The sequence below is a fragment of the Limnohabitans sp. WS1 genome (assembly GCF_003063265.1).
Taxonomy (GTDB): domain Bacteria; phylum Pseudomonadota; class Gammaproteobacteria; order Burkholderiales; family Burkholderiaceae_C; genus Limnohabitans_A.
The window spans coordinates 1-57,233 of the sequence record NZ_NERU01000013.1; the positions used below are offsets into that span (position 1 = coordinate 1).

The 57,233-nt window shown below is 57.9% G+C and carries 52 protein-coding genes (1 of these 52 running past the window's edge); 30 read left to right on the top strand and 22 right to left on the bottom strand.

What is annotated here, in order from left to right:
• Positions 1-375 precede the first annotated feature (375 nt).
• The 3 genes from B9Z48_RS14885 to B9Z48_RS14895 are packed head-to-tail and all read left to right on the top strand — an operon-like array spanning position 376 to position 2,453.
• Entirely contained in the window at positions 376-714 is a 339-nt protein-coding gene (locus tag B9Z48_RS14885; protein ID WP_089956604.1) for a zinc ribbon domain-containing protein YjdM, read from the top strand.
• A 6-nt stretch (positions 715-720) separates the two neighbouring features.
• Positions 721-1,062 (top strand): ATPase with chaperone activity, encoded by a 342-nt coding sequence (locus B9Z48_RS14890; RefSeq protein ID WP_108379399.1) that lies wholly within the window; start codon positions 721-723, stop codon positions 1,060-1,062.
• 38 nt (positions 1,063-1,100) lie between these two features.
• Positions 1,101-2,453 carry an MATE family efflux transporter gene (locus B9Z48_RS14895; protein WP_089956600.1) on the top strand — a complete coding sequence of 451 codons (1,353 nt, stop codon included), beginning with the start codon at positions 1,101-1,103 and terminating at the stop codon, positions 2,451-2,453.
• Positions 2,454-2,612: 159 nt separating this feature from the next.
• On the opposite strand, the gene B9Z48_RS14900 is transcribed toward B9Z48_RS14895, so the two are convergent.
• Complete coding sequence (locus B9Z48_RS14900) at positions 2,613-3,485, bottom strand: amidohydrolase family protein (RefSeq protein WP_089956599.1); 873 nt, start codon at positions 3,483-3,485, stop codon at positions 2,613-2,615.
• A gap of 392 nt (positions 3,486-3,877) precedes the next feature.
• Here B9Z48_RS14900 and B9Z48_RS14905 point away from each other — a divergent pair, with 392 nt between their 5' ends.
• From B9Z48_RS14905 to B9Z48_RS14945, 9 genes are all read left to right on the top strand, one after another.
• On the top strand, positions 3,878-4,687 hold the full coding sequence (locus tag B9Z48_RS14905; protein WP_108379401.1) for a crotonase/enoyl-CoA hydratase family protein: 810 nt from the start codon (positions 3,878-3,880) through the stop codon (positions 4,685-4,687).
• A 149-nt stretch (positions 4,688-4,836) separates the two neighbouring features.
• Positions 4,837-6,690, top strand: coding sequence for a feruloyl-CoA synthase (locus B9Z48_RS14910; protein WP_108379403.1), 1,854 nt, complete (start codon positions 4,837-4,839; stop codon positions 6,688-6,690).
• A gap of 126 nt (positions 6,691-6,816) precedes the next feature.
• Positions 6,817-8,067 carry a thiolase family protein gene (locus B9Z48_RS14915; RefSeq protein WP_108379405.1) on the top strand — a complete coding sequence of 417 codons (1,251 nt, stop codon included), beginning with the start codon at positions 6,817-6,819 and terminating at the stop codon, positions 8,065-8,067.
• 280 nt (positions 8,068-8,347) lie between these two features.
• Positions 8,348-9,112 (top strand): SDR family NAD(P)-dependent oxidoreductase, encoded by a 765-nt coding sequence (locus tag B9Z48_RS14920; RefSeq protein ID WP_108379407.1) that lies wholly within the window; start codon positions 8,348-8,350, stop codon positions 9,110-9,112.
• A 33-nt stretch (positions 9,113-9,145) separates the two neighbouring features.
• Positions 9,146-9,562, top strand: coding sequence for a thioesterase family protein (locus B9Z48_RS14925; protein ID WP_089956587.1), 417 nt, complete (start codon positions 9,146-9,148; stop codon positions 9,560-9,562).
• A 16-nt stretch (positions 9,563-9,578) separates the two neighbouring features.
• Entirely contained in the window at positions 9,579-10,250 is a 672-nt protein-coding gene (locus B9Z48_RS14930; protein ID WP_108379409.1) for a flavin reductase family protein, read from the top strand.
• A 76-nt stretch (positions 10,251-10,326) separates the two neighbouring features.
• Entirely contained in the window at positions 10,327-11,328 is a 1,002-nt protein-coding gene (locus B9Z48_RS14935; protein WP_108379411.1) for a tripartite tricarboxylate transporter substrate-binding protein, read from the top strand.
• 77 nt (positions 11,329-11,405) lie between these two features.
• Entirely contained in the window at positions 11,406-13,124 is a 1,719-nt protein-coding gene (locus B9Z48_RS14940; protein WP_108379413.1) for an acyl-CoA dehydrogenase family protein, read from the top strand.
• Positions 13,121-13,714 (top strand): MarR family winged helix-turn-helix transcriptional regulator, encoded by a 594-nt coding sequence (locus B9Z48_RS14945; RefSeq protein WP_368665923.1) that lies wholly within the window; start codon positions 13,121-13,123, stop codon positions 13,712-13,714. The genes B9Z48_RS14940 and B9Z48_RS14945 overlap by 4 nt, the downstream gene beginning before the upstream one ends.
• Here B9Z48_RS14945 and B9Z48_RS14950 read toward each other — a convergent pair.
• The gene (locus tag B9Z48_RS14950) at positions 13,705-14,355 is read right to left on the bottom strand and encodes an OmpA family protein (RefSeq protein ID WP_199233531.1); all 651 of its coding nucleotides are present in this window, start codon (positions 14,353-14,355) and stop codon (positions 13,705-13,707) included. The two genes, B9Z48_RS14945 and B9Z48_RS14950, sit on opposite strands and share 10 nt — an antisense overlap.
• Positions 14,356-14,491: 136 nt before the next feature.
• A complete protein-coding gene (locus B9Z48_RS14955) occupies positions 14,492-14,677 on the bottom strand; it encodes a hypothetical protein (protein WP_089956575.1) in 186 nt (61 codons plus the stop codon).
• A 177-nt stretch (positions 14,678-14,854) separates the two neighbouring features.
• Between B9Z48_RS14955 and B9Z48_RS14960 the strand changes: the two genes are divergently transcribed.
• The 7 genes from B9Z48_RS14960 to B9Z48_RS14990 all read left to right on the top strand — a co-directional run bounded on the left by B9Z48_RS14960 (position 14,855) and on the right by B9Z48_RS14990 (position 23,434).
• Positions 14,855-15,352 (top strand): outer membrane beta-barrel protein, encoded by a 498-nt coding sequence (locus B9Z48_RS14960; protein WP_089956572.1) that lies wholly within the window; start codon positions 14,855-14,857, stop codon positions 15,350-15,352.
• 169 nt (positions 15,353-15,521) lie between these two features.
• Positions 15,522-16,709: a fumarylacetoacetate hydrolase family protein gene (locus B9Z48_RS14965; protein WP_108379561.1), complete on the top strand. Its 1,188-nt coding sequence runs from the start codon at positions 15,522-15,524 to the stop codon at positions 16,707-16,709.
• Between the two features lie 145 nt (positions 16,710-16,854).
• Entirely contained in the window at positions 16,855-17,205 is a 351-nt protein-coding gene (locus B9Z48_RS14970) for an FKBP-type peptidyl-prolyl cis-trans isomerase (protein WP_108379415.1), read from the top strand.
• A gap of 151 nt (positions 17,206-17,356) precedes the next feature.
• Positions 17,357-17,917: a nucleotide exchange factor GrpE gene (grpE, locus tag B9Z48_RS14975; protein WP_089956563.1), complete on the top strand. Its 561-nt coding sequence runs from the start codon at positions 17,357-17,359 to the stop codon at positions 17,915-17,917.
• A gap of 95 nt (positions 17,918-18,012) precedes the next feature.
• Entirely contained in the window at positions 18,013-19,938 is a 1,926-nt protein-coding gene (gene dnaK, locus B9Z48_RS14980; protein WP_108379417.1) for a molecular chaperone DnaK, read from the top strand.
• Between the two features lie 102 nt (positions 19,939-20,040).
• Positions 20,041-21,183: a molecular chaperone DnaJ gene (gene dnaJ / locus B9Z48_RS14985; protein WP_108379419.1), complete on the top strand. Its 1,143-nt coding sequence runs from the start codon at positions 20,041-20,043 to the stop codon at positions 21,181-21,183.
• 886 nt (positions 21,184-22,069) lie between these two features.
• Positions 22,070-23,434 carry an MBL fold metallo-hydrolase RNA specificity domain-containing protein gene (locus B9Z48_RS14990; RefSeq protein WP_108379563.1) on the top strand — a complete coding sequence of 455 codons (1,365 nt, stop codon included), beginning with the start codon at positions 22,070-22,072 and terminating at the stop codon, positions 23,432-23,434.
• Between the two features lie 546 nt (positions 23,435-23,980).
• Here the strand turns inward: B9Z48_RS14990 and B9Z48_RS14995 are convergent.
• On the bottom strand, positions 23,981-24,445 hold the full coding sequence (locus B9Z48_RS14995; protein ID WP_108379421.1) for a DUF1854 domain-containing protein: 465 nt from the start codon (positions 24,443-24,445) through the stop codon (positions 23,981-23,983).
• Entirely contained in the window at positions 24,442-26,751 is a 2,310-nt protein-coding gene (locus B9Z48_RS15000; protein ID WP_108379565.1) for an ABC transporter ATP-binding protein, read from the bottom strand. The genes B9Z48_RS14995 and B9Z48_RS15000 overlap by 4 nt, the downstream gene beginning before the upstream one ends.
• A 190-nt stretch (positions 26,752-26,941) precedes the next feature.
• Here B9Z48_RS15000 and cphA (B9Z48_RS15005) point away from each other — a divergent pair, with 190 nt between their 5' ends.
• Positions 26,942-29,116, top strand: a complete 2,175-nt coding sequence (cphA, locus tag B9Z48_RS15005; RefSeq protein WP_108379423.1) for a cyanophycin synthetase — start codon at positions 26,942-26,944, stop codon at positions 29,114-29,116.
• 31 nt (positions 29,117-29,147) lie between these two features.
• Positions 29,148-31,724 carry a cyanophycin synthetase gene (gene cphA / locus B9Z48_RS15010; RefSeq protein WP_108379567.1) on the top strand — a complete coding sequence of 859 codons (2,577 nt, stop codon included), beginning with the start codon at positions 29,148-29,150 and terminating at the stop codon, positions 31,722-31,724.
• A gap of 746 nt (positions 31,725-32,470) precedes the next feature.
• Here the strand turns inward: cphA (B9Z48_RS15010) and B9Z48_RS15015 are convergent.
• The 5 genes from B9Z48_RS15015 to B9Z48_RS15035 form a co-directional block, all read right to left on the bottom strand.
• Positions 32,471-33,694 (bottom strand): acyltransferase, encoded by a 1,224-nt coding sequence (locus tag B9Z48_RS15015; RefSeq protein ID WP_108379425.1) that lies wholly within the window; start codon positions 33,692-33,694, stop codon positions 32,471-32,473.
• Between the two features lie 23 nt (positions 33,695-33,717).
• A complete protein-coding gene (locus B9Z48_RS15020; protein WP_108379427.1) occupies positions 33,718-34,671 on the bottom strand; it encodes a nitronate monooxygenase family protein in 954 nt (317 codons plus the stop codon).
• Between the two features lie 363 nt (positions 34,672-35,034).
• Positions 35,035-36,825 (bottom strand): acyl-CoA dehydrogenase, encoded by a 1,791-nt coding sequence (locus B9Z48_RS15025; protein ID WP_108379429.1) that lies wholly within the window; start codon positions 36,823-36,825, stop codon positions 35,035-35,037.
• Positions 36,826-36,900: 75 nt separating this feature from the next.
• Positions 36,901-37,833 carry an electron transfer flavoprotein subunit alpha/FixB family protein gene (locus tag B9Z48_RS15030; protein ID WP_108379569.1) on the bottom strand — a complete coding sequence of 311 codons (933 nt, stop codon included), beginning with the start codon at positions 37,831-37,833 and terminating at the stop codon, positions 36,901-36,903.
• A gap of 130 nt (positions 37,834-37,963) precedes the next feature.
• Entirely contained in the window at positions 37,964-38,719 is a 756-nt protein-coding gene (locus B9Z48_RS15035; RefSeq protein WP_089956535.1) for an electron transfer flavoprotein subunit beta/FixA family protein, read from the bottom strand.
• A gap of 282 nt (positions 38,720-39,001) precedes the next feature.
• Between B9Z48_RS15035 and B9Z48_RS15040 the strand changes: the two genes are divergently transcribed.
• From B9Z48_RS15040 to B9Z48_RS15050, 3 genes are all read left to right on the top strand, one after another.
• The gene (locus tag B9Z48_RS15040) at positions 39,002-40,024 is read left to right on the top strand and encodes a TRAP transporter substrate-binding protein (protein ID WP_089956533.1); all 1,023 of its coding nucleotides are present in this window, start codon (positions 39,002-39,004) and stop codon (positions 40,022-40,024) included.
• Between the two features lie 96 nt (positions 40,025-40,120).
• A complete protein-coding gene (locus B9Z48_RS15045; protein ID WP_233261142.1) occupies positions 40,121-40,606 on the top strand; it encodes a TRAP transporter small permease in 486 nt (161 codons plus the stop codon).
• Positions 40,603-41,895: a TRAP transporter large permease gene (locus tag B9Z48_RS15050; RefSeq protein ID WP_108379431.1), complete on the top strand. Its 1,293-nt coding sequence runs from the start codon at positions 40,603-40,605 to the stop codon at positions 41,893-41,895. Before B9Z48_RS15045 ends, B9Z48_RS15050 begins: the two co-directional genes overlap by 4 nt.
• Here the strand turns inward: B9Z48_RS15050 and B9Z48_RS15055 are convergent.
• The 3 genes from B9Z48_RS15055 to B9Z48_RS15065 form a co-directional block, all read right to left on the bottom strand.
• The gene (locus B9Z48_RS15055) at positions 41,864-43,156 is read right to left on the bottom strand and encodes a mechanosensitive ion channel family protein (protein WP_108379433.1); all 1,293 of its coding nucleotides are present in this window, start codon (positions 43,154-43,156) and stop codon (positions 41,864-41,866) included. The genes B9Z48_RS15050 and B9Z48_RS15055 overlap by 32 nt on opposite strands.
• Positions 43,144-43,935: an enoyl-CoA hydratase gene (locus tag B9Z48_RS15060; RefSeq protein ID WP_233261143.1), complete on the bottom strand. Its 792-nt coding sequence runs from the start codon at positions 43,933-43,935 to the stop codon at positions 43,144-43,146. Before B9Z48_RS15060 ends, B9Z48_RS15055 begins: the two co-directional genes overlap by 13 nt.
• Positions 43,936-44,020: 85 nt before the next feature.
• Entirely contained in the window at positions 44,021-44,974 is a 954-nt protein-coding gene (locus B9Z48_RS15065; RefSeq protein ID WP_108379437.1) for a histone deacetylase family protein, read from the bottom strand.
• Between the two features lie 119 nt (positions 44,975-45,093).
• On the opposite strand from B9Z48_RS15065, the gene mltB reads away from it, so the two are divergent.
• A complete protein-coding gene (gene mltB / locus B9Z48_RS15070; protein WP_304481749.1) occupies positions 45,094-46,299 on the top strand; it encodes a lytic murein transglycosylase B in 1,206 nt (401 codons plus the stop codon).
• Positions 46,296-46,517: a TIGR02450 family Trp-rich protein gene (locus B9Z48_RS15075; protein WP_108379439.1), complete on the top strand. Its 222-nt coding sequence runs from the start codon at positions 46,296-46,298 to the stop codon at positions 46,515-46,517. The genes mltB and B9Z48_RS15075 overlap by 4 nt, the downstream gene beginning before the upstream one ends.
• Positions 46,518-46,613: 96 nt before the next feature.
• On the opposite strand, the gene B9Z48_RS15080 is transcribed toward B9Z48_RS15075, so the two are convergent.
• The 5 genes from B9Z48_RS15080 to B9Z48_RS21420 form a co-directional block, all read right to left on the bottom strand.
• On the bottom strand, positions 46,614-47,411 hold the full coding sequence (locus B9Z48_RS15080) for a hypothetical protein (RefSeq protein WP_146186303.1): 798 nt from the start codon (positions 47,409-47,411) through the stop codon (positions 46,614-46,616).
• A gap of 150 nt (positions 47,412-47,561) precedes the next feature.
• Complete coding sequence (locus tag B9Z48_RS15085; RefSeq protein ID WP_108379443.1) at positions 47,562-47,771, bottom strand: hypothetical protein; 210 nt, start codon at positions 47,769-47,771, stop codon at positions 47,562-47,564.
• A 66-nt stretch (positions 47,772-47,837) separates the two neighbouring features.
• Entirely contained in the window at positions 47,838-48,275 is a 438-nt protein-coding gene (locus B9Z48_RS15090; protein ID WP_108379445.1) for a DUF6641 family protein, read from the bottom strand.
• A 341-nt stretch (positions 48,276-48,616) separates the two neighbouring features.
• Positions 48,617-50,101: a hypothetical protein gene (locus B9Z48_RS15095; protein WP_146186304.1), complete on the bottom strand. Its 1,485-nt coding sequence runs from the start codon at positions 50,099-50,101 to the stop codon at positions 48,617-48,619.
• A gap of 324 nt (positions 50,102-50,425) precedes the next feature.
• Positions 50,426-51,304: an alpha/beta hydrolase gene (locus B9Z48_RS21420; protein WP_146186305.1), complete on the bottom strand. Its 879-nt coding sequence runs from the start codon at positions 51,302-51,304 to the stop codon at positions 50,426-50,428.
• 202 nt (positions 51,305-51,506) lie between these two features.
• Between B9Z48_RS21420 and B9Z48_RS22020 the strand changes: the two genes are divergently transcribed.
• Positions 51,507-51,821: a KTSC domain-containing protein gene (locus B9Z48_RS22020; protein ID WP_108379451.1), complete on the top strand. Its 315-nt coding sequence runs from the start codon at positions 51,507-51,509 to the stop codon at positions 51,819-51,821.
• Positions 51,822-52,210: 389 nt separating this feature from the next.
• The gene (locus tag B9Z48_RS15110) at positions 52,211-52,783 is read left to right on the top strand and encodes a site-specific integrase (protein WP_108379453.1); all 573 of its coding nucleotides are present in this window, start codon (positions 52,211-52,213) and stop codon (positions 52,781-52,783) included.
• 3 nt (positions 52,784-52,786) lie between these two features.
• On the opposite strand, the gene B9Z48_RS15115 is transcribed toward B9Z48_RS15110, so the two are convergent.
• The 3 genes from B9Z48_RS15115 to B9Z48_RS21425 all read right to left on the bottom strand — a co-directional run bounded on the left by B9Z48_RS15115 (position 52,787) and on the right by B9Z48_RS21425 (position 55,461).
• Entirely contained in the window at positions 52,787-53,560 is a 774-nt protein-coding gene (locus B9Z48_RS15115; RefSeq protein WP_108379455.1) for a hypothetical protein, read from the bottom strand.
• Positions 53,561-53,612: 52 nt separating this feature from the next.
• Positions 53,613-54,548, bottom strand: coding sequence for a hypothetical protein (locus tag B9Z48_RS15120; RefSeq protein ID WP_108379457.1), 936 nt, complete (start codon positions 54,546-54,548; stop codon positions 53,613-53,615).
• A gap of 94 nt (positions 54,549-54,642) precedes the next feature.
• Complete coding sequence (locus B9Z48_RS21425) at positions 54,643-55,461, bottom strand: hypothetical protein (RefSeq protein WP_146186306.1); 819 nt, start codon at positions 55,459-55,461, stop codon at positions 54,643-54,645.
• A 239-nt stretch (positions 55,462-55,700) separates the two neighbouring features.
• Between B9Z48_RS21425 and B9Z48_RS21430 the strand changes: the two genes are divergently transcribed.
• Positions 55,701-55,991 (top strand): hypothetical protein, encoded by a 291-nt coding sequence (locus tag B9Z48_RS21430; protein WP_146186307.1) that lies wholly within the window; start codon positions 55,701-55,703, stop codon positions 55,989-55,991.
• Positions 55,988-56,344: a DUF6876 family protein gene (locus tag B9Z48_RS15135; RefSeq protein ID WP_108379463.1), complete on the top strand. Its 357-nt coding sequence runs from the start codon at positions 55,988-55,990 to the stop codon at positions 56,342-56,344. Before B9Z48_RS21430 ends, B9Z48_RS15135 begins: the two co-directional genes overlap by 4 nt.
• Positions 56,345-56,349: 5 nt before the next feature.
• Here the strand turns inward: B9Z48_RS15135 and B9Z48_RS21435 are convergent, their stop codons facing one another.
• A protein-coding gene (locus tag B9Z48_RS21435) for a hypothetical protein (protein ID WP_146186308.1) crosses the window boundary here: on the bottom strand, positions 56,350-57,233 show its 3' portion. It continues 490 nt past the right edge of the window; only the last 884 of its 1,374 coding nucleotides appear in the window; the start codon falls outside the window, past its right edge; it ends in the stop codon at positions 56,350-56,352.

Sequence of the window (57,233 nt, forward strand, 5' to 3'; positions counted from 1 at the left end):
ATTGATCTACCGTCGCCCAATCAGCCTCGTAGTCCCTGAACCACAGTCACTGACCGAGAAGACAAAAGAAACAGAGAAAGCTGAAAAACAACCGGTACCTATTGACAGGTCAATCCATACCAGGAGCGACGCCCCCATCGCGATCAAGCCTCGCAGACCCCAAGAATCGCCCCGAGGGCGGGGCTACTACAAAATCCAGGACCTTCCCTTGTAGGAGCGACGCCCCCGTCGCGATCAAGCCTCGCAAACCACCAAGCATCACCCCGAGGGCGGGGATCCCACAAAATCCAGGGCATCTCCCCCGTAGGAGCGACGCCCCCGTCGCGATGGCCCACATTTGCAGACGACAATGCTTGATTTGCTGATTTCTTGAACATGACCACCTTGCCCGCCTGCCCCCAATGCCACGATGAATACACCTACGAAGATGGCAATTTGTTGATCTGCCCCAGCTGCGGGCACGAATGGAGCCCCGCCGAAGCGGCTGCCACTGAGGTGGCCAAAGTCTGGAAAGACGCCCACGGCAACGTGCTGCAAGACGGCGACAGCGTCACCCTGGTCAAGGACCTCAAGATCAAAGGCTCGTCTTCGGTGGTCAAAGTCGGCACCAAGGTCAAGAACATCCGCCTCATCGAGGGCGACCACGACATTGACTGCAAAATCGAAGGTTTTGGCCCCATGCAGCTGAAAACCGAATTCGTCAAAAAAGCCTGAGCCGGCATGAGCAACGACAACCAGCTTTACCTGCCCGAGAGCTTCACGGCGCTGTATGTGCCACCCGGCAAAATCAAACCCAGCATCGGCCACCGTGAGATGGCCGAGCGCTACGAGCTGTGCGAAGACCTCGCCAACTTGCTGACCGAAAAGGCGGCCAACATGCAGTTCACGCTGGGCATTACCGAAGAACTGGTGCTGACGCAATGCGAGCTGGGCCTGCTGGCCGAGCCTGCCGTGGTCTCGCCCGCCGAAGCCCGTTGGGTGGTGTGCCGCTTGGCCGAGCTGCTCAATTGGCCGATGCACCAACTGTTGCAAGCCCCCTTGCCCGGCGCACCTGTCACCTGAGTCACTGCATCTGACGGGCAAACTGGGAAGATGCGTCCATGAACGCTCCCCACAACGACTTGCAGCGCCTGCTCAGCGCTCCAATCTTGCCCACCTTGCTCAAGCTGGCCGCGCCCAATGTGCTGGCGATGGTCATGACCGTGCTGGTGGGCATTGCCGAAACCTACTATGTGGGGCGCTTGGGCACTGCGCCTTTGGCGGCCATGGCGCTGGTGTTTCCGTTTGCCATGCTCACGCAAATGATGTCGGCTGGAGCCATGGGCGGCGGGGTATCGGCCGCCATCAGCCGCGCCCTGGGTGCCTCCGATGTGGACCGAGCCCAAACCCTGCTGCAACATGCCTTGGTGATTGGCTTGGCAGCAGGCCTGATTTACAGCGGTATTTTTTTGCTCTGGGGCCCCGATTTTTACGCCCTGCTGGGCGGACAAGGTGCTGTGCTGGAGGAAGCGGTGCTCTACGGCCAAGTGCTTTTTTCAGGGGCCGTGTGGGTCTGGCTGCTCAACACCCTGGCCTCGATTTTGCGAGGCACGGGCAATATGCGGGCACCGTCCATGACGCTGGTGGCCACGGCGGTTTTGCAAATCGCGCTGGGCGGAGTACTGTCACTGGGGGCCGGCCCCATACCTGCCATGGGCATGGTGGGCGTCGCTCTGGGACACATCGTGGCCACCCTGGCGGGGGTGGTGGTGTTTCTGTGGTATTTGCTCAGCGGACAAGGCCGATTGCGATTGCCTTTGCAAAGCTTCACCCTGCACAAAAGCCTGTTTGCCGACATTTTGAAAGTGGGGGCCGTGGCCTGCTTGTCACCCGTGCAATCGGTGCTGGCCATCTTGATTTTTACGGGCATGTTGGCCCAACTGGGCACACCCGCGCTGGCTGGGTATGGCATTGGTCAAAGGCTTGAGTTTTTGTTGATCCCGATCGCCTTTGGCATCGGCGTGGCTTCGGTGCCCATGGTCGGCTTGGCCATGGGGGCAGGCCAAGTGGCCAGAGCGCGGCGCGTGGCCTGGGTCGCCGGTGGCGTATCGGCCTTCAACTTGGCCCTGATTGGCGCGGTGGTCACCCTGGCACCCGATCTGTGGGCGCGTTTGTTCACGCAAGATGAAACCGTGTTGCATTTCGCCCGCCAATACTTGGTGACGGCAGGACCGGCCTTTCCCTTCTTTGGCCTGGGACTGACTTTGTACTTTGCATCCCAAGGCGCAGGCCAAGTGATCGGGCCCGTGCTGGCCGGAACCGTGCGCTTGGTGCTGGTGGCCGGGGCCGGTTATGGGTTGACGCAACACCAAGGCACCGCGAACAGCTTTTATGCCTTGGTGGCCGTGACCATGGTGCTTTATGGCGTGGTCACTGCGGTGGCCGTCAAAGTCACCCCGTGGGCTGGACGCTGAAGAAAGCCGGTCCACATCGGGTCAGGCCGCTTACAAAATAAAGCGCCTTTTCTGCTGTGAAGTGGACATCCTCTTTGCGATGGGCCTTGCAGACCAACCCCCATCGCCCCGAGGGTGGGGCTCCTACAACGGCCATGCCATTCACCCCGTTGACGGCGGTCACACCGCTTTGTCCAGGCCCAACAAACGGATCGCATTGCCCTTCAAAATGCCGGGCATCACCTCGGGTTTGAAACCTGCCACCTCAAAGTCTTTCATCCAGCGCTCGGGGGTGATCAGCGGGTAGTCGCTGCCAAACAAAATGCGGTCTTTGAGCAAGGTGTTGGCGTATTGCACCAATTGTTTGGGAAAGTACTTGGGGCTCCAGCCCGACAGGTCAATCCACACATTGGGCTTGTGGGTGGCCACGCTCAGGGCCTCGTCTTGCCAAGGAAAACTCGGGTGCGCCATGACGATCTGCATGTCGGGCCAGTCAATGGCCACATCGTCCAGGTGCATGGGGTTGCTGTAGGCCAGGCGCAGACCGCCACCGCAACGCATGCCCGAGCCAATGCCACTGTGTCCGGTATGGAAAATCGCGGGCAATTTGTATTCGTTGATCACGTCGTAAATGGGCCAAGCCATCTTGTCGTAGGGGTGGTAGCCCTGCACCGTGGGGTGGAACTTGAAGCCCTTGATGCCCTCTTCCTTGATCAGGCGCTCGGCCTCGCGTGCGCCCATCTTGCCCTTGTGTGGGTCGATGCTGGCAAAGGCAATCATCATGTCGCTGTTGTCGCGTGCTGCCTTGGCGATCTCTTCATTGGGAATGCGGCGGCGGCCCAGCTGCGATTCGCTGTCCACGGTGAACATGACCAAGCCGATCTTGCGCTCGCGGTAATAAGCCACGGTCTCTTCGATGGTCGGGCGGCGGTTGCTGCCAAAGAACTTGTCGGCCGCGCGGTCGTACTCTTCGCCGTAGTTGTCAAACGGATTCCAGCAGCTCACCTCGGCATGGGTGTGGATGTCGATGGCAATCAGGTCTTGGTGGTTCATGGGGCTCCTTCGCAGCAAATAGGGGTGAACAATAGCCGATCACGCGCAAGGCCAAGGTCACAAGCAAGACCACACCCTCCATCGCCCCGAGGGCGGGGCTCCTACAAAGTGCAAGGCAATGTCCCTGTGATGCGCGGCAATGTCCCTGTAGGAGCGACGCCCTCGTCGCGATAACCCTCGCAGACCACCCCCCATCGCCCCGAGGGCGGGGCTCCTACAAAAACACCATCCCCCGAGGGCGGGGCTCCCACAAAAAAGAAAGGTTCCCCCTGGAACAGGCCCTGTAAACCTAGGGAAAACACCAAGCACAAAAATGCTGGTCACTGGTCACAATATGGTTATCAATAATAACTTTCTTGGCGTCTTGGCCAAGTCTGAAGAAAGGCCTTGCCATGACCGACATCCATCACCCCATCCTCGAACGCGCAGCCGCCAACGGCGTGGCTTTGGACATGCAAGGGGCCGTCGCGGTGGTGCGCCTTTGCCGTCCGGCCAAGCGCAATGCACTGAATGACGCCCTGATTGAAGCGCTGCGCGATGTGTTTCAGAACCTGCCGCCTGAAGCGGGTGCCGCCGTGATCCATGGCGAAGGCGACCACTTTTGTGCAGGACTCGATTTGTCTGAATTGAAAGAGCGCGATGCCGGTGAAGGCATTCACCACTCGCGCAGCTGGCATGTGGCCTTGAACGCGGTCGAGCAAGGCCGTGTGCCTGTGGTGGCCGCTTTGCATGGCGCGGTGGTGGGCGGAGGCCTGGAGCTGGCCAGCGCCAGCCACATTCGCGTGGCCGATGAAAGCACTTTTTACGCGCTGCCCGAAGGCACACGCGGCATTTTTGTGGGCGGCGGTGGCTCGGTGCGTGTGCCCAAGCTGATTGGCGCAGCCCGCATGACCGACATGATGCTCACGGGCCGCGTGTACAACGCTCAAGACGGCGAGCGCGTGGGCCTGGCGCAGTACCTGGTGCCCACCGGCACGGCCTTGACCAAGGCCATCGAGCTGGCCTCCCGCATCGCCACCAACGCCCCCCTGACCAACTTTGCTTTGACACACGCCCTGCCCCGCATTGCCGAGCAGCCGGCCGACCACGGCTTGTTCACCGAAGCGCTGATGGCCTCGATTGCCCAATCCGCCCCTGAAGCCAAAGCCCGCGTGCGTGCCTTCCTGGAAGGCAAGGCCGCCAAAGTACAGAAGGCGGGTTGACCGTTGGGCGTTGACCGTTGGGCGTTTTGGGTTGAGCGTTGAGCGATGCTCAAACACCTTGAACCCACGCTCAATGCCAAACCCCGAACGCAAAACCCAACACGCCCAAGGCACAACGCCCATCGCCCAAGGCCATCACCGGAGACCCCATGAACGCCCCCCAATTTCGTCCACTCAAATTCGGCGTGACGCGTGTCAGTTTGCGCGATGGCGTGCCCGGCACGCATTACCTCAAGGCTGACCAAGACCTGCAGGCTTTTCCGGATCGCCTGACCGACCGCCTGCAGCACTGGGCGCAAGTCAAGCCCGAGCACAGCTTCATGGCCCGCCGCATCCCGCAAGCCGATGGCACTTTGGGCGACTGGAAGCACATCAGTTACGCGCAGGCCTGGCACTCGGCACGCTGCATTGCGCAGGGCCTGATCGACCGCGGTCTGAACGCCGAACGCCCCGTCGTCATCCTGAGCGAAAACAGCCTCGAGCACGCTTTGCTGGCCTTGGGTTGCCTGGTGGCGGGCGTGCCTTATGTGCCCACCTCACCGCCCTACTCGCTGGTCAGTGTGGACTACGACAAGCTCAAGCATGTGCTGCGCACCGTCACGCCCGGCCTGGTGTTTGCCTCGGACGCCCGCTATGCCAAAGCCATTGCCGCCACCGTGGGTGAAGACATGGAGGTCGTGATGGTCAAAGGCGAGGTGCATGGCCGCACGGTCACGGCTTTTGACAGCCTGTGCGCCACCGCCCCCACACCGGCCGTGGACGCCGCCATGGCCGCCACCGGCCCCGACACCATTGCCAAGTTCTTGTTCACCAGCGGCTCCACCAAGCTGCCCAAAGCCGTCATCAACACCAACCGCCTGTGGTGCGCCAACCAGCAACAAATGGCGCAGTCCATGCCCGTGCTGGCCGAGCAAGAACTGGTGCTGGTGGACTGGTTGCCCTGGAACCACACCTTTGGCGGCAACCACAACTTTGGCATGACGGTGTTCCACGGCGGCACGCTCTACATCGACGACGGCAAGCCCACCCCGGCCTTGATGCACGAGACCTTGCGCAACCTGCGCGACATCGCGCCCACCGTGTACTTCAACGTGCCCACCGGCTTTGAAGCCATTGCCCACGCCATGCAAACCGACGACCAGCTGCGCAAAACGCTGCTGTCACGCGTGCAGATGTTCTTTTACGCCGGCGCTGCTTTGGCCCAGCCCATTTGGGACAGCCTGTATGCCAGCCAAGAGCGTGAAGTGGGCGAGCGCATCGTCATGGGCACAGGTCTGGGCATGACCGAGTCCGGCCCCTTTGGCATCTTTGTGACCAACCCCTTTGTGCAAGCGGGCGACTTGGGTGTGCCCACACCAGGGCTGGAGCTGAAGCTGGTCGACACCGATGGCAAAACCGAGGTGCGCTACCGAGGCCCCAACATCACACCCGGCTACTGGCGCAACCCCGAAGAAACCGCCGGTGCGTTTGACGAAGAAGGCTTTTTCAAGACCGGCGACGCGGTCAAGTGGATCGACGAGACCGATGTGCACCTGGGCCTGAAATTTGACGGTCGGATTGCCGAAGACTTCAAGCTGGCCACCGGCACCTTTGTGAGCGTGGGGCCGCTGCGGGCCAAAATCATCGCAGCGGGAGCCCCCTACATTCAGGACGCAGTGTTGACGGGCATCAACCTGAAAGAAGTCGGTGCCATGATTTTTCCGACACCGGCGGTGCGTGCTTTGAGCGGTTTGCCTGCCGACGTGCCTTTGTCTGAAGTTTTGGCCTCGGCCCCGGTGCTGGCCAAGTTCCAGGACATCGTCAACACGCTGGCCCAATCGGCAACTGGCAGCGCCAACCGCATTGCCCGCCTGTGCCTGCTGAGCGAGCCGCCCACCATTGACAAGGGCGAAATCACCGACAAGGGCTCGATCAACCAGCGCTCGGTGCTCACCCACCGCGCCGACACCGTGGCGGCCTTGCATGCCGACACGCTGCACTACATCGTCAAACCCCAAATTTGACCTGTAGGTCGGCGGCTTCAGCCCCGACATGAAGCTGTCCAAAACCAGCCATGTCGGACCTGAAGGTGCCGACCTACGGAACAGCCCCCAAATCGGATTTAAAGATTCGAATCACAAGGAAAAAACATGGCTTCCAAAGGATTTTTCAACGCGTTTGCCGATGTGTGGATGCAGGAAGGCGTGCGCACGCCCATGGTGGACTATTGCGGCGCACTGGGTCACATCTCGCCCACAGACCTCGGCATCAAAGCCGCCCGCGAAGCTTTGAAGCGCGCAGGCATCGCCCCCACCGAGATCGGCTCGGTCATCACCGGCAACATGGCCCCTGGCGACTTTGACCAATTCTTCTTGCCCCGCCACATTGGTTTGTATGCCGGTGTGCCGCAAGAAGTGCCCGCCATCATGACCCAGCGCATTTGTGGCACCGGCTTTGAACTGTTCCGCCAAGCGGGCGAGCAGATCGAAGCGGGCGTGTGCGACGCTGCGCTGGTGGTCGGCACCGAAAGCATGACGCGCAACCCGATTGCCGCCTTTGACCACCGCACCGGTTTCAAACTGGGTGCTCCCGTGGGCTTCAAAGACTACATGTGGGAAGCGCTGAAAGACCCGGCCGCAGGCATCAACATGATCCAAACGGCCGAAAACCTGGCCAAAAAGTACAACATCACCCGCGAAGAGGTCGACCAGTTCGCGTCTGACTCGTTTGCCAAGGCTGTGGCCGCGCAAGCCGCCGGTTTCCATGCCGGTGAAATCGTGTCTGTGGTCACTGAAAAGTTTGAACTCGAAGGCTACAAAGCCCGTGGCATCAAGCTGCAAGGCAAGGTCACCGAAGTGGCCACCGACACGCACCCCCGCATCTCGCCCCCCGAAGTGCTGGCCAAGCTCAAGTCTGTTTACGAAGGTGGCGTGCAAACCGGCGGCAACAGCTCGGCCCTGGTCGATGCCGCAGCGGCCTGTGTGGTGACGTCGGGTGCTTACGCCAAAGCGCAAGGCAAAATGCCGCTGGCCCGCGTGGTGGCGGCAGCTGCGGTGGGCGTGCCGCCCGAGATCATGGGCATTGGCCCAGCGCCAGCCATTCGCTTGCTGCTCGAGCGCACAAGCCTCAAGCTGTCAGACATCGGCCGCTTTGAGATCAACGAAGCGCAGGGTGCACAAACCCTGGCCGTGGCGAAAGAGCTGGGCCTGGATGTGTCCAAGCTCAACGTGAACGGCGGCGCGATTGCGCTCGGCCACCCCCTGGCCGCCACCGGCGTGCGCTTGACCATCACGCTGGCTCGCGAATTGAAACGCAGCGGTTTGCGCTACGGCATCTCCAGTGCCTGCGTGGGCGGTGGGCAAGGCATTGCGCTGCTGATCGAAAACCCCGAAGGCGCATGAAATGAACGCGTAGGTCGGCGGCTTTAGCCCCGACATGTTCGCGGTCTGCGGGCATTTGTCGGGGCTGAAGCCACCGACCTACAAAAATACAAAGTGCAAGAACCCGTAGGTCGGCACCTTCAGGTCCGACATGTTTGTGGTCTGCAAGCATTTGTCGGGGCTAAAGCCACCGACCTACCAAAATACAAAGTGCAAGAACCCGTAGGTCGGCGGCTTCAGCCCCGACATGTATCCGAAACGTCGGACCAGAAGGTCCGACCTACAACAGAAAGGTCTCGACATGAACATCCAAGGACAAGCAGCACTGGTCACCGGCGGTGGCTCCGGTTTGGGCGAAGCCACTGCCCGCGAATTGGCCCGATTGGGCGCAAAAGTCGCCGTGCTCGATCTGAACATGGACAACGCCGAGCGCGTGGCAGCCGACATTGGCGGCCTTGCAGTGCACTGCAATGTGAGTGACCCAGACAGCATGCAGCATGCCATCGAGACCGCTGCCGCCGCCCACGGCCCGGCCCGCATCCTGATGCAAATCGCGGGCATTGGCACCGCCAAGCGCGTGGTGGGCAAAGACGGCAACGCCGCGCCTTTGGAAGAGTTCGCCAAGGTGATCAACGTCAACCTGATCGGCACCTACAACGCCGCCCGTCTGTTTGCCGCCGCTTGCGCCAAGCTCGACCCCATGGATGACAACGCCCGTGGCGTGATGGTCTTCACCGCATCGGTCGCCGCCTTTGACGGCCAAGTGGGCCAGCAGGCCTACAGCGCCTCCAAGGCTGGCGTGGCCGGCATGACGCTGCCCATGGCGCGTGACCTGGCGCAACACGGCATCCGCGTGTGCACCATCGCCCCCGGCCTGTTCAAAACACCGCTGCTGGCCAGCTTGCCCGAGCCGGTGCAAGCTTCGCTGGCCGCCAGCATCCCCTTCCCGGCACGCCTGGGAAAGCCCAGCGAATTTGCCGAACTGGCCTGCCACATCGTCAGCAACGACCACCTGAACGGCGAAACCATTCGCTTGGACGGCGCCTTGCGCATGGCACCTCGCTGAGGTGAGCTTCATCGTCCAACGAAGAAACAAGCCATGAAAACTGTTGTCTACGAAGTGCAAGTGATGTTCGGTGACTGCGACCCCGCAGGCATCGTTTTTTTCCCCAATTTTTCCAAATGGATGGACGCCTCGTCGCTGAACTTCTTTGTGAAGTGCGGCGTGCTGCCTTGGCGTGAATTGGTCAAGACGCGCGGCATCATTGGCACGCCGCTCTTGGAAATCAACACCAAATTCATCCGACCCGCCACCTACGGCGAAACCCTGCAGGTGCACACCAGCGTGCAAGAGTGGCGCGACAAAGTGTTTGTGCACAAACACGTGGTGATGCGCGGCGAAACCGTGCTGTGCGAAGGCACCGAAGTGCGCGCCTTTTGCATCAAGCACCCCGAAGACCCGGACCGCATCAAAGCCATCCCGGTGCCCGAAGACATCCGCGCTTTGTGTACTTGATACAGCGACTTGAGCCATGTACTACGAACCCGGCGTCACCCCGCACGGCCTGCCGCACGACCCCTTCAAGTCGTGCGTGATCCCGCGCCCCATCGGCTGGATCTCCACGGTGGATGCCCAAGGCCGCCACAACTTGGCACCCTACAGCCAATTTCAAAACGTGACGTTTGACCCGCCCATCGTCATGTTCAGCGCCAACCAAACCACCCAGGGCGAACGCAAAGACTCGGTGCGCAACGCCGAACAAACCGGTGAGTTCGTCTGGAACATGGCCACCTACGCCCTGCGCGATGCAGTCAACATCTCGGCCGAAGAAGTGCCCCATGGCGTGGACGAGTTCGAACGTGCAGGACTCGAGAAGCTGCCCAGCCGCTTGGTGAAACCCATGCGTGTCAAGGGCTCGCCCATCCAGTTCGAGTGTGTGTACCTGAACAGCCTGCGCTTTCCCGGCAAACCGCCCATGGGCAGCGCCGACGTGGTGTTTGGCCGTGTGGTGGCCATCCACATCGACGACGAGATCATCAATGGCCAAGGCCTGATCGACGTGCTCAAAATCCAGCCACTCGCTCGCATGGGCTACTACGACTACACCTTTGTCGACCAGCAATTTCAAATGGTGATTCCGGGCAACAGCCAAGCCTTGCTGGCCGGGCTGGAAGGCTCGGCCGACAAAGCGGCCAAGTCCTGATCTGAACACTCCAACGCCCTCTTTTTTTCACCCCCGTTCGTTCAACCTTTTACAACCACGCCTCCAGGAGACAAGCATGAGCAACCGTCGAGAATTCATCCAATCCACCCTTGGTGCCGCCATTTTGGGCAGCACCGCATTCCAGCAAGCCTGGGCGCAAAGTGGCCTGCCCATTGAGCAAGTCAAAGTGCTCTACGGCTTCCCACCCGGCAGCTCGGGCGACATCTGCGCCCGCCGCGTGGCCGAAAAATTTGGCGGCACGCCTTACAGCAAAAACGCCGGCATCATCGACAGCAAGCCAGGTGCAGGCGGCCAGATTGCCCTGAACCTGCTCAAAAGCGCCCCAGCCGACGGCTCGGTGCTGGCCATGACCCCGTTCTCGGCCATCTCGCTTTACCCCCACATCTTCAAAAACCTGCAATACAAGCCGTTTGAAGACTTCATCCCTGTGGGCACCGCCTCCATGATCCACCACGGTTTTGCCGTGGGCCCCATGGTGCCCGCCAGCGTCAAAAACGTGAAAGACTTTGTGGCTTGGGCCAAAGCCAACCCCGCGCAAGCGAGCTACGGCTCACCTGCTGCAGGCTCCACACCGCACTTCATTGGCGCGTTGCTCGGCCTGAACCAAAACTTCGAGTTCAAGCATGTGCCTTACCGTGGCTCGGTGCCCGGCGTGACCGATGTGGTCGGCGGCCAGATCGCTTGCATGTTCACCCCACACGGCGACTTCATTGCCAACCACAAAGCCGGCAAGATGCGCATCTTGGCCACCTCGGGCAAAACCCGTTCGCCCTTTGTGCCCGATGTCGCCACCTTTGCCGAGCAAGGCTTTCCTGAATTGACCGTGGAAGAGTGGTTTGGCTTTTACGCTCCCGCCAAAACCCCGGCCAACGTGGTGCAAGCGGCCAATGCAGCCATCAATGCCGCCCTCAAAGACAAAGGCGTGTTGGACGCCTTGACCGTGGTGGGCCTGATTCCGTTTGGCGGCACGGTGGCAGACCAACTCAAGAGCTCGCAAGTGGAACTCGAGCGCTGGGGTCCCCTGATCAAGCGCATCGGCTTCAGCATCGATTCCTGATTCAGAAGACTGATATCGTGTAGTCCGGCGCTGCTTGATGGCAGCGCCGGATTTTTTCCATTGAGCCCCCAAAACCCATGAACGCCTACCAACCCCGCACCGACGACATGCAGTTTGTGCTGTCCCGTGTTTTGAACGCGCCCGCCCAGCTGCAAGCCCTGCCCGCCTTTGCCGAGGTCGACCCTCCCCTCATGCAGCAAGTGCTCGAAGAAGCAGGCAAGTTCGTGGGCGAGGTGATTGCCCCGCTCAACCGCGACGGGGATGAAATCGGTGCGCAATGGAAAGACGGCACCGTCACCATGCCGCCGGGCTTCAAAGACGCTTACCAGGCGTTTTGGCAAGCGGGCTGGCCTGCCCTGGCCGCCAGCGCCGAAGACGGCGGGCAAGGCTTGCCCACCGTGCTCGAAGCCATGCTCTACGAAATGCTGAGTGCCGCCAACCACGGCTGGACCATGGCCCCTGGACTGTTGCACGGCGCTTACGAATGCATCAAGCACCATGCGAGTGACGAACTCAAAGCGCTGTACCTGGAAAAAGTGGCGACCGGCGAATGGCTGGCCACCATGTGCCTGACCGAGCCCCATGCGGGCTCCGACCTGGGCCTGGCCCGCACCAAAGCGGTCCCCATGCCCGATGGCCAGTACGCCGTGAGCGGCACCAAAATTTTCATCTCGGGCGGCGAACACGACCTGACCGACAACATCGTGCACCTGGTGCTGGCCCGCCTGCCCGACGCGCCCCCTGGACCCAAAGGCCTGTCGCTGTTCCTGGTGCCCAAGTTTTACCCCGATGGTTCGCGCAGCAGGGTGCACTGCGACCGCATCGAAGAAAAAATGGGCCTGCACGGCAGCCCCACCTGCGTGATGCGCTTTGACGAAGCGGTCTCTTCGATAGTGGGCGAGCCCGGCAAAGGCTTGGGCGCCATGTTTGTGATGATGAATGCCGCCCGATTGCATGTGGCCCTGCAAGGCATTGGCCTGCTGGACGCCGCCTGGCAAAAGGCCGAAGCCTATGCACAAGAGCGCCGCCAAATGCGTGCGCCGGGCAAAGGCAGGTCGGCGGGCGAAGCGGATTTGATTGGCGAGCACCCCGCCATGCGCCGCATTTTGGACACACAACGCGCCTGGGTTGACGCCGGTCGGGTGCTGGCCTACCGCACCGCGCTCGAACTCGACCTGATCAAGCACAGCCCCGACGCTGCTGCCCAAGCCGCCGCCCAGCGCTGGTGCGCTCTGGTCACGCCGGTCATGAAATCGGTCTTCACCCACCAAGCCTTTCATGGCGGCAGCGACTGCCTGCAGGTGTTTGGCGGGCACGGCTACGTGCGCGAATGGGGCATCGAGCAGATCGTGCGTGACGCCCGTGTGGCCATGATTTACGAAGGCACCAACGAAATCCAGGCGATTGACCTGCTGGTGCGCAAAGTGCTGGCCGATGGCGGCACCGGCATGAACGCCTTGCTGGACACCCTGGCTGCCGACTTGCCACCCCACCACAAAGCCAGCACGCCAGCGACAGCCCGCCTCCAGACCCTGCGTGCCGTGACCGCGCAAATCGTCAAGGCCGCTGCGCAAGACACCGCCCTGCCCTACCGGGTGGCCGACGATTATTTGCGTGCTGTGGCGCTGGTGCTCATGGACTGGGCCTGGCTGCGCATCGAGTCGGGTGTGGACGCCGACACACCCCATGCCCAAACCCGTTGGCTGACACCGGCCAAGGCCCTGCGCAGCTGGGTTCTGCCCGAATTTCAAATGCGCACCTTCATCATCGTGCAGCAATGCATGGCCGCCGCATGAGCGACGACATGCCCATCACCCCACAAGCTGGAAAAGTGGCAGAAAAAAGGGCCACTCCAACCACCCTGGCATTGGCCCCCAAAACCCCGCGCACCCCCTCGGCCAAAGCGCTGCGCCCCAGTACCAAGGTGGCCAAAGTGGCCAAGTCTGCGGCGACCAGCGCAGAGCAAGTGGACACCCGCTACCTGCAAAGCCTGGTGGGCTACAACGCACGGCGTGCAGCCCTGAGCATCATTGAGTTGTTTTTGGAGCGGCTGGCCCCCTATGGCCTCAAGCCCGTGGACTTTTCGGTCATGTCCACCATTGGCCACAACCCCGGTGTGACCTCGCGCCAGCTGTGCGCGGCTCTGAATTTGTTGCCCCCCAACTTGGTGGGGCTGATTCAGTCACTCGAAGCTCGGGGCCTGATCGAGCGCAAGCCCCACCCACACGACGGTCGCGCCGTCGGCCTGCACGCCACACCCAAAGGCCAGGCCTTGATGGTGCAAGCCGAACAAACGGCCACCGAGCTCGAAACCGAAAAAACAGCCAAGCTCACGCCCGCCGAGCGCAAGACGCTCGTGGCGCTGCTGCAAAAAATTTACTTCTGACCGCGCTCGGCCAAAAAGATGTCGATGCGGCGGTTGCGGGCCCGGCCATCGGCGCTGCCGTTGTCGGCAATCGGTTCACGCGAACCCCGGCCATCAATGGCGATGCGTGCACTGCTCACCCCACGGGCCACCAAGTAATCACGAGCACTTTGCGCACGGTTGACTGACAAGGGGTTGTTGATGGCATCGCTGCCAGTGTTGTCGGTGTGACCCACAATGCGCACTTCCATGCTCGGCTGCTGGCTCAGACCTTGGGCAAACTGGTCCAGAATCGGGCGCAAATTGGCCTTGATGTCGGCACGGCCTGTGTCAAATGAAATGTCGTTGGGAATGCTCAGCTTGAGCTGGTTGTCTGCCGTTTGTGTGACCACCGTGCCCGTGCCAGCCGTGGCTTGCTCCATGGCGCGTTTTTTGTCTTCCATGTTTTTGGACCAGATGTAACCGCCCAAAGCCCCCAAACCCGCGCCAATGGCGGTGGACTTGCTGTCACGCCCCAAAATTTGACCCGCCACCGCACCGATCACGGCACCGGTACCCGCCCCCTTTTGCTCTTGTGTTGCCGTCGCGCAACCGGTCAACAAAACAGCCACGGCGCTGGCCAAAACGCCCATGTGGGTCAAAGCAGATTTTGGGGTGAACATAAAAAAGTCCTTTCAGTCATTGAACGCAGCTGAATTTAACCCGCCGCAAATGGATGACCTGTGACTTGGCACACAAAAATTGCAAGCAATCGTGTCAGCCCGCCCCCAAACCCTGAAACCACCCCTTGCAACAGACCTAAGCGCCCAACTCAATGGCCACGTAGGCGGTGACCAAACTCACAAAAGCGATGCCCACCAACAAGGTCAGGGTGCTGTGTTTGCGAAAAAAATAGACCAGCGAAGCCGCGTCCATTTTCCCGCCCTTGCGCCCAGCGCCACTGCGGCGACGACGCCGGGACTGGGATTCTTTGAGCTTGTTCATGGGCATCTCCTGGACAAAGAACGGTAGGGAAAGCGCACGACACCGAAGGCTCGAAAGCAAATCTTCAAAATCGTTGATTTCAATTTTTTTATGATAAATTTGGGAAATTATGAATCAAGATCAGATTGATCATGATTTTTATACCGTTTCAATCGCACAACCAACCCAGGCGCCCCCATGAAAATCACTGCACTTCTGGCCTTGGTGGCCTTGTCCACAGGCACCGCATTTGCACAAAGCAACCCCAAGGACTTTTTGGGCTATTACGAAGGCGTGCAATTGGGCAGTAACAGTGCCACCGTGTCGGGTCCGTCCTTGGACACCACCACCAAGTCCATCTACCCCTCCATCGTGCTGGGCTACAACATCATGCACAACAACATGCTGGTGGGCGTCGAAGGTTTTGCCGATTACCACAAGAAATCATCGACCGGTATCGTGGCAGGCGTCACCTTCAAAGCCGGCAAAATCATCAACCACACCTTGGTCTATGCACGCGCTGGCGTCAAAGGCGACATGCCCAGCTACCGCCCCCAAGTGGGCCTGGGATTGGAACAACGCCTGACCCGCGACATGACACTGAGCGGCATCCTCACTTATGACGTCATCAACAAAGACGGCGTCAAACGCACCAACAACAACGCCGCCATCGGCCTGAACTTTTATATCCATTAAGAGGGTGCCTTGCTGGCTCAGTCAGACCCTTTTGCGGGTCTGATGGCGCGCTATAACGCCTCAAAATGGCAACACCCCACGCATCCCAAGCCTGTTGTTGTGCCAAGGTGACAGGGTTTCACTCAAGCGTCTGACAACATTGCGCTTTTTGATGGAACGAGGCTTGAACATGTTGAACTCGCATTTGCCACAAGACGCCCATACAGCTTTGTTGATCGGGCGTTTGTGGGTTCCTGAGGCCGGAGCTCATGTGGTGGCTGTGACGCCGCAAGATGTGTTCGATTTGTCAGAGTTGGCCTCCACCAGCAGTGCTTTGCTGGAGTTGCCCGATGTGGCCACACGGGTACAAGATTTTGTCAATTCAGGTCTCGCACCTGTTTTGTGCAGTACCGATCAAGCCCTGGACAACAGCCTGCAAGCGCAGCGCAAGCCTGATGCGCCATGGTTCATGGCCCCTTGCGATTTACAGGCGGTCAAAGCGGCGGGTGTGACCTTTGTGGCGAGCATGTTGGAGCGGGTAATTGAAGAGCAAGCCCGTGGCGATGCCAGTCGCGCCGAAGCCGTCCGGCAAGCGGTGGTGGCCGTCATTGGCGACAATTTGCGCAGCGTGGTGCCTGGCTCTGCACAGGCCGCGCAACTCAAGCAGGTGCTGCTGTCACAAGGCATGTGGTCGCAGTATTTAGAGGTCGGCATTGGCCCCGATGCCGAAATTTTCACCAAATCCCAGCCCATGAGCGCCGTCGGTAGCGGTGCCTGGGTAGGCATTCACCCGGCAAGCCAATGGAACAACCCCGAGCCCGAAATTGTGTTGGCGACCAACTCACGCGGGCAGGTCGTGGGGGCCACCTTGGGCAACGATGTGAATTTGCGAGATTTTGAGGGCCGCAGCGCCCTGCTTTTGGGCAAGGCCAAAGACAACAATGCGAGCTGCGCCATCGGTCCGTTCATTCGGCTTTTTGATGCGCAATTTGGCATTGAAGATGTGCGCCAGTGCGAGTTGCGCCTTGAAGTCCAAGGGCCCGAGGGCTTTGTCATGCAAGGCAGCAGTTCATTGAGCCAAATCAGCCGGGATCCGCTCGATTTGGTGCATCAGGCCATGGGCCCCTACCACCAATACCCCGATGGCATGGTGCTGTTTCTGGGCACCATGTTTGCCCCCACCCAAGACCGTCACGGCCCAGGCCAAGGCTTCACCCATGTAGTGGGCGATGTGGTGAGTGTGTCCACACCCAAGTTGGGCACCTTGCTCAACACGGTCACCACTTCCGACCTGGCCCCACCGTGGACCTATGGCGTGCAGGCCCTGATGCGTGATTTGGCCTCCAGACCTGTGGCCTATCGATCCGACAAGCGCTGACTGTTGGTTTTGCGCTGACCTGCTTTCCAAAGGCGATTCATCGGGAATGCACTGGGGCAGAACACTGAGGCTGGCATAATTTTGGGTTTTACACACACGGCGCTGTGGATCACTGGCCGTGTTTCTTTTTGACAGAAAGCTTTCCATGAACACCACTCCCTCTGGCTTGCAGTACGAAGACACCGTTGTTGGCGATGGCGCAGTGGCCACACCTGGCCAGGATGTGACCGTGCACTACACCGGCTGGCTTTACAAAGATGGCCAGCAAGGTGCCAAGTTTAATTCGAGCCGCGACCGCCGTGACCCCTTTGTGTTTGGTCTGGGTGCCGGCATGGTCATCAAAGGCTGGGACGAGGGTGTGGCTGGCATGAAGGTGGGCGGTCAGCGCACACTGATCATCCCTTCTGAGCTGGGCTATGGTGCACGCGGCGCAGGTGGCGTGATTCCACCCAATGCCACGCTGAAGTTTGATGTGGAATTGCTGGCCCTGAACTGAGCGCACATCGGCTGCATTGGGGCAAAACCCGCCAGTTGGCGGGTTTTTTCTTGCGCGGCACCCCTGCCCACTTTTCAGTCAAATTCCCCCCTTGAAGCCCTCCAATACGCCCCTACATAAGAGGGGTATTCATTTTTTGCGGACATTGTTCATGTCAGAAGCCACACAAAACTCCCAAACCCAAGCCTTGAGCGACGAAGAATTGGCCGCCGTAGCCGCCATGGCCGCGTCCTCCCAAGCCACCGATCCTTTGGCCGATGCCCAAGCCGAATTGGTCAATTTGAAAGCGCAAAACGCCGATTTGGCCGACCAGTACCTGCGTGCCCAAGCCGATGTGCAAAACGCCCGCCGCCGTGCCGAAGACGAGATCAGCAAGGCTCGCAAATTTGCCGTCGAGGGTTTTGCCGACAGTTTGCTGCCGGTGCTGGACAGCCTGGAAGCGGGCCTGGCCATCCCCAATGCCACGCTCGAGCAGATCCGCGAAGGCTCGCAAGCCACCTTGCGCCAGCTCAAAAGCGCCTTGGAGCGCAACAAAGTGGTCGAGATTGCACCGCCTGCCGGCACCAAATTTGACCCCCACCACCACCAGGCCATCAGTGTGGTGCCCGCCGAGCAAGAGCCCAACACCGTGGTCACGGTGCTGCAAAAGGGCTATTCCATCGCTGAGCGCGTGCTGCGTCCGGCCTTGGTGACGGTGACCGCGCCCAAATAATCAAAAACCTTTTTTGGTGTGTGGGGACTTGAAAAGCCACCCCGCTGCCCCAACTGCAAAACATCTGCACTTTTCAACAATTTCGGAGTATCAAAATGGGAAGAATCATCGGTATTGACTTGGGCACCACCAACTCGTGCGTGGCCATCATGGAAGGCAACACGACCAAAGTAATCGAGAACGCCGAAGGCGCTCGCACCACCCCGTCGATCATTGCGTACCAAGAAGACGGCGAAATCCTGGTCGGCGCATCGGCCAAGCGCCAAGCGGTCACCAACCCCAAGAACACGCTGTATGCGGTCAAGCGCTTGATCGGCCGCAAGTTCGCCGAAAAAGAAGTCCAAAAAGACATCGACCTGATGCCTTACACCATTGCCAAAGCCGACAACGGTGACGCTTGGGTGGAAGTGCGCGGCAACAAATTGGCCCCGCCTCAAATCAGCGCTGAAATTCTGCGCAAGATGAAGAAAACCGCCGAAGACTACCTCGGCGAAGAAGTGACCGAGGCCGTGATCACGGTGCCCGCTTACTTCAACGACGCCCAGCGTCAGGCCACCAAAGACGCAGGCCGCATTGCCGGTCTGGACGTCAAGCGCATCATCAACGAGCCCACCGCTGCGGCCCTGGCTTTTGGCCTGGACAAGCAAGAAAAGGGCGACCGCAAGATCGCTGTGTATGACCTGGGTGGCGGCACGTTTGACGTGTCCATCATCGAGATTGCCGATGTGGACGGCGAAAAGCAGTTCGAAGTGCTGTCCACCAACGGTGACACCTTCTTGGGCGGCGAAGACTTTGACCAGCGCATCATCGATTTCATCATCACCGAGTTCAAGAAAGAATCCGGCGTCGATCTGGCCAAAGACGTGCTGGCCCTGCAGCGCCTGAAAGAAGCCGCTGAAAAGGCCAAAATCGAGCTGTCCAGCTCGGCTTCGACCGACGTCAACCTGCCTTACATCACGGCCGATGCCACTGGCCCCAAGCACTTGAACGTGAAGCTGACCCGCGCCAAGCTGGAGCAGTTGGTGGAAGAGCTGATTGAGCGCACCATCGCCCCTTGCCGCATGGCCATCAAGGACGCTGGCGTGTCGGTCGGCGAGATCGACGACATCATTTTGGTCGGCGGCATGTCCCGCATGCCCAAGGTGCAAGAGAAGGTCAAAGAGTTCTTTGGCAAGGAGCCACGCAAAGACGTGAACCCCGACGAAGCCGTGGCCGTGGGCGCTGCGATTCAAGGCCAGGTTTTGTCAGGCGACCGCACCGACGTGCTGCTGCTCGACGTGACGCCTCTGTCCCTGGGCATCGAGACCATGGGCGGCGTGATGACCAAGATGATCACCAAGAACACCACGATCCCGACCAAGTTTGCACAGACCTTCTCGACCGCTGAAGACAACCAGCCGGCCGTGACGATCAAGGTGTTCCAGGGCGAGCGCGACATCGCATCGGGTAACAAGTTGCTGGGTGAGTTCAACCTCGAAGGCATCCCACCCGCAGCGCGTGGCACACCTCAGATCGAAGTGTCTTTTGACATCGACGCCAACGGCATCTTGCATGTGGGCGCCAAGGACAAAGGCACCGGCAAAGAAAACAAGATCACCATCAAGGCCAACTCCGGTCTGTCCGAAGCCGAGATTCAGCAAATGGTGAAAGACGCCGAGCTGAACGCCGAAGAAGACAAGAAAAAGCTCGAACTCGTGCAAGCCCGCAACGCAGGCGAAGCCGCTGTGCACAGCGTGAAAAAGAGCCTGACCGAGCACGGCGACAAGATCGAAGCGGCCGAAAAAGAAGCCATCGAAGCGGCCACCAAGGCGCTGGAAGAAGTTTTGAAGGGCGAAGACAAAGCCGACATCGAAGCCAAAACCGAAGCCTTGATGACCGCCAGCCAAAAGCTGGGCGAAAAGGTCTACGCCGACATGCAAGCGCAGCAAGCTGCTGCGGGTGCTGCAGCCGGCGGCGCCGATGCCAAGCCACAAGACGACAACGTGGTGGATGCGGAAGTCAAGGAAGTCAAAAAGGGCTAAGACCCACCCCTCTGCGGCCTCGCCGCAGTTCCGCCGCGCAAGCTGATTCAGCCCCCTGAATCGCCTTCGCGGCGTTCTTGTTCTAACGGTTGGATTTGCCCCATGGCGACAAAACGAGATTTTTACGAAGTGCTGGGCGTTGCCAAAAACGCCTCAGACGAAGACATCAAAAAGGCTTATCGCAAGCTGGCGATGAAGTACCACCCTGACCGCAACCAGGGGGACGACACCAAAGCCAAGGAAGCCGAGGCCAAATTCAAGGAAGGCAAGGAAGCCTACGAGATGCTGTCGGACGCGCAAAAACGCGCAGCTTACGACCAGCATGGCCACGCGGGTGTAGACCCCAATATGCGCGGCGGTGCCGAAGGCTTTGGTGGCTTTGGTGACGCTTTTGGCGACATCTTTGGCGACATCTTTGGCGGCCAGGGCCGCGGCGGACGCGGCGGTGGACGCCAAGTCTTCCGGGGTGCCGACCTCAGCTACGCGATGGAGATCACGCTCGAAGAAGCAGCTGGCGGCAAGGACTCGCAGCTGCGCATCCCCAGCTGGGACGAGTGCGACACCTGCCACGGCAGCGGTGCCAAGCCTGGCACCAGCGCCAAAACTTGCTCGACCTGCCATGGTCAGGGCCAAGTGCAAATGCGCCAAGGCTTTTTCAGCGTGCAGCAAACCTGCCCCAATTGCCGTGGCACGGGCAAGATCATTCCCGACCCCTGCGGCACTTGCCATGGGCAAGGCAAGGTCAAAAAGCAAAAGACGCTGGAAGTCAAAATCCCGGCCGGCATCGACGACGGCATGCGCATCCGCAGCGCGGGCAACGGCGAGCCCGGCACCAATGGCGGGCCACCGGGCGATTTGTTCATCGAGATTCGCCTGAAAAAGCACGACATCTTTGAACGCGATGGCGACGACCTGCACTGCGCCGTGCCGATCAGCTTTTCCAAAGCGGCTTTGGGCGGCGAGATCGAAGTGCCCACACTGGGCGGCAAAGCGGCCATCGACATCCCCGAAGGCACCCAGACTGGCAAGCAGTTCCGCTTGCGCGGCAAGGGCATCAAGGGCGTGCGCGGCAGCTACCCGGGTGACTTGTATTGCCACATCACCGTAGAGACGCCCGTCAAACTCACCGAGCACCAGAAAAAATTGCTCAAAGAGTTTGAAGAGTCTCTGACCAAAGGCGGTGGCAAACACCAGCCCAGCGGCGAAACCTGGACTGACAAGCTCAAGGGCTTTTTCGGGGGCTGAGGGTTGAGGTCGGCGGCTTCAGCCCCGACATGAACGCCCTCTTGCCAATACCATCGCTAAGAGAGCCCCGCCCCCGGGGCGATGGGTGCTGGTCTGCAAGGGTCCATCGCGACGAGGGCGTCGCTCCTACAGGGACAATGCCCTGCATTTTGTGGGAGCCCCGCCCTCGGGGCGATGCTTGGTGGTCTGCAAGGGTCCATCGCGACGAGGGCTTCGCGCCGACAGGGACAATGCCCTGCATTTTGTGGGAGCCCCACCCTGGGGGCGATGGGTGGTGGTCTGCAAAGGGTCCATCGCGACGAGGGCGTCGCTCCTACAGGGACAAGCCCTGCATTTTGTGGGAGCCCCGCCCTCGGGGCGATGGGTGGTGGTCTGCAAGGGTCCATCGCGACGAGGGCGTCGCTCCTACAGGGACAAGCCCTGCATTTTGTGGGAGCCCCGCCCTCGGGGCGATGGGTGGTGGACTGCAAGGGTCACTCGCGACGAGGGCGTCGCTCCTACGGGGACAATGCCCTGCATTTTGTGGGAGCCCCCCACTCGGGGCGATGGGTGGTGGTCTGCAAGGGTTCATCGCGACGAGGGCGTCGCTCCTACAGGGACAAGCCCTGCATTTTGTGGGAGCCCCGCCCCCGGGGCGATGGTTGGTGGTCTGCAAGGGTACATCGCGACGAGGGCGTCGCTCCTACAGGGACAAGCCCTGCATTTTGTGGGAGCCCCGCCCCCGGGGCGATGGGTTGTGGACTGGGAAGCTGTGAGCGAGGGCACCGCTACAAAAAAGCGGTCATGCAAACTTCATCGGGCCGGTGGCTGAGCGACCCGAACGAATCGAAGGGCTGTTTGACTTGCGTCAAACAACCTTTTTTCGTGACAGGGCAGCATGGAAGGCATGAGCGCATCCATCACATTCCTCGGCGGAGCCGATACCGTCACCGGCTCCAAATACCTGATCGAACACAATCAAAAACGGCTGCTGGTCGATTGCGGCTTGTTTCAGGGCTACAAACAACTGCGCTTGCGCAACTGGAATCCCCTGCCCGTCAACCCGGCGCTCATCGATGCGATGGTGCTGACCCATGCGCATCTGGACCACAGCGGTTACTTGCCTTTGCTGGTCAAACATGGCTTTCAGGGGCGGGTGCATGCCACCTCCGCCACTTGCGATTTGGCCAGCATTTTGTTGCCCGACAGTGGTCACATTCAGGAAGAGGACGCATTTTTTGCCAATCGACACGGTTTTTCCAAACATGCTCCAGCCCTGCCGCTGTACACCAAACAAGAGGCCGTGGCCAGCTTGAAGCTTTTGCACGCAGAAAAACAAGGCCAGTGGTTTGAACCGATCGCGGGATGGAAAGCGCGTTTTCAGCCTGCGGGGCACATTTTGGGCGCGGCCAGTTTGCTGCTGGATGTGGGCGGGCGACGGGTCTTGTTTTCTGGCGATTTGGGGCGGCCTGATGACCCACTGATGAACCCGCCCGAGCCGCCACCCCAGGCCGATACGGTGTTGATCGAGTCCACTTATGGGGACCGCCAACACCCCAAAGAAAACGTCTTCAATGAACTCGGGCCACTGCTGAAAAAACTGGCCGCTCGCGGCGGTGTGGCCGTGGTGCCTGTGTTTGCGGTGGGTCGGGCGCAGGCCATGCTGCACACCATTGCACAGCTCAAAGCGGCGGGGGAAATTCCGCACAGCTTGCCCATTTTTCTGGACAGCCCCATGGCCATCCACACCACGGCTTTGTTTGAAAGGCATCCGGGTGAGCACCGTTTGAGCCCTCAAGAGGTGCGCAGCATGGACCATGCGGCCACCATGTTGGAGACCCCTGAGCAGTCCAAGTCATTGGCAAGGCGGCATGGTCCGATGGTGATTTTGGCGGCCAGCGGCATGGCCACCGGGGGGCGGGTGTTGCACCATTTGGCGCAATACGCGGGTGACCACCGCAACATGATCATTTTGACGGGCTACCAAGCCCCCGGCACACGAGGCGCAGCGCTGGCCAGTGGCCGCAACACGGTGCGCATTCATGCACAAGACGTGCCGGTGCGTGCAGAGGTGGTGCAAATCGAATCGGCCTCGGCCCATGCCGATGCCAACCAGTTGCTCAGTTGGTTACACAAGATGCCCAGTGCACCCGGTCAGGTGTTTGTGGTGCACGGCGAGCGCGAAGCGTCCGACATGCTGCGCCAGCGCATCGAACACGAGATCAAGTGGCGGGCCTTGGTGCCCGAGCAGGGTTCGGTCTGGCCTTTGTAAACGACAACTTGAGGGGCCCACCGGAATGTCCGTTGTCTGCGAGGCTTATCGCGACGGGGGCGTCGCTCCTACAGGGGGATGCCCTGCATTTTGTAGGAGCCCTGCCCTCGGAGCGATGCTTGGTGGTCTGCGAGGCTTGATTGCGACGGGGGCGTCGCTCCTACAGGGGGATGCCCTGCATTTTGTAGGAGCCCCGCCCTCGGGGCGATTCTTTGTGGTCTGCGAGGGTGATCGCGACGGGGGCCTCGCTCCTACAGGGGGATGCCCTGCATTTTGTGGGAGCCCCGCCCTCGGGGCGATGCTTGGTGGTCCGCGAGGGTTTTCGCGACGGGGGCGTCGCTCCTACAGGGGGATACCCTGCATTTTGTAGGAGCCCCGCCCTCGGGGCGATGCTTGGTGGTCTGCAAGGCTGATCGCGACGGGGGCGTCGCTCCTACAGGGGGATGCCCTGCATTTTGTGGGAGCCCCGCCCTCGGGGCGATGCTTGGTGGTCTGCGAGGCTTGATCGCGACGGGGGTGTCGCACCCACGTGGGAAGTTCGCGGGATTACAAGAAGCGGTCGAGCAGTTTGCGCGAGTGTTTGTCCATGGCGGCCATGTCGCGGATCATGTATTGCACGCCATCGGCGTCGTTGATGAGCAGCACGGTGCCGGTCAGGCGCCGGATGTCTTCTTCGCCCTTGAGCATGAATTGGGTGCTGCCCCGGTCGGTGCGCACGCGCCAGGTGCTGGGGGTGGCAAAGCTGCTCACGTCTTCGAGTTGCAAAATTTCGGGCAAAAATTCGCGCTCGTTCAGGGCCTGCAAGACCTGCTGACGCAGGCTGGCGGGCAAGGCCGAGAGGTTTTCAATCCAGAGCACTTCGTGGCCTTCGGCGTCCATGAGGGCCACGCCCGCATCGGGGGCCGACACCGGGTAAGCCCGCAAGGCGGTGATGGGGCTTTGGCGGGTGCCGTCGGGCAGCACCAGCACCCAGTGGCCGAAGGCGTCGCGTTCAAAGTCAAAGGGGGTCATGCGCTCACCTTTTGCAGTGGGGTCTCAAGGCTGCCGCCCAACACGGCTTCGGCTTCGGCTTGGCGTTGCTGGGCTTCGTACAAGCGCCAGTAGGCGCCTTGCGCTTCAATCAGCGCGTCGTGGGTGCCCTCTTCCACCACCACGCCTTTGTCCATGACCACCAGGCGGTCGGCTTTGCGCAGGGTGGACAGGCGGTGGGCAATGGCAATGGTGGTGCGTCCGCGCACGAGGTTGTCCAGGGCGCGTTGGATTTCTTTTTCGGTTTCGGTGTCGACCGCCGAGGTGGCTTCGTCCAGAATCAAAATGCGCGGGTTGATGAGCAAGGCCCGGGCAATCGAGATGCGTTGGCGCTCCCCCCCCGACAGGCCCTGCCCCCGTTCGCCCACCAAAGAGTCGTAGCCTTGGGGCATGCGCAAAATGAACTCGTGGGCATGGGCCGCGCGGGCCGCGGCAACAATTTCTTCGCGCGTGGCTTCGGGCTTGCCGTAGGCAATGTTGTCGGCAATGGTGCCAAAGAACAAAAAGGGTTCTTGCAGCACGAGGCCAATTTGGCGTCGGTAGTCGGCCACTTTGAGTTGGCGGATGTCGGTGCCGTCGAGTTCGATGGCCCCTTCGCTCAGGTCATAAAAGCGGCAGATCAAATTGACCAAGGTGCTTTTGCCCGAGCCGCTGTGGCCCACCAAGCCAATCATCTGGCCGGGCTCGATGTTGAGGTTGAGTTGCCGAATCACAGCCCGGTTGCCATAGCGAAAACCGGCATCGCGCACGGTCAGCCGGCCTTGCACATGGGCAGGCAGGGCTTTGGGATCGGTGGACTCGGGCACGCTGGAGACGTGGTCCAGGATGTCAAAAATGCGCTTGGCCCCGGACGCTGCCTTTTGGGTGTTGGACACGATGCGGCTCATCGAGTCGAGTCGGCTGTAAAAACGGCCGATGTAGGCCAAGAATGCGGTGAGCACCCCCACGGTGATCTGGTCGTCAGACACCAGCCAGATGCCAAAACCCCAAACCACCAGCAAACCAATTTCGGTCATCAGCGTCACGGTGGGTGAAAACAGCGACCACACCCGATTGAGCTTGTCGTTGACTTGCAGGTTGTGGTGGTTGGCGTCTTTGAAGCGCTGGGCTTCGCGGTCTTCTTGGGCAAAGGCCTTGACCACCCGGATGCCGGGGATGGTGTCGGTGAGCACATTGGTGACTTCGGCCCAGACGCGGTCGATTTTTTCGAAGCCGGTGCGCAGTTTTTCGCGCACCACATGGATGAGCCAGCCAATGAATGGCAAGGGCAACAAGGTGACCAGCGCCAACGTGGGGTTGATGGTGAACAAGATGACAGCGGTCATCAAGATCATGAGCACGTCGGTGGCAAAGTCCAGCAGGTGCAAAGACAAAAAGACGTTGATGCGGTCGGTTTCGCTGCCGATGCGGGCAATCAAATCGCCAGTGCGGCGCTCGCCAAAGTATTCGAGCGAGAGTTTGAGCAGGTGTTCATAGGTGGTGGTGCGCAAGTCGGCCCCAATGCGCTCGGACACCAGCGCCAAAATATAAGTTTTGGCCCAGCCCAAGCCCCAGGCCAGCAAGGCCGATCCCAGCAAACCCATCAGGTACAAGGACACCACTCCCGGGTCGATCGCCTTGCCGTTTTGGTAGGGGATCAGGATGTCATCCATCAGCGGCATGGTCAGGTAAGGCGGCACCAAAGTGGCCGCTGTGGCCGCCAGCGTGAGTAAAAAACCGGCCAGCAATGAGCCTTGGTAAGGCCGGGCAAAGCGCCACAGCTTGAACAGGGTCCAGGTGGAGGGAGGCACCAGGTCTTCGCGGCTGCAGACAGGACAGTCGGCGTCGTCTGGCCCCATGACGGTTTGGCACACGGGGCAGACCGTGCTGGACAAGCGGGTTTGCAGGGGGGCACCGTCGTCAGTTTGGGCTTCATGGGTTTGTTGTGCCTCAAACTGGGCCAGCCAGCGGGCCGCCGCAGCTTGCAAACCCAGGGTGAATCGCCAAACGGCCAAACGGCCTTGGGGCTCGGACAAAGCCAGGGTGGCCACACCGGCGTGGTCACTCAATTTGAGCTGCAAAGCAGTCGTTAAGGGCCATTGACGCCAACTTTTTTGCGGGCCGTCAGAAGATAGAACCCGTTGATCGGTCAAAATGATGCCACTTTTGACGAAATTCAGCGATGCATCGAGGTCAACTTCCAGCCAGGCTGTGACGTTTTCTTGGGGTAGAAGCTGGGAAGTCACCTCAGCAACCCAAGCGTCCGGAACCACCGAACGGAGTGAGGCTGAGGAATATGTTGTAGTCATGAAAGTCAAACCGCAATGAACACGGCCAACCAGAGGGTCAGCCGGACAAAAAACCACACAGATTTGGCCAATACCTTGGCTCAACGACTGCACCCACACCACCCATGTACCCGATGACCCATGCGCTTTGCCAAAGCCAGATGTCCCATGCCGATGACGGTCGGTCATTGTATCGCTGCACACCCCACCCATGAGCGCTCACACCATCCAATTCCTGCGCATGACGCATTTGCGCGGCCCCAACATCTGGACTTACCGTCCGGTGATTGAAGCCTTGATCGACATTGGCGATCTGGAAGACTGCCCCTCCAACACCCTGCCCGGTTTCAACGAGCGCCTGACGGCCTGGTTGCCGGGCTTGATCGAGCACCGCTGCAGTGTGGGCGAGCGCGGTGGCTTTCTCAAGCGACTCGAAGAAGGCACTTGGCCCGGACACGTTTTGGAGCACGTGGCACTGGAGTTGCAAACCCGCGCCGGCATGCAAACCGGTTTTGGCAAGGCCCGCGAAGCCGGTCCCCGTGGTGTTTACAAAGTGGTCATCCGCACACGGCACGAGGCCGTGAGCCGCGCCGCTTTGCACGCCGGACGTGACCTGATTTTGGCGGCCATCGATGACCGGCCATTTGATGTGCCGGGTGCCATTGCGCAATTGGCCCAAATGGTCGACAGCCTGTGCATGGGCCCGAGCACGGCCAGCATTGTGGACGCTGCGGCCGACCGTGGCATACCGCACATTCGCCTGAACGATGGCAACTTGGTCCAGCTCGGTTATGGCCACCATCAGCGCCGCATCTGGACGGCCGAGACCGACCGCACCAGCGCGATTGCCGAGGGCATCTCGAAAGACAAAGACCTGACCAAGCAGCTGCTGACCATGTGCGGCGTGCCGGTTCCCGAGGGCCAGATTGTGGACAGCCCGGCAGCCGCGTGGGAAGCCGCCCAGGACGTGGGTTTGCCCGTGTGCGTCAAGCCCACCGATGGCAACCATGCGCGTGGCGTTTCGCTGGAATTGAGCCTGCAAGAGGACATCGAAGCGGCTTACGAGATTGCGCTGGCCGAGGGCAGCGAAGTGATTGTGGAGCGCTTTGTGCTGGGCGAAGAACACCGCCTCCTGGTGGTGGGTGAGCAAGTGGTGGCCGCCAACAAGGGCGAGACCGCCAGCGTCATCGGGGATGGCGTGCACACGGTGCGTGAACTGATCGAGTTGCAAATCAATTCAGATCCACGGCGCGGCGAAGAAGAAGACTTTCCGCTCGACACCATCCGGCTGGACGAGCACACCACTTCGGTGCTGGAACTCAAGCGCCAGGGCCTGAACGCCGAGAGCGTGCCCGAAAAGGGCCGCCAAGTTTTGGTCATGCGCACGGGCAATATGTCGATGGATGTGACCGACTTGGTACACCCCGATGTGGCCGCGCAAGCGGTGCTGGCTGCACGCGTGGTGGGCCTGGACATTGCCGGGGTTGATCTGGTAGCGCAAGACATTGGCAAACCCCTGGGGCCACAAGGCGGTGCCATCGTCGAGGTCAACGCAGGCCCGGGTCTGTTGATGCACCTCAAGCCCGCCACGGGGCAAGCGCGTCCTGTGGGCCAGGCCATTGCCAACCACTTGTTCCAGCCCGAGCACAACGGGCGCATTCCGGTGGTGGGCATTTTGGGCGACGGTGACACCACCCGAATCGCCAAACTGCTGGCTTGGCTGATGCACTTGAAGGGCTGGCACACCGGTTTGTCGTGTGCCGATGGGCTGTTTTTGAACCAGCGCCAGCTGCAGGCCAAAAACGGCATGGATTGGGACGAAGCGCAGCGCTTGCTGATCAACCGGGGCGTTCAGGCGGCCGTGTTTGAGAGCAACGCACGTCATTTGCTGGCCCAAGGCCTGCCCTATGACCGCTGCTTGTTGGGCATTGTGACGGCCATGCCCAGTGCGCAGGGCCTGGACGATCTGTACCCCGGCAGTGATGAAAAAATGCCGTCTTACATTCGCACCCAAGTCGATGTGGTGTTGCCCGAGGGGGCGGCTTTGCTGAACGCAGCCGACCCACAAGTGGCCGCCTTGGCGGCGCATTGCGACGGCAGCGTGATTTTTTATGCCGACGATGAACACAACGAGGTCTTGCAAGCCCATCGCAGCCAAGGCGGGCGCACGGGCTTTTGGCGCGAGGGCCAACTGGTGTTGGCCGAGGGCCGCAAAGAGCACCTGCTTTTGTCGGCCCAAAGGCCAGCCATTGCCCGTTTGCTGAAAAACGACATTTTGCAGGCGCACGACATGCTGGTGGCCGCTTGTGCGGCTTGGGCGCTGGACATTGGCACCGACTTGATTCGGGCTGGCATCAAGAGCTATGGCACCCCTGCTTCGGCCTGAAGCCGCGAACGAACCCCAGGAAAAACAGTTCATGCAAGTCTCCCGTATTCGTGCTTTGCGTGGCCCCAACTTGTGGAGCCGCCACACCGCCATTGAAGCCATCGTCAGCTGCTCGCCCGACGTGCATGGCTTGTCTGCCCAGCACCCCGTCGAACAACAGTTGCGGCGCATCTTTCCCGAAGTGGGCCCCTTTGACGGTCAGCGTCCCGGTGAAGCCGTGACCTTGGCACACGCCCTGGAAAAAGTCACCCTGGGGCTGCAAGCGCATGCGGGCTGCCCCGTGTCTTTCAGCCGCACCACCCCCACCGAAGAGCCCGGGGTGTTTCAGGTGGTCATTCAGTACACCGAAGAGGCCGTGGGCCGCTTGGCCCTGAAGCTGGCCGATCAGCTGTGCCAAGCGGCCATCCAAGGCCTTGGTTTTGACCTGGAAGGTGCCATCGCGCAGTTGCACGAACTCGATGAAGATGTGCGCCTGGGGCCCTCCACCGGGTCCATCGTGGACGCGGCCGTGGCCCGTGGCATCCCCATTCGCCGCCTGACCGACGGCAGCTTGGTGCAGTTTGGTTGGGGGGCCCAGCAGCGGCGAATCCAGGCCGCTGAAACCGACACCACCAGCGCGATTGCCGAATCGATTGCACAAGACAAAGACCTGACCAAGAGCCTCTTGCACGCTGCCGGTGTGCCCGTGCCCATGGGCCGCCCGGCCAAGACCGTGGACGAAGCCTGGGCGATTGCCCTGGAAGTGGGCTTGCCCGTGGTCGTTAAGCCCCAGGACGGCAACCAGGGCAAGGGCGTTTCGGTCAACATCACCGAACGTGCCGCCTTTGACAACGCCTACGCCACGGCCGAGCGCTACGGCACGGTGATGGTGGAAAAGTTCTTGCCCGGACACGACTACCGCCTGCTGGTGGTGGGCAACAAACTCGTGGCCGCGGCCAGGCGTGAGCCGCCCTTGGTGGTGGGCGACGGCAAGCACACCGTGCGTCAGCTGGTGGACCAGGTCAACGCCGACCCGCGCCGGGGTGATGGGCATTCGACCTCCTTGACCAAGATTCGTTTTGACGACATCGCCATTGGCCGCCTGCGGGCGCAAGACCTCGAACCCGAATCGGTGCCTGCCAAGGGCCGCCGCGTGATTTTGCGCAACAACGCCAACTTGTCGACCGGCGGCACCGCCACCGATGTGACCGACGACGTGCACCCCGAGGTGGCCGCGCGTGTGGTGGCTGCGGCCCAAATGGTGGGCGTGGACATTTGCGGCGTGGACGTGGTGTGCGAGTCGGTGTCGCGCCCACTCGAAGAACAAAACGGCGGCATCGTCGAAGTCAACGCTGCGCCGGGTTTGCGCATGCACATCAGCCCCTCGTTTGGCAAAGGCCGGGACGTGGGCAACGCGGTCATTGACCACATGTTTCCCGACGGCGGTAACGGCCGTGTGCCCGTGATTGCCGTGACCGGCACCAACGGGAAAACTACCACCGTGCGCCTGACCGCCCATCTGCTCAAGGCCCAGGGCCTGCGTGTGGGCATGACCAACACCGACGGCGTGTACGTGAATGGCCGCCAGACCGATTCGGGCGACTGCAGCGGCCCCCGAAGTGCCCGCAACGTGCTCATGCACCCCGATGTGGATGCGGCCGTGTTCGAAACCGCACGCGGCGGTCTGCTGCGCGAAGGCCTGGCTTTTGACCGCTGCCAAGTGGCCATCGTGACCAACTTGGGTGCAGGTGACCATTTGGGCCTGAACTACATCACCACGCTCGAAGACCTGTTGGTGCTCAAGCGCGTGATTGTGCTCAACGTGGCCCAAACCGGCATGGCCGTGCTCAATGCCAACGACCCGGCCGTGGTGGCCATGGCGCGGCACTGCCCGGGCGATGTGACGTTTTTTGCGCTCGACGCCAACCACCCCGTGTTGGCCACACACCGGGCGCAGGGCAAGCGCGTGGTCTATGTGGAAGACGGCGCCATCGTGGCCCAAAAAGGCAAACAGGTTTTTCGCATTCCTTTGAGCGAAGTGCCTTTGACACGACAAGGTCAGATCGGATTTCAAACTGAAAACGTGCTGGCCTCGGTGGGCGCGGCCTGGGCCGTGAACGTGCACTGGGATGCCATTGCACAAGGCCTGGCCACCTTCATCAGCGACATTCAGGGTGTGCCCGGGCGCTTTAACGTGTTCGACTACAAAGGCGCGACCCTGATTGCCGATTACGGCCACAACCCCGACGCCATCGCGGCTTTGGTTCAGGCGGTGGACAACATGCCTGCCAAAAAACGGGTGGTGGTGATCAGCGGCGCTGGCGACCGGCGCGACCAGGACATCCGGGACCAGACGCAAATTCTGGGCAAAGCCTTTGACGATGTGTTGCTGTACCAAGACGCCTGCCAGCGTGGCCGCGAAGACGGCGAGGTGCTGGGCTTGCTGCGCGAGGGTTTGCAAGGTGCACTGCGCACCACCCATGTGCAAGACATTCAGGGCGAGTTCAACGCCATCGACATCGCCCTGTCACGCCTGTCACCCGGCGACCTGTGCCTGATCCTGATCGACCAAGTGGAAGAGGCTTTGGCCTACATCACCGAAAAAGTCAAAGCCAGCAAGGCCAACTGAACCCTGCGCTGTTGGTTTTTTGTAGAAGCCCCGCCCCCGTGGACGATGCATTTCCCCTTTGTGGGAGCCCCACCCCCGGGGCGATGCATTTCCCCTTTGTGGGAGCCCCGCCCCCGGGGCGATGGGTCGTGGTCTGCGAGGCTTTTCGCGACGAGGGCGTCGCTCCTACAGGGGACTTCCCTTGTGGGAGCCCCGCCCTCGGGGCGATGGGTGGTGGTCTGCAAGGCTTGATCGCGACGAGGGCGTCGCTCCTACAGGGGACTTCCCTTGTGGAAGCCCCGCCCCCGGGGCGATGGGTGGTGGTCTGCAAGGCTTGATCGCGACGAGGGCGTCGCTCCTACAGGGGACTGCCCTTGTGGAAGCCCCGCCCCCGGGGCGATGGGTGGTGGTCTGCAAGGCTTGATCGCGACGAGGGCGTCGCTCCTACAGGGGACTTCCCTTGTGGAAGCCCCGCCCCCGGGGCGATGGGTGGTGGTCTGCAAGGCTTGATCGCGACGAGGGCGTCGCTCCTACAGGGGACTGCCCTTGTGGAAGCCCCGCCCCCGGGGCGATGGGTGGTGGTCTGCAAGGCTTGATCGCGACGAGGGCGTCGCTCCTACAGGGGACTTCCCTTGTGGAAGCCCCGCCCCCGGGGCGATGGGTGGTGGTCTGCAAGGCTTGATCGCGACGAGGGCGTCGCTCCTACAGGGGACTTCCCTTGTGGGAGCCCCGCCCCCGGGGCGATGGGTGGTGGTCTGCGAGGGTGATCAAGGCTTGGCCAAAGCTACACTGGCGATGAACAGACCCGTCCACACCCACCATCGCCCCCAAGTAGGTGCATGCCGCTCCACCCCGTAGTAGAGCCCTGCGCCCATGAGCAAAGACAAGGTCAGTGATGCCAACATGCCCAAAGCGTTGGCCCACAGCACCCCAGGCCACAGCGCCGTGACCCCTGCACTGACGGCCAAGCTCACCCCAAAATGGATCAAAAACACCGAATAAGACACGGTGGACAGCCACACCACGGCACGACCCAACCAGGCCAGTCCGGGCCGTCTGGCCGACAGTTCTTGGAGAGCTTGACCCGACAAGATGGCCGCAGGCACGGCCATCAACACAGCCGACACGGCAAAGGCGAGCCCCATTCGCAAGCGAGGCCCCATCACCCACGCCACAACGCCCATGGCCAAAAATATCACCCAGATGACCCTGCGCTGAGTGTGTGCAGGGGGTTGTGAATCGGTCTCGGGCCAAGGGCGATGAAGTGACTGCCGAGCCTCCCAAGCCAGCAAGCCCAGGCCATAAGAGCCAAAGAAGTAAATGCCGTGGTCGTCCAAATCGGTATGAAGGTTCCACCACCACCACGATGCGCAGGTCAAGCCCAACCACACGGCCCTGCGCAAGGCATGCACCGAAGGCGTCCCCCACGTCAGAGGCCAAAACTTCAGGGCCACCACACTGAGCAAGGTCATGGCGTACAACTGAAAGTCAATCGCCACGTACCAAATGCCCGCCGACAAAGCCTCCATGTCCAGCACATGCTGCAACAGTGCAAGGTGTGCCAAGGCCTGCCCCCAAGCAGGCGGGGCTGACAAACTGGCATGCTGAAATTCTGGCCGCACCCATTCCGTGACGCACACGGTGAAACTGAACGCCGCCAGCAAGGGGATGGCCAAACGCAAATAGCGCTGCAGCACCAGTTTCAAAGCCTCGGGCAGCGCCAGTGACTCCAGCCGCGACAAACTGCCAGCCGTCAAAAATCCCGCACACACCAAAAACAACTGCACGGCCAAGCGGCCATGGTCATACAGCCAACTCACCAGCGCAGGCCAAGCACGGGCCACCACGTCCGACATGGGGCCATAAAAAGCCATGTGGTGCAAAACGATCAAGAGGCAACCGACGGCCTTGAACGTGTCGATCAAAAAAGAGCGCCCCGTAGGGCGCTGAGCTGCGGTGCTGGACACCGCGTGGGTTTGGGCGCCCGGCAAAGCTCAGCCTTGCACCAGGGCCATCAGAGCGCCAAACGGGCGCGAGCAGCTTGGTACTGCGCCTTGAACTGGGCCACCAGATCGGCCGTGCTTTGAACCGACTGGATCGCGCCAATGCCCTGACCACAGCCCCAGATGTCTTTCCAGGCTTTTTTGGCGTCACCGCCAAAGTTCATCTTGCTGGGGTCGGACTCGGGCAAGTTCTCGGGGTCCAGGCCCGCTGCGCGAATCGATGGAGCCAGGTAGTTGCCGTGCACGCCGGTAAACAGATTGCTGTAGACGATGTCGTCCGAGTTGCTGTCCACAATGGCTTGTTTGTAGTCTTCGGCCGCACGCGCTTCGTGCGTGGCAATGAAAGCTGAGCCGATGTAAGCAAAGTCCGCGCCCATGGCTTGCGCCGCCAAAATCGCGTCGCCCGTGGCGATCGAACCGGACAAGGCCACCGGGCCATCGAACCATTGACGAATTTCCTGAATCAAAGCGAACGGGCTTTTGACACCCGCATGGCCACCAGCACCTGCGGCCACGGCGATCAAGCCGTCTGCGCCCTTTTCGATGGCTTTGTGCGCGTGTTTGTTGTTGATGATGTCGTGCAGCACCACGCCGCCATAGCTGTGGGCGGCGGCGTTGATTTCTTCGCGAGCGCCCAGCGAGGTGATGATGATCGGCACCTTGTATTTCACGCACATGGCCATGTCGTGCTCCAACCGGTCGTTGCTCTTGTGCACGATCTGGTTGATGGCAAAGGGCGCAGCGGGCTTGTCGGGGTTGGCGGCGTTGTAGGCGGCCAGGGCTTCGGTGATTTCGATCAACCACTCTTCAAGTTGCGCAGCTGGACGGGCGTTCAAAGCGGGCATGGAGCCCACAATGCCCGCCTTGCACTGCTCAATGACCAGCTTGGGGTTGCTGATGATGAACAAAGGTGAAGCGATGGCAGGGAAAGGCAGGTTCGCCAGAACCGGGGGCAACTTGGACATGAAGTCTCCTGAAAAATATCGGTCTATTGTGAGAGAACAAAGGCATCAAACGGTGTCGGCGCGGCGACAAGTCGGCAATCAGCGGCCTCGCCGCGATGGAGCCTTGCAGAGAACCCCCCATCGCCCCGAGGGCGGGGCTCCTACACAAATCCTGTTACATGAATGCATTTGTTGTAGGAGCGGCGCCCTCGCCGCGATGGAGCCTTGCAGAGCATCGCCCCATCGCCCCAAGGACGGGGCTCCTACAAAAATCCTGTTCCATGAACGCATTTTTGTAGGAGCGGCGCCCTCGCCGCGATGGAGCCTTGCAGAGCACCCCCCATCGCCCCGAGGGCGGGGCTCCTGCACAGATACAGCCCGGGATCAGAACGCGTCGAGCGCCATCGCGGTCACGCTGCCTGCGCCTTCGACAATGCTGTCGCGGATGCCGGGGGCCTTGGACAGGATGTGGTCAGCGTAAAAACGCGCGGTGGTGACCTTGGCAGCCATGAAGGCGGCGTCTTGGGCTTGTGCTTCGGGTGTCAGGGCCACCAACAAGGCGCGGCCCATTTGCCAACCGGCCATCAGGTTACCCGCCAGCATGAGGTAAGGCACGCTGCCAGCGAACACGTCGTTGGGGTGGGCCTTGGTGTTGCCCGCCACAAACTCGACCACGTCCACAAAAGCTTCGCGGGCGGCTTTGAGGCGACGGGCCACGGCCTGTGCATCGGCGTTGCCAGAAGCGGCCAATTCGCTTTCGGTTTGCGCCACCTGCCCAGCCAGCGCCTTGGCGGTCTGGCCACCGTCACGGGCGGTTTTCCGGCCCACCAAGTCGTTGGCCTGGATGGCGGTGGTGCCTTCGTAAATCGTCAGGATCTTGGCGTCGCGGTAGTACTGCGCAGCACCTGTTTCCTCGATGAAGCCCATGCCGCCGTGCACTTGCACGCCCAGGCTGGTGACTTCCAGGCTCATCTCGGTGCTGTAGCCCTTGACCAGCGGCACCATGAATTCATAAAAAGCCTGGTTTTGCTTGCGCACCTCGGCATCAGGGTGGTGGTGCGAAGCGTCATACGCAGCAGCAGCCGTGGCCGCCATGGCGCGGCAGCCTTCGGTGTAGGCGCGCATGGTCATTAGCATGCGGCGCACATCGGGGTGGTGAATGATGGGGCCAGCAGCGGGCAAGCTGCCGTCCACCGGGCGGCTTTGCACGCGGTCACGGGCGTACTGCACAGCACGCTGGTAAGAGCGCTCGGCAATCGCGATGCCCTGCACACCCACCGCATAACGGGCGGCGTTCATCATGATGAACATGTACTCAAGGCCGCGGTTTTCCTGACCCACCAAAAAGCCCACGCCACCACCGTGGTCGCCGAACTGCAGCACGGCTGTGGGGCTGGCCTTGATGCCCATCTTGTGCTCGATGCTCACGCAGTGCACGTCGTTGCGATCGCCCAATGAACCATCGGCCTTGACCATGAATTTGGGCACCACAAACAGGCTGATGCCTTTGACGCCTTCGGGTGCGCCCACCACGCGGGCCAGCACCAGGTGCACGATGTTTTCGGCCATGTCGTGCTCACCGTAGGTGATGTAGATCTTGGTGCCGAAAATCTTGTAAGTGCCATCGGGCTGGGGCTCGGCGCGGGTGCGCACGGCGGCCAGGTCCGAGCCGGCTTGCGGCTCGGTCAAGTTCATGGTGCCGGTCCACTGGCCGGAGATCAACTTTTCCAAGTAAGTGGCTTTGAGCTCATCGGAACCCGCGGTCAGCAGCGCTTCGATCGCACCGTCGGTGAGCAAGGGGCACAGCGCAAAGGCCATGTTGGCCGAGTTGAGCATTTCGCCGCAAGCCGCGCCAATGGTTTTGGGCAAGCCTTGACCACCAAAGTCGGCCGGGTGCTGCAGGCCTTGCCAGCCGCCTTCGGCGTACTGCTGATAAGCCTCTTTGAAACCAGGGGTGGTGGTCACGCCGCTGCCGTTGTGGAAGGACGGGTTCTTGTCGCCTTCCCAGTTCAGGGGCGAGATCACGTCCTGGTTGAGCTTGGCGCACTCCTCGAGCACGGCTTGGGCGGTTTCCAGGCCCGCGTCTTCAAAGCCGGGAATCTGCGCGATCTGATCAATGCGGGCCAAATGCTCAATGTTGAAAAGCATGTCCTTGAGGGGTGCGATGTAGCTCATGAAAGTCTCCAGTCAGTCGGGGTTCAGGTACAAAAAAGACCTCTCGCGGAGGCCTTTTTTGCTGTGGTCAATGGGTCACAGTGCGTTGGTCAATTCAGGCACAGCCGCAAACAAATCGGCCTCCAGGCCAAAATCGGCCACGCTGAAGATTGGCGCTTCAGGGTCCTTGTTGATCGCGACGATCACCTTGGAGTCCTTCATGCCGGCCAAATGCTGGATCGCACCTGAGATGCCGCAAGCGACATACAGCTGAGGTGCCACGATCTTGCCGGTCTGGCCCACTTGCAGGTCGTTGGCGGCGTAACCGGCATCGACTGCGGCGCGGCTGGCACCGATGGCGGCACCCAGCTTGTCGGCCAGTGGCGTCATCACTTCGTTGAACTTTTCCGAGCTGCCCAAAGCGCGGCCACCAGACACAATGATCTTGGCGGCGGTGAGTTCTGGGCGGTCGTTCTTGGCAATCTCACTGCGTGTGAAGCTGCTCTTGCCGCTGTCGGCTTGGGCGGCTGCGGCTTCTACAGCTGCGCTGCCACCGGTGGCGGCTGCGGCGTCAAAGCCGGTGGTGCGCACAGTGATGACTTTGGTGCCGTCGGTGCTTTGCACGGTGGCGATGGCGTTGCCCGCGTAGATCGGGCGCTCGAAGGTGTCGGCCGAGATGACTTGCGTCACATCGCTGATTTGCGCCACATCGAGCTTGGCTGCCACGCGGGGCGCGACGTTCTTGCCCGCAGCGGTCGCGGGGAACAAGATGTGGCTGTAATTGGCGGCGATGGCCAGCACTTGGGCGGCCACGTTTTCGGCCAGGCCGTGCGCCAGCGCTTCGCTGTCGGCGTGGATCACTTTGGACACGCCCGCAATTTGTGCAGCGGCGGCAGCGGCGGCAGCGGCGTTGTGACCCGCGACCAGCACATGCACATCACCGCCGCAAGCGGCAGCAGCGGTCACGGTGTTCAGGGTCGCGCCTTTGATGGAGGCGTTGTCGTGTTCTGCAATGACGAGAGAAGTCATGGTTTGTCCTTTGTTTTTTTTGCAGGAACTCACACCTTCGGGCGATGGGTGGTTTGGGCGCTTGGCCTGAGTCAATCGGTATCGCTCAACACACCATCACCCACGGGGTGGGCTCCTACAGGGAAGATGTTCAGATGACCTTGGCCACGTTCTTGAGCTTGTCCACCAGGGTGGCGACATCGGGCACCTTGATGCCGGCGCTGCGCTTGGCAGGCTCCATCACCTTGAGGGTCTTGATGCGCGGGGCCACGTCGACGCCCAAATCCTCAGGCTTGAAGTTGTCCAGCTGCTTTTTCTTGGCCTTCATGATGTTGGGCAGCGTCACATAACGCGGCTCGTTCAGGCGCAGGTCGGTGGTCACCACCGCAGGCAAGCTGACACTCAGCACTTCCAAACCGCCGTCGATCTCGCGGGTCACTTGGGCCTTGCCGTCCACGATCTCGATCTTGGAGGCGAATGTGGCTTGGGGCAGATCGGCCAAAGCGGCCAGCATCTGGCCCGTCTGGTTGCAGTCGTCGTCAATGGCTTGTTTGCCCAAAATGATCAGACCGGGTTGCTCTTTGTCGACCAGTGCCTTGAGCAGTTTGGCCACAGCCAAGGGCTGCAAGTCCAGATCGGCGGGTGTCTCCACCAGAATGCCACGATCGGCACCAATGGCCATGGCGGTGCGCAAGGTTTCCTGGCACTGGGCCACACCACAAGACACAGCGATGACTTCGGTGGCAAAACCTTTTTCTTTCAGGCGCACGGCTTCTTCAACGGCGATCTCGTCAAAGGGGTTCATGCTCATCTTGACGTTGGCGATGTCCACGCCGGAACCATCGGACTTGACGCGCACTTTGACGTTGTAGTCCACCACCCGCTTGACGGGAACGAGAATTTTCATGAAAGTTTCTCCGATTGAAATCAAAACCCAAGCGCATTCAAGTCCGGTAGCGCCATTGACGTAACGTCAACGTCAATTGTGCACCAAAACCACTTTTCAAACAGCCTGCACCCCATAAAAAAGCACGGTCGTTCGAAATTTAGACCGACTTTTGCCCGCTTCACCAGGTCCGACCCCCGGGAATTCACCGACCAATCGGTCGGGCATTACAGGTTAGGATTCAGGTCAATCTGGCGAGTATCCAGATATTTTGATTTTTTTGTCACTTTGATGGAGAGACGCATGAAAAAAAACCTGACGATGCTGGCCTTGGCCACTTTGACCTGCTGGGGTGGCGCAGTCCAGGCCCAAACCGTGTTGACCGTGTCCAGCTGGGTGCCCCCCACACACGGCCTGACCGTGGCGCAAAAGGAATGGTGCGATGCGCTGACCGCCAAAACCTCCAACCGCGTGCGTTGCAACATCTTGCCCCGTGCGGTCACACCCGCGCCTGGCACCTTTGATGCGGTCAAGAACGGCTTGGTCGACGTTTCTTTCACAGTGCATGGCTACACCCCTGGTCGCTTTGTGTTGACCCAAATGGCGGAGTTTCCATTTTTGGGCGACCGCGCCGAGCCTTTGTCGGTGGCCTTCAACCGCATCGCCAGCAAGCATCCCGAATTCACAGCAGAGCATGCTGGCGTGAAGGTGCTGGGTTACTTCACCCACGGTCCTGGCATTGTGTTCAACACCAAAAAACCGATCACCAAAGTCGAAGACCTGTCGGGTCTGAAGTTCCGGGTCGGCGGTGGCATGGTCAATGAGATCACCAAAACCTTGGACATGAACGTCACCCTCAAACCCGCACCGGACTCTTATGAATTGCTCTCGAGCGGCGTGATGGACGGCACCTTGTTCCCGGCCGAATCCACCGACTCCTTCAAAATTGACAAAATCATCAAGCACGCCACCACCTTCCCTGGCGGCCTGTACAACACCAGCTTTGTCTTCATGATGAACCCGGCCAAGTACAACGCTTTGTCGGCCGAAGACAAAAAAGCCGTGGACGAGCTCTCAGGTGACGCCGTGGCCAGCCGCTTTGGCAAATCGTGGGACCGTGTGGACGATCTGGCTTTGGCCAACATGCAAAAGAACGGCGTCAAAGTCATCAAGGCAGACAACAGCTTTGTCAGCGGTGTGACGGTGCGAGTGAGCAAACTCGAACGCGATTGGGCTCAAGCGGCCAAGGCCAAGGGCTTGAAAGACCCCTCGGGCATGCTGTCTGATTTCCGTGCGGAAATTGCCAAACTGCAAAAACAAAAATAAACGGTGTGGCCCTTGTGCTTTGACCAAGGGCACGGCACCTCCTGACAACAACGGTACCTGCAAACACAGCAGGTGCCGTTTTTCTTTGGGTGAAATGTGAAAAAGTTATTCGACATCGTCTGCGGAACCCTTTCGGGTTTGGCTTTGTTTGCCATCATGGTGCTCACCTTTTTCGACGTGAGCGGCCGCAAAATTTGGTCTCAGTCCATCACCGGCTCTTTGGAGTTGACCGAGTTGCTGATGGTGGTGGTCATCTTTGGTGCCTTGCCACTGGTCTCGATGAAAAGTGAGCATGTGGTTTTTGACTCGCTGGACGCCTTGTTTTCACCATTTTTTCAGCGCATCCAACGCGCCTTGGTGAACCTGGTGTGTGCGGCTTTGCTGTTTGGTTTGGCCTACCTGATGTGGCGCACTGGCTCCGAATTTGCGGTCACCGGCGAGACCACGGCACAACTCAAAATTGCCAAAGCACCTTTCATCCAAGGCATGGGCGTTTTGTGTGGCCTGACGGGGCTGGTGCACCTGATCAAGGCTTTTGGGTCTGCCCAAGAAGAAGAATCCTCAGAAGGGGGCACACTGTGACCGAAGCTTTGCTTGGATTTTTGGCCATTTTTGTCTTGGCCTTGATGCGCATGCCCTTGGCTTTTTCCATGGGCTTGGTCGGCATTGTGGGCATTGGCCTGACCCGCGGCTGGTTGCCTGCTTTCGCGAGCACGGCCCAGGTGGTGCACGAGACCGGGTTCGCCTACACCTTATCGGTGATCCCGCTGTTCATCCTGATGGGCAATTTTGTGGCCCGCGCTGGTTTGGCCCACGAGTTGTTTCACGCCGCCTACACCTTCATTGGCCACCGACGCGGAGGCCTGGCCCACGCCACGATTGCCGCTTGTGCTGGTTTTGGGGCCATTTGCGGCTCGTCCATTGCCACTGCCGCCACCATGAGCAAAGTGGCCTACCCCTCCATGAAAAAGCTGGGCTACAGCGATGCCATGTCCACCGGGGTGATCGCTGCAGGCGGCACGCTGGGCATCATGATTCCGCCGTCCACCATTTTGGTGATCTACGGCATCATCACCGAGACCCACATTGGCAAACTGTTTGCGGCCGGGGTCTTGCCCGGCATCCTGACGGCCGTGCTCATGATGGTGGCTGTGGTGTTCATGACTTGGCACGATCCCGAACATGCCCCGGCTGGCGAGAAGTTCAGCTGGTCTGAGCGCTTTGCCGCCGTGCGCGGCATCTGGGGCGTCTTGCTCTTGGTGGTGCTGGTTTTGGGTGGCATTTATGGCGGCTTTTTCACCGCCACCGAAGGCGCTGGCATGGGGGCGATGGGCGCCTTTTTGTTTGCCCTGGCCCGCAAGGCCTTGAGCCCCAAGGTGCTCATGGAGGTTTTGGTCGAGTCGGCACGAACCACGGCCATGCTGTTCACCTTGCTGATTGCCGCCACCATTTTTGCCAACTTCGTCAACTACACCAGCTTGCCTTTTGAGCTCAAGGACTGGATCACCGGACTGGGCCTCTCGCCCATCATGATCGTGGCCGCGATGATGCTGATCTATGTGCTGCTGGGCACGGTGATGGAAGAGCTGACCATGGTGCTGCTGACCATTCCTTTGTTCTTTCCCATCGTGGTGCAACTGGGTTTTGATCCGGTCTGGTTTGGCGTGCTGATCGTCATGGTGATCCAGATTGGCCTGATCTCACCGCCTGTGGGCATGAACTTGTTTGTGCTCAACACCTTGCTGCCCCATGTGGGCCTGGGGGCCATTTTCCGGGGCGTCTGGCCCATGGTGCTGGTGCTCATCATCACCTTGGGCATTTTGCTGGCCTTCCCGCAAATCAGCCTGTGGCTGCCTTCGATGATGAATTGACCATGTGCATCACGCGCTGCGGGTACGGGATCTCGATTCGGTGCTCACGCAGCGCGGCCAAAATCAACATGTTGATGGTCGACTTCAAAGCCAATTGACCGTTTTCGGGATCGGCAATCCAGTAACTCACCGTGAACTCCAGGCCGTCCGCGCCAAACTGGCTCAAAAAAGCATTGGGCGCGGGGTCTTTGAGCACCCGCTCCTGGCTTTCGCAAGCCTCGATCAACAGCCGCCGCACCAAGTCCACATCGCTGTCGTAGGCCACCGAGACCACGGTGGTTTGCGACAACTTGGGGTCCATCAGGGTGAAATTTTCCACCCGGTTGATGATCAAAAACTCATTGGGCACGATCGATTCGCGGCCATTCAAAGCCCGAATCACGGTGTAGCGGGCCTTGATGTCCACAATGCGGCCTTCAAAACCGTCTACCAGCGCCATGTCGCCAATGCGCATGCTGCGTTCGGCCAGGATGACAAATCCGCTGACGTAATTGGAGGCCAGTTTTTGCAGGCCAAAGCCAATGCCCACGCCCACCGCGCCCCCCAGCACCGACAAGGCGGTCAGGTCAATGCCCACCGAAGACAGCGCCAGCAACAAACCCACAAACATGAGCAGCGCCCGCACCGTGTTGCTGATGACCTTGCGCAGCGACAAGTCGCCGCCCGTGGCCGATTTGAGCAAGCGCGCCTCAATGGCCGCCGACACCCACAAAGTGACAATCAGCACTGCACCGGCGGTGAGCGCCCCTTCGATCAGGGTGCGCACCGACAGCAGTGAACCGCCCACTTTCCATTGAATTTGATCGAGCTCCTCCAAGAGCAAAGGCAAGATGCCGGTGACCCACAGCACCACCGCCCCCCAGGCCAGCCACGAAATCGTGCGCTCCAGCACCCGCACAAAAGGGGCCTGACCAAAGGCCACTTGCAACACCTTGACGCCAAAACGGATCAAGGCCAAGGACATGCAAACCGGCAACAAAATGCCAAACAATGCCACCGGTTGCGCATCGGTCAAGAGGGTTCGGGCTGCAAACGTCAGGCCCAGCAAGAGGATCGGAAACAAGACCCCGTCAATCAAGCGCCGCCCCAGCAAAATCGACAACTCCTGACCTGCAAAAGCCTTGCGAACACCCCAAGTCATCGTCCAGGCCAGCGCAATGCACACCGCAAAAGCCGACAGCACCTGCAGCGATTCGGCCCGGACCAGGACCTCCAGCCAGCTCATGGGGTCGGCGATGTTCAGCGATTTCAGGCTCGCCATGTCGGTGTCCTTTTCTCAATGAAGGCCAACACGCCCTCTTGCGCGTCGTCGTGCACCATGTTGCACGCCATGGTCTGCCCTGCCAGTTGGTAGGCCGCTGCGATGCCCATTTCGCGTTGCTGGTAAAACAAGGCCTTGCCCAAACGCACGGCCTCGCGCGGCTTGGACAAAATGGCGCTGACCAGTTCATCGACCTGAGCATCCAGCTCGGAGGCGGCACACACGCGGTTGACCAAACCACGGCCTCGGGCCTCGTCGGCCGAAATAAAGCCCCCCGTGAGCAACATTTCCATGGCCTGCTTGGCGTGCATGTTGCGCACCAGCGGCACGCTGGGGGTGGCACAAAACAGCCCCACGTCGATGCCGTTGACCCCAAAGCGGGCCGTGTCGACCGAAACGGCCAAATCACACTGCGCCACCAACTGGCATCCAGCCGCAGTGGCCAGGCCTTGCACCCGAGCGATGACGGGCACCGGCAAGTTCTGGATGGACAGCATCATGCGGCTGCATTGGGCAAACAGTTTTTGGTAATAGGCCAGCTCGGGCTGAGCCCGCATTTCCTTGAGGTTGTGGCCAGCGCAAAACGCCTTGCCCGCAGCACCCAGCACCACCACGCGGGCTTGCTCGTCTTGGGCAATGGCGTTCAGCGCCTGCTGCAGCGCATCGAGCATGGCCTCGCTCAAGGTGTTGAAGCTGGCGGGGCTGTTGAGGGTCAGGCGGTGCACACCCAGCGCATCGCGCTCGTGCAGCAGCCCATCGGTGAATTGGGGTAAAGGCATTTGGCTCATCCGCCCATTGTGCCCAAACCCGACCCGCCAAGACCTTGCCCCTGCTCCAAAAAGCAAGTGATGGGGCCTTCAGGCTTTACACATCGGCCAACACCCGCAAATGCGCCTCGACACTGCGCCCCAAGGCACTCAGGTTGTAACCGCCCTCCAGGCAACTGACGATGCGGCCCTTGGCGTGGCGCAACGCCACATCCTTGATGCGCTGGGTGATCCAGGCATAGTCCTGCTCCACCAGGCCCATCTGCCCCATGTCGTCTTCGCGGTGCGCGTCAAAACCTGCACTGATGAAAATCAGCTCGGGCCGGTGCGCCTCCAGCCGGGGCAACCACATCATGTCCACCAACTCGCGAATGTCCATGCCCCGCGTGTAGGCGGGCACCGGCAAATTCACCAAATTGGGGGCATTGGACTGTGACCCCCCCTCCGGATAAAAGGGGTGCTGAAAAAAGCTGACCATCAATATCCGCTCATCGCCAGCCACGATGTCTTCGGTGCCGTTGCCGTGGTGCACATCAAAGTCCACAATGGCCACCCTTTTGAGGCCATGGCGCTCGACGGCGTATTTGGCCGCAATGGCCACGTTGTTGAAAAAGCAAAATCCCATGGCCTTGTCCCGGCACGCGTGGTGTCCCGGCGGACGCGTGGCGCAAAACGCGTTCTCCAGTTCGCCTGCCAGCACCGCATCGGTGGCATCGATGGCCGCGCCTGCCGAAAGCAAGGCGGCCTCCCAAGTGTGGGCATTGATCAAGGTGTCGGGATCGAGCGCGGTGTGTGTGGGCCCGCCTGCGGCCATGTCTTCGCGCAAGGCATCGCCCAAACCCCGCAAAGCCGCCACATGCATGCGCCCATGGGCCAGCTCAATGTCGGCCAAAGCAGCGGGGCCAGGCTCACGCCTTTGCAAAGCCATGTCCACACCGCTGATGAGCAGCCGGTCTTCAATGGCCCCCAAACGCTCCGGGCACTCCGGGTGGCCTGGGCCCATCTCGTGTTTCCAGCAAGCGGGGTGTGAGAAATAGCCTGTCGCGCCCATGGTTTTGTCTTCCAGAATGCTGCCACCTTGAAGGCAGCTTTGCTTTTATTGAGTTGCACCAGTTTTGATGGTTTCAGCTTATCACGCGCCCAGTCCCCTGGCGTTTAAACTCTCTGCCAATGAAAAAAAACACATACTTTTTGGTCAGCACAGCCTCCAGCGCCCGCTCAAACACGCAGCGTCTGGCCCGAAGCTTGGTCATGGGTCTGGCCGCTTTGCTGTGCATGCCGCTGCCTGCACTCACCCAACCCACCTCACACCACACCAGCAGCCCAGCGAAGAAGGCTGCAACCCACAAGCACAGCCAAACCCCTTCCAAGCCCAAAAACAAGCACCAACGGGCGCAACGCCCCGCGCCTTCAGGCTTGAGTCTGGACACCGCCCTCACCCAAACCTGGTCCCAAGATGCCGCTGCCCGGCTTCAGCTTGACCCGCTTTGGGTCGAACAAACCATGGGCCAGGCCAAACGTCTGCCCTCCATCGAAAAACTGGTGCTCCCTGCCAGCAGCCCCAGTGCCAAAAACTGGGCGGCCTACCGTGCCCGCTTCATCGAACCCATCCGCATACAAGCCGGCGCACGCTTTTGGAACACCCACCGCAGCGCCCTGGAAAGGGCTGAACGCGAGTACGGTGTGCCCGCTGCCATGATCGTGGGCATCATTGGGGTTGAAACCTTGTATGGTCAAAACACAGGCAACTTCCGCATCATCGACGCCCTGAGCACCTTGGCCTTTCACTTTCCAAGTGCCCATCCCAGAGCGGCCGAACGACAGGCTTACTTCCGGTCTGAGCTGGAGCAATTTTTGCTGCTGACCTCGCGCAGCGCAGCGGACCCCCTGGCCATACGGGGCAGTTATGCCGGTGCCATGGGTTTGCCGCAGTTCATGCCCTCGAGCTGGGCACGCCATGCCGTGGACTTTGATGGCGATGGGCGCATTGACCTGTTTGCCAGCCCTGCCGACGCCATCGGCTCCGTCGCCAATTACTTCAAAGCTTTTCAGTGGCGCAGCGGCATGCCCACCCACTACCCCGTGACGCTGGTGCCTGGCCAAACCGACATGGACGCCCTGCTCGCCCCAGACATCTTGCCGACCTTCAGTGTCAACAGCTTCACGGCCAAAGGCGCAAGCTTGCAAGGCGAAGCCCTGCAACACCCCGGCCCCTTGGCCCTGATTGAACTGCGCAACGGCAACGACAGCCCCAGCTACGTGGCCGGCACCGAAAACTTCTACGCCATCACCCGCTACAACTGGAGCAGCTACTACGCCATGGCGGTGATTGAGCTGGCCGAGGCGGTGGCGCGGGAAGTGCAAAGCAAGCCATGAACCCGCTGAACCACAAAAAACTGCTGCTGAGCAAATGGACTGCGGTCAAACCTGTGGCCAAACAAAAGCATTTTTTGGTCAGCCGGGTGATTCAACCCGACGATCCCGCTGACGCGATTCAATTGGTTGAAATCGAAGCAGTGTTTTCAAAGGCAACGCAAGTGATTGCTTGGCGTGAACTGCAGGACAGCAGTGTGTGGCGGCAGGGTTGGGTTTGAGTGGGTTGGAATGATCGGCAGTTGCCGCTTTCCAACTCGGACAAGCGTAAAAAAAATTGACGCTTGACCCACGGCCCTGCATCAAAGCTATGCCTGTCAGCCTTTGTATGGAAAGAGGACAACAGGCGGCTGCCAATCCCAAGCAGTGGCCAAACAATTTTCAACAGCTTGCTTAGCCTGTAGTGTTGGCACGAAAATTCTCAATACATCTTTAGGTTCAAAGCCAAGATATTCGACATCATCCGCCAAGACAACGCGAGCCTCTTGCTCTCGCCAGAATTCATATCCCTCTGCATATCTGTCGTATGGCAACAGCTTAACTTGAGCACCGTTCGGATCGCTCACAACCGAGATGACAGGGTAATACACACGAAATTCAGGCCAAAGCTGTAGTGGCTTGCGATAAGCAACAAGCTCACGCTCAAGCTTTTGGTCTGGCATCTCTGCATCTAAGGACTTTTTGTAAGCAATGACTTTCGGATCGTTTGGAAGTCCAACCAAATCGTAGTAAGCCACACACTTGGCACCAATTCGGTTGCGATACTGATCTGTAAAAGCAATTGCCAATTGCCCATAGTGCTCAACACACTCCCATGCAGCCATTTTTTTGAATGGCAAATTTGCGAAGCAAATCATATTGACTTCTGTCGGCATCAACCCTACTGGTGGTGACTTGACAAACTTTGAAATGCCCACACCTGCTGAACCTATGCTTTGTGCCGAGGCAGGCAGGCCCCATAAACTTCCAGGATTGTTCAAGATCGGCAAGAACTCGGGACAAGAAAACGCTTTAAGGCATCTTGGCTCCAAAATCGTTTTGCAAGTTTTCAATACCTGCTCATCAATTTGTCCTTTGCGGGCCAAACTACCATACGCGAAATGAAGCAACGGCATAAGTCCTTCTGTATTGAATTTGACTTTTCATTTTAGAGTTGAAGCAATGGAACATCACAGCAATGCCTCTCATCCCCACGTAAAAAGGTCACACGGCACACGGCCAGTTCTTTCTTTAAGAAACCAAGATTTTTGGCGGGTTTTCCCGAATCACAAGGTTTGATTGGGATTGTTTGTCGGTTTACCTTTGCCCTGCTGCTTGCTCTGCTTGACCAAAGCTTTCTGACGCTTCTGGGCATCTTTCTCGGTCTTGATTGCAGTCTTGTTCCGTTCCCCCACGTCTTTCAACTTGTGCAGGCGGGCTTCTGGTGGGCTTAAGGGCTTGATGTGCTTGACGGGTTTGAATTCATAAAATCGCATCAAGTATTTATGCAGGACACTGCGATTGGCGTTTAAAACGACAACCGCAGTGCATCAATCAGGCCGTCACTTGCCAAAGCCTTCACGAAGCTTGATGCTGGCCGCTTCGATCTGCGCATCCAACTCCCCTGCTTCCACGGCCTTCTTGACCAATTCAAGCGTTGGCACCAAGTCATCCACAGTGGCCATTTCGATGGATGACTTGCCCTTGGCCAGATCAATAACCCGACTGCCATAGCGGATGTTCATGGCCAACTTGCCATCAGCGGCGGTCCACCACCATTGCCGCACTTTTTTGGGCAATTCAACGCTGCGGCTATTGCCCTCATCATCGCGAACAGTCTTGAAGCGGCGAACTGTGTAAGTGCCCCCAGCGCTTATGGCTTTTGCAAGCTCGATCTGCTCCCAAATCTTCTTGCCCAACTTCAAACGGCGATGCACTGCGGGTGTCATTGCTTGGGATTTCTTAGCAGTGCTCAGCTTGAGCGTTGTGAGTGCGGACATCAATTACTCCTGTGTGTTGTTGATGTCCACAACTTTATTTTCGGCATTGTGGTTTGAGCAACCGAGGCTGTTTGGTGTCCCGTCGAATTGGCGGGTTTCTGATCATCTGAGCTTCAAGGCGTTACTTCCCATTCTGTCTTGTCGTATGGATCTCGCTCCGCGGAGTCATTCCATTCATAAGTGGTAATGGCACTGCACATCAATCAGTTCACGTAACACCAGATCACCTCACATAACATCTGATCTGCCACATCACACATCTCACACATCCATCTGCAAATCACAAGTCAAATTCCGTTACGAAAATCTCTATAAAGCTATATAAGAGAAAAAAGTAACGGTCATGTTTTATCGGGGGAATCAACACCCCTTGATGTTGCAGACATCTTGGCCTGTGTGGCCTTGCGTTCCCTGTATCGCTTTTGCTTTTCTGCTGGTGTCATGGCGATCTTGGTCTTCTTGCGAGGGGCCTTGTTCATGCAGGTTAAAGCAAAAGGACTGATCTGTTTGATCTGGGCATCTGCGTCAAAGAAATCCATCAATCCCATTGCGATCTCAAAATCAAGAACGAAGCAATGAACTGGCTTGATGTTGCCCTCAACACGCAAGGCACTGCGCATAAGGATTTGATAGAACATGTAACTGCCAAATGCCTTGGCAATAAAGCCATCAACTTTTTCAGTCCAAAGACCGGCCGCCTCGGCTTGCTGTGTCAGAAAAGCCTTGAATGCCCATCCCGGCTTGAGTGCAGTGCTGAGACATACCGCTGTGCTGTCACTGTAGGTGTTGATGCCATGAACATTGTGTGTGACCTTCTGTTCGTTGCTCAACTTGGCCGCGATCTCGTCGTTATTTCGAACAACGAGGCAAGGACCGCCCTTCAACTGCTTTTCAACATAACGGTAAAACTCCGGCAATGCATTGGGCTGTGCATTGCGTCTGTATTTGCTCCAGCTGAAACTATCTTCGGGAACATGAAATATTGGCACTTGCTTGTGGGGCGTGAAAGGCACACAGATCGTGTAGGTCACGCCGTTTGCCTTGAGCCACATGCTCATGAAAGTGCTGTCAAATGCGGCTGCGGCGATATGCACGGAAATCCAGCCGTTCAACATGCTGTCATTCAGCTCAACGGCAATGCTCAGCTCCCGTGTGTCGCCCGCTTTGATCTTTTGCCAATGCCCCCAAGTGACCCACAGCCGGGTGTTGGGATTCATCAATCGACGCCACTGCAAACTCTCTTGAAATATTGAACTGCTCTCCACTGCAATGCGCTTGAGACTTGCCCACGATTTGGGCTGGAAATCTTTGTGCCATTTTAATTTTTCAGCAGCAGAGATGTCCATCTTTTCAATTTCGGGTTTGAAGTATGACTCGTATTGCTCCCAACCTTTGCACTCTTCTTCGACGCTGAAAATCTTGTCCAACTGCAGGGCAATTTTTGGATCAATGCGCAGCTCTTCAATGCTGTATGGATTGATGGCCTCATCAATGATCAAGTGGTAGTCACACTTGATGTCCCAGCTGATGTGGGTTCTTCGAAAGGCCTCTTCAGTGATGATCACCATGGGCGCTCGATTGGCCAAGGCATTGAGAATTTCAGCCGATACATTGAGGCCTGAGCCAGAATCATGCGAGCTGTTGATCTTCCTGATCGCGAGTGTGGGGTTGTCGAGGCAGTATTGCTCTTGAAGCAATTGGCTGGGCACCACGATCAGTGTGGGCATGTTTGTCATTGCCAATCTGGCCAGCATGGGATAGATGCCGTTGCGTGTCTTGCCTTGCCCCGCGCCACGGGCGTCCACGGTGATAGATGTTCTTTTCATTGTTCTTCTTTCTTGTTGTTATTCATTCCACATGGGCCGACCATCGGCCCTACTCACCACGGCCACTTAGGTGAATACGGGACTTGCAAATCCCGTATTCGGACGGCGGTGAATAACATCAAGCCAGCAGCTCAATGCATGTGTATTTAGTTGAAAGAAGAAGCAGTGTTGTGCAAAACTGACTGCACATGGGATGTCGTGAAAAACGTCAATGCAAGGTGGGACCGTGTGCTGCAATCACCATGGCCCGAGATCTCCACATCCAGCAAAAATTGCAGCGCAGATTTTTTGGCAGCGCTATGAAGGTCTGGGCTGCGAAGAACTTCAAGGTTGTTGAGAAAAAATCCAGGCGGCAATGTCATTGACCGCTTGAGTTTCCATGCCGATGAAACCATGCCAATGAAATGCTTGACACGGATCACCTTGTGGATTTTCACCACCTGTAACGATCATCATCTTTTTTTGCTTGGAATTGGTAAATCGATCAACAGTTCCCGGTAGTTCGTAGGCTAAAGTGCCCGCACACGAATCCTCTTTGTGATGATAAAAAAGAACTGGCGCTGAAATTTTTCCAACATCTTGTCTTGGCACAGCTTGCGGTATTTTCCAAGTCAAAACGGAAGCCGTCAAAACAAGTCCTTGCACTTTATCCGGCAGTGCAATCCCCAAAGCAGTTGCTGAAATTGTCCCGTTGGATGTGCCGACAAGCCAGAGTGGAACATTTGAATTCACCTTCAAGCTATCGATCACGGCTGAGACATCCTGTGCGTGTTGCGCAGATACACGCCATTGATGGTCTAGTCTTGGCTTATCAGTTGGGTTGCCAAGAATTGCTACGTTCATGTCATTTCGAAAAAACAGGTCTCGGCTTCGAATCAGGAAATTCCCATTTCGAGGTTGGCCGTCCTTGTAACCCATACCACCTTCACCACCGGACAAGAGAAGCACAGTCGCTTTTGCATTCTGGTTGGGCATCCACCAATAGCTTATCTTGGTGCCTTGCCGACTTTCAAGGGTTACCATTTTCTCGGTTGTCTGAGCACTTACCAAGTTGTGGCCTGAAGCTATGACCAGCACAAGTGCGAACACACGAAGTAGCGGAAATTTTGAGGTCAATTCTGATGACTTTCTAAAAATTGACATGCGGTCTCCTTGATGACTATTGATGGGCTTTAATGTATCGCGGTCAAGCAAAAGCTTCATCGTCTGGGAAGGTCTGGGCTGCACAGCGCGAAGCATCAATTCCTCAAAAAGAGACCCGCATCCCATGCGAAAATTTAATCGAAACTTGAGTTACCGTCGTAGTGCAGCACAATCCGTTGCTTTCGGACATTGCATGAAGTCCGATTGAACAATCAGCTTAGAGGCTACATTGAAAATCTTTATTCTTTTGGCATTCGTATCGATGTGTCAGTTCGTCAATGCGGAAACTGTCCAGGTCAGATATCTCGGTGCCGTTTCACTTGACTCGTTCGCATGCACAGATGTTAAAGAAGTCAGTGATGTTTCTCGCATTTGCTATGACAAGGCAGAGCGCTACATGGTCATCCGATTGCGGACGACCTACTATCACTATTGCGCAATCGACCCTGACACTGTAAGAAGCCTTCAAGCAGCCCGATCGAAGCGACAATTCTTTGAGACTCGAATCAAGGGCAATGGAGTGGACGGCCCATTCGACTGCCGGACCCACCCTATTCCGAGCAAGTATCGGAAATAGGACTTCCACGTCGCAATCGGCCAGAAGCTGAGTCTCACGTGTCAGGGTCATAGCACCGAGAACGCTTGACGTTTAAAACGACACGCAGGGTGCAGGCACTCAAAACAGCCCTACAGCGCATTATTTTCGGGCTTGGTTGGCTCTGGCTGCTGGTAGACCTGATCGCAGCTTGTAGGGCTTGCTTTGCTGTCACGCCAGTTTCGTGGCGCACTTGCCACACGAATTCGCGAAAGACAGGACCAAAGGGAATGCATAAACCCTTTGCGGCCGCACATAACCTCTTGATCTTTATGAGAAATGCCGGGAGCTGATTGCGCTGCCATTTCCGGTTGCTCAGACCAGCCCAAAGATCACACACTTAAAGCACGCACATTATTTGGAGCAGCGAAATGCCACAAGCTAAAACACTTACACCCGCAGAACTTGAACGAGTGCTGTCCTACATCGAAAGCAAGCCCAACGCAATCAGAAATCGCGTGGCACTACTGCTGACTGTGTGGGCGGGATTTAGGGTTGGGGAAGTTGCTGGCCTGACCATTGCCGATGTGCGCAATGCTGATGGCACTGTAAAAGCGGAAATTTATTTGGCTGCTGCACGGGTCAAACACGCACACGCACGCACTGTCTATCTCAACGCTCGCTTGCAGGCCGAACTGCAGACCTATGTGGCCAGCAAGACTTGGCACACCGCCGATCAAGCACTGTTCTGCACACAGCACACGCCACGCAAGGGGTTTTCGGCAAACACGCTGACACAGCACTTCCACTACCTTTACAAGCGTGCCGGGATTGAAGGTGCATCAAGCCATTCGGGTCGTCGCACATTCATCACAACACTGGCCAACAAGGGGATCAGCGTGCGACTGCTGGCTTCCCTTGCTGGTCATCGCAGCATTGCCACAACCCAACGCTACATTGACGTCAATGACGACATGAAGCGTCAGGCTGTGGAGTTGGCTTAACAATCAAAGCTTTCGGGCAGGCAGAATGAAGTTGTATTCAGCGCAATGAGTCAAAGCTCGAATCCTGCAGGCACCTTGATCGCTGAAGCTGGCAATGAGATCCTTAACCTCGCTTCTCATCGAGGCAATTGAATGAAAAACATCGCCCTCATAAAATTGTTTAACTAAGATCTTACCACTGACTCGATCAGCAAGCTTCATTTTGAAACTCATTTCATCACACATTCCGACCTTCAAATATAATTTTCCGTTTTCAATACTCGGAGTCATCAAAAAATCATCTGACAGATACTCATCTGAGATCTTCATCCAATACTTAAGTGCATCCAAATCCGCACCATTTGGTCGGAAATGAGCTTCGTAATTTATTGTAGGCTTTACAGAAAACTTATTCTGAGTCATATGTAAGTCGATACCCTCATTAAAAAACAAGCCAAGTTTTATACACTCTCCTTGATCATTTTCAATACGCAAATTTTTGTTCAATATGGACCATTTAATTTCGTCAATATATGCCTGAGTAGTCAATCGCGTGAATCCAGGAGCATTAATCACCTTTCCAATATAAGATAAACTCTGAATTCCTAATTCTTGATCAATATAATCCACATTGTCATTCGTCTTTCCAAGCACCACATACCGACCTTGCCCATTCGCAATTTCAGATGACGCACGAAATGCAACGCCATCATCATTCGGTGTCAACAGAATTCTTTCCATGTTTGGTGCTTTGCCAATAACATCCACAAAGTCGTAAAGCAATGTATGAAGTTTCATAATAGTCCTTGAGGCACGAGTGCAACAGCACCCGTGCTTTCTTAAAGAAAGGTTATGCAGCCAAGGCTGCTTTGGCGATCTTCAAGGATTCGCTGATAACGTTGAGCTTGATATTTTCAACATACAACATCGAACGCAGCTCCTCGCAAGGCTTACCCTCCTCCGAATACATCTCAATCTCCAAGGACAGTTGATCAACGCTGCTTTGCTGCTCAATGACCTTCGTCTCCATTTCTTTGACCATATTGATCGCATCTTTGCTGGGCTTTTTCGGCTTCTTCGCAGCATCTGCTTTTTTTGTCTCTGCCAGATAGCGGAGCAAAGTGGCTTCCTGCTGCTCATCGGACAAGCACGGGTCTTTGAGGTCGGCTGTGTCATCTGCGTTACGGAACGCAATGATGACTTTGTAATCCTCATTTCCCACCCAGTCGATCTTGTCAATCGTTTCGAGCGTGCGCTCGGATTGGCACTTACTCAAAGCCGTTTTAACCTTTGAGGTCGAATCTACCGTTGCAGCGGAATTCGAGCGGATACCCTCAAATCCACCTTCCGTTTTCTCCACCCACTCCGCAAATTTTGCGGGCGCAACATCCTGCTCGTCATATGCAACATCCAGCGCACGGCCATATACATGGACCTGCTTATCGCTTGCTTTTGTGAAGATGTAGCGAATGAGCAAGCTACTGTCCTTGCTCGTTGCCTTAACTTTCACATCCTGCTGCTTGAAATCGGCGCGAATGTTGGCAATGAGTCGGCCAAACTGGCCGCTTGCCTTGGCATTGCACAACATCGCATACACACGCCCCATCAACTCACGAGTAGCCTTACGTCCCAGCACCTCGTATGTTTCATAGTTGTTGTCCGCATCAGCACGCATTTTGGCGAGAGTGCTCATAGCGGCGGTAATACTAAATTTATTTTGGGTCTGAGGAATAGCTGCACCAACAGATGCAGTCACCTCTTCTTGCAAGCAAATAACATTAGCCATTTAAATCTCCTTTGTCTGGCTTATTCATCGACGAACTTGTCGAAGGCCTTGAGTAAAACATAAGGAGTTTGGCTTTTGAAGGAACAGTTTCAGATTAGCTTTTGTTCCTTTCCCTTAAACTCATATCCTGTAATTTATAAGCAAATCTAATCACATCAAAGGAATCTGACTCAAATTCAGACATATCAGGAAATCGGCCTCTACTTGCATTTTTTGATAACGCTAAAAATTCTCTCCTACACCTATTAATTCTAGCCTTGAAAACTTCCAAGCGTTCTTGATCCATTAAACCCTTATTCATCAAATCATCTTTAGCCTTCGGATCTAGTGTCCACCCAAGATTATCAATTTCGCGCTGAAGGAATTTAATCATATTACCTTTAACCGTTGGTGCTATAGATTTCAACAAATCACCCTCATCAGAATACTCTTTTGATGTAATTACAGCTTGCCTTACTTGTTCATAGCCATGTGCAACACGACCATTAACCGTGTGAAGTTTATATTTTGGTGGCTCAAATTTTATAAACTGGTTATTTTCATAATATTTTTCAAGATAATCCATTACCAACTTCTGAGTATCTTGCAAATGCAAATGCAAGGGTATTTCTAAAGTTATGCAGCCCTCTCTAGCTACAACATTAGAAAACACATCAATGCTTTTAATTAATGGAATAAACAGATGTCTGCGTGGCTCAAACCACTGCTTCCAAGCCTCTCCATTTATATCGACATTAACAGTTTCATTTAAAGTTCCAAAATCATTATAGAGTTCATCAAGTTGTTCATAGCGTGCTTGATCCCAATTAGGTATATCAATATCATCAAGCCCATCAGATAGCTGACAGTGCTTTTCATAATCAAAATTCCGATACAAGCACTGATACCAAAGCAGCACCCATTCTTCAGTCATCCTAGTCATTCTTGCTCTCTTTCAGTCGATGCTTTCTTTAAGAAAGGACACAGCATAACCCGGTAAATCCAGCCCTACAGCCAAGCCGAAAATTCATCTGTGCTTGAGGCTATCCGGTCCCAATCAACCCCGGCTGTAGGGCTGGTTTTCGGTATCCCGCCACTGTGACGGGCTATCGGTTGCCCATACCGCCACTCTGAAAACACACTGTGTCCAAACGCAACAGAAAGGACACCGCAATGGACACAAGCAGACAGACCGACCGATTAGCCATCGAAGCTAAATCAATACGGACCTCGGCATATGAACGCCTGCAAGCTGCAATCAATCACTTGCAACGCTCAATGTATGAAATGGAGTGCTATCAAGAAAAGCTGGAAGAAGCAGCAAGTGACCGTGAGCGCTCACAAGTCTTGAATTGGGCAATCAACCACTTGATCTGCAACATCCAGCCGAACTTGCGCATTGATCTGCTGGCCACAAGCCAAGCTGAGTTGGCCGTTATGGCTGCACAGGGAGCAACAGAATGAAGGATTTTGACCCTGCAGCACTGGCTCAATTTACGGGCACTGAACGCTACTACCGCATTGCACCCAAGTTCTTGATAACGGATGGCGTGAAATACCTGGCTGACACTGCTGGCTGCTACTGGCTGTTGGATGCTGCTGTGAGTCACCTTGTTCAGCTGGGCACGGCAGATTGGTTTGTGCTGGTCAGGCTTGTGGTCAACGGTTCAGCAGCTGTGCTGACACTTGAGGATGGGAATGGCCGAGTGCACCGCAAGCAGACCATTCCATACACAGACTTCCCCGCACCCCAACAGGTCTTATATGCCTGCTGGGATGGTCAGCATTGGGTGTTGATGCTGACTGGGGAGTATTGATCTTTTTAATTTATGGACTCTAACTTCATAAAGCCCCCTGCGAGTAACCCGGGTGCTCCACCATCCGAAATTGAAAAATACAGTTGATTCTCAGTAAGTGATTTACCAAGAAGCATTAGAGGGGTTTTTGCAGCTCTTGCAACTGAATCATATCCAGTTGGCGTCAATCTTATAAGTCCAGAAAAACCAACTACATCAGCCACCGCTCCATTCGAAACAGTCGGATTTAATATATCCCTCACATTTAGAGTAAATCCTTGCTGCTTTAATGAACATATAGTTCCAGTTATTGAATAATTTCCACTGCTATCAATTGAAATCACAATTGAGTTTGTGTTCAGCCCGCATGATTGCTTTGCTGTAATCACTTTACCTCTTAGTGATGAGGCGGTGAATGTATTGCTCAACGCATATCTATATTGCATTAAATCCTTTTTTTCACACAAACCTAAACCTGAAGTGTTTTGAGAAACTTTTTGAACATAATTGTTTCCACCATTAGTATATGAAACAAAATCAGCTCTAGTTGGACATGACACAGATTGCTGTGTGTTTTGAAATGTGTCGGTAATTTGAAATCCATCAATAATTGCCTGCGATCCAGTTATAGACATGGGCGTGCTATTTTTAAAACTCACAAAACCATCATCTCCTGATAAACTATCAAAGTTTAATGGATCTTTTTGAACAAAAAAACCAGATAGTATTTCTCCAGCATTTGGACCTGTTAATGTTTTTACATAGTTAAAATAAGCTTTGTTATAAGTAGCAGACAAAGGATTGTCAGGTGGAGAAGTCACCATTGATGCACTGATATCCACATGTGAGTTGGCCTCAACTACAGATACAGAACTATTTTTCTTATATTGAATTGTATTATTATTTGCTA

Excerpts from the sequence above, each read along its gene's own strand:
- B9Z48_RS14885 (WP_089956604.1), top strand. The coding sequence starts at position 376 with ATGACCACCTTGCCCGCCTGCCCCCAATGCCACGATGAATACACCTAC.
- B9Z48_RS14890 (WP_108379399.1), top strand. The coding sequence starts at position 721 with ATGAGCAACGACAACCAGCTTTACCTGCCCGAGAGCTTCACGGCGCTG.
- B9Z48_RS14895 (WP_089956600.1), top strand. The coding sequence starts at position 1,101 with ATGAACGCTCCCCACAACGACTTGCAGCGCCTGCTCAGCGCTCCAATC.
- B9Z48_RS14900 (WP_089956599.1), bottom strand. The coding sequence starts at position 3,485 with ATGAACCACCAAGACCTGATTGCCATCGACATCCACACCCATGCCGAG.
- B9Z48_RS14905 (WP_108379401.1), top strand. The coding sequence starts at position 3,878 with ATGACCGACATCCATCACCCCATCCTCGAACGCGCAGCCGCCAACGGC.
- B9Z48_RS14910 (WP_108379403.1), top strand. The coding sequence starts at position 4,837 with ATGAACGCCCCCCAATTTCGTCCACTCAAATTCGGCGTGACGCGTGTC.
- B9Z48_RS14915 (WP_108379405.1), top strand. The coding sequence starts at position 6,817 with ATGGCTTCCAAAGGATTTTTCAACGCGTTTGCCGATGTGTGGATGCAG.
- B9Z48_RS14920 (WP_108379407.1), top strand. The coding sequence starts at position 8,348 with ATGAACATCCAAGGACAAGCAGCACTGGTCACCGGCGGTGGCTCCGGT.
- B9Z48_RS14925 (WP_089956587.1), top strand. The coding sequence starts at position 9,146 with ATGAAAACTGTTGTCTACGAAGTGCAAGTGATGTTCGGTGACTGCGAC.
- B9Z48_RS14930 (WP_108379409.1), top strand. The coding sequence starts at position 9,579 with ATGTACTACGAACCCGGCGTCACCCCGCACGGCCTGCCGCACGACCCC.
- B9Z48_RS14935 (WP_108379411.1), top strand. The coding sequence starts at position 10,327 with ATGAGCAACCGTCGAGAATTCATCCAATCCACCCTTGGTGCCGCCATT.
- B9Z48_RS14940 (WP_108379413.1), top strand. The coding sequence starts at position 11,406 with ATGAACGCCTACCAACCCCGCACCGACGACATGCAGTTTGTGCTGTCC.
- B9Z48_RS14945 (WP_368665923.1), top strand. The coding sequence starts at position 13,121 with ATGAGCGACGACATGCCCATCACCCCACAAGCTGGAAAAGTGGCAGAA.
- B9Z48_RS14950 (WP_199233531.1), bottom strand. The coding sequence starts at position 14,355 with ATGTTCACCCCAAAATCTGCTTTGACCCACATGGGCGTTTTGGCCAGC.
- B9Z48_RS14955 (WP_089956575.1), bottom strand. The coding sequence starts at position 14,677 with ATGAACAAGCTCAAAGAATCCCAGTCCCGGCGTCGTCGCCGCAGTGGC.
- B9Z48_RS14960 (WP_089956572.1), top strand. The coding sequence starts at position 14,855 with ATGAAAATCACTGCACTTCTGGCCTTGGTGGCCTTGTCCACAGGCACC.
- B9Z48_RS14965 (WP_108379561.1), top strand. The coding sequence starts at position 15,522 with ATGTTGAACTCGCATTTGCCACAAGACGCCCATACAGCTTTGTTGATC.
- B9Z48_RS14970 (WP_108379415.1), top strand. The coding sequence starts at position 16,855 with ATGAACACCACTCCCTCTGGCTTGCAGTACGAAGACACCGTTGTTGGC.
- grpE (WP_089956563.1), top strand. The coding sequence starts at position 17,357 with ATGTCAGAAGCCACACAAAACTCCCAAACCCAAGCCTTGAGCGACGAA.
- dnaK (WP_108379417.1), top strand. The coding sequence starts at position 18,013 with ATGGGAAGAATCATCGGTATTGACTTGGGCACCACCAACTCGTGCGTG.
- dnaJ (WP_108379419.1), top strand. The coding sequence starts at position 20,041 with ATGGCGACAAAACGAGATTTTTACGAAGTGCTGGGCGTTGCCAAAAAC.
- B9Z48_RS14990 (WP_108379563.1), top strand. The coding sequence starts at position 22,070 with ATGAGCGCATCCATCACATTCCTCGGCGGAGCCGATACCGTCACCGGC.
- B9Z48_RS14995 (WP_108379421.1), bottom strand. The coding sequence starts at position 24,445 with ATGACCCCCTTTGACTTTGAACGCGACGCCTTCGGCCACTGGGTGCTG.
- B9Z48_RS15000 (WP_108379565.1), bottom strand. The coding sequence starts at position 26,751 with ATGACTACAACATATTCCTCAGCCTCACTCCGTTCGGTGGTTCCGGAC.
- cphA (WP_108379423.1), top strand. The coding sequence starts at position 26,942 with ATGAGCGCTCACACCATCCAATTCCTGCGCATGACGCATTTGCGCGGC.
- cphA (WP_108379567.1), top strand. The coding sequence starts at position 29,148 with ATGCAAGTCTCCCGTATTCGTGCTTTGCGTGGCCCCAACTTGTGGAGC.
- B9Z48_RS15020 (WP_108379427.1), bottom strand. The coding sequence starts at position 34,671 with ATGTCCAAGTTGCCCCCGGTTCTGGCGAACCTGCCTTTCCCTGCCATC.
- B9Z48_RS15025 (WP_108379429.1), bottom strand. The coding sequence starts at position 36,825 with ATGAGCTACATCGCACCCCTCAAGGACATGCTTTTCAACATTGAGCAT.
- B9Z48_RS15030 (WP_108379569.1), bottom strand. The coding sequence starts at position 37,833 with ATGACTTCTCTCGTCATTGCAGAACACGACAACGCCTCCATCAAAGGC.
- B9Z48_RS15035 (WP_089956535.1), bottom strand. The coding sequence starts at position 38,719 with ATGAAAATTCTCGTTCCCGTCAAGCGGGTGGTGGACTACAACGTCAAA.
- B9Z48_RS15040 (WP_089956533.1), top strand. The coding sequence starts at position 39,002 with ATGAAAAAAAACCTGACGATGCTGGCCTTGGCCACTTTGACCTGCTGG.
- B9Z48_RS15055 (WP_108379433.1), bottom strand. The coding sequence starts at position 43,156 with ATGGCGAGCCTGAAATCGCTGAACATCGCCGACCCCATGAGCTGGCTG.
- B9Z48_RS15060 (WP_233261143.1), bottom strand. The coding sequence starts at position 43,935 with ATGCCTTTACCCCAATTCACCGATGGGCTGCTGCACGAGCGCGATGCG.
- B9Z48_RS15065 (WP_108379437.1), bottom strand. The coding sequence starts at position 44,974 with ATGGGCGCGACAGGCTATTTCTCACACCCCGCTTGCTGGAAACACGAG.
- mltB (WP_304481749.1), top strand. The coding sequence starts at position 45,094 with ATGAAAAAAAACACATACTTTTTGGTCAGCACAGCCTCCAGCGCCCGC.
- B9Z48_RS15075 (WP_108379439.1), top strand. The coding sequence starts at position 46,296 with ATGAACCCGCTGAACCACAAAAAACTGCTGCTGAGCAAATGGACTGCG.
- B9Z48_RS15080 (WP_146186303.1), bottom strand. The coding sequence starts at position 47,411 with ATGCCGTTGCTTCATTTCGCGTATGGTAGTTTGGCCCGCAAAGGACAA.
- B9Z48_RS15085 (WP_108379443.1), bottom strand. The coding sequence starts at position 47,771 with ATGCGATTTTATGAATTCAAACCCGTCAAGCACATCAAGCCCTTAAGC.
- B9Z48_RS15090 (WP_108379445.1), bottom strand. The coding sequence starts at position 48,275 with ATGTCCGCACTCACAACGCTCAAGCTGAGCACTGCTAAGAAATCCCAA.
- B9Z48_RS15095 (WP_146186304.1), bottom strand. The coding sequence starts at position 50,101 with ATGAAAAGAACATCTATCACCGTGGACGCCCGTGGCGCGGGGCAAGGC.
- B9Z48_RS21420 (WP_146186305.1), bottom strand. The coding sequence starts at position 51,304 with ATGAAGCTTTTGCTTGACCGCGATACATTAAAGCCCATCAATAGTCAT.
- B9Z48_RS22020 (WP_108379451.1), top strand. The coding sequence starts at position 51,507 with ATGTGTCAGTTCGTCAATGCGGAAACTGTCCAGGTCAGATATCTCGGT.
- B9Z48_RS15110 (WP_108379453.1), top strand. The coding sequence starts at position 52,211 with ATGCCACAAGCTAAAACACTTACACCCGCAGAACTTGAACGAGTGCTG.
- B9Z48_RS15115 (WP_108379455.1), bottom strand. The coding sequence starts at position 53,560 with ATGAAACTTCATACATTGCTTTACGACTTTGTGGATGTTATTGGCAAA.
- B9Z48_RS15120 (WP_108379457.1), bottom strand. The coding sequence starts at position 54,548 with ATGGCTAATGTTATTTGCTTGCAAGAAGAGGTGACTGCATCTGTTGGT.
- B9Z48_RS21425 (WP_146186306.1), bottom strand. The coding sequence starts at position 55,461 with ATGACTGAAGAATGGGTGCTGCTTTGGTATCAGTGCTTGTATCGGAAT.
- B9Z48_RS21430 (WP_146186307.1), top strand. The coding sequence starts at position 55,701 with ATGGACACAAGCAGACAGACCGACCGATTAGCCATCGAAGCTAAATCA.
- B9Z48_RS15135 (WP_108379463.1), top strand. The coding sequence starts at position 55,988 with ATGAAGGATTTTGACCCTGCAGCACTGGCTCAATTTACGGGCACTGAA.